This is a genomic window from Janthinobacterium fluminis (assembly GCF_028595325.1).
In the GTDB taxonomy this organism is placed as follows: domain Bacteria; phylum Pseudomonadota; class Gammaproteobacteria; order Burkholderiales; family Burkholderiaceae_D; genus Janthinobacterium; species Janthinobacterium fluminis.
Genome location: NZ_JAQQXR010000003.1, coordinates 171,271 through 228,941 on the forward strand (window position 1 = coordinate 171,271; position 57,671 = coordinate 228,941).

The 57,671-nt window shown below is 62.2% G+C and carries 37 protein-coding genes (2 of these 37 only partly in view); 13 read left to right on the forward strand and 24 right to left on the reverse strand.

Going from position 1 to position 57,671, the window contains the following annotated elements:
- From glmU to OIK44_RS09560, 4 genes are all read left to right on the forward strand, one after another.
- A protein-coding gene (gene glmU / locus OIK44_RS09545) for a bifunctional UDP-N-acetylglucosamine diphosphorylase/glucosamine-1-phosphate N-acetyltransferase GlmU (protein ID WP_273670506.1) crosses the window boundary here: on the forward strand, positions 1 to 1,097 show its 3' portion. Its footprint begins 280 nt before the window's first position; only the last 1,097 of its 1,377 coding nucleotides appear in the window; its start codon lies beyond the left edge, outside the window; its stop codon occupies positions 1,095 to 1,097.
- A gap of 547 nt (positions 1,098 to 1,644) precedes the next feature.
- Positions 1,645 to 2,160, forward strand: coding sequence for a sigma-70 family RNA polymerase sigma factor (locus OIK44_RS09550; protein WP_273670507.1), 516 nt, complete (start codon positions 1,645 to 1,647; stop codon positions 2,158 to 2,160).
- Positions 2,157 to 2,468, forward strand: a complete 312-nt coding sequence (locus OIK44_RS09555) for a DUF4880 domain-containing protein (RefSeq protein ID WP_273670508.1) — start codon at positions 2,157 to 2,159, stop codon at positions 2,466 to 2,468. Before OIK44_RS09550 ends, OIK44_RS09555 begins: the two co-directional genes overlap by 4 nt.
- A gap of 155 nt (positions 2,469 to 2,623) precedes the next feature.
- Positions 2,624 to 5,119: a TonB-dependent siderophore receptor gene (locus tag OIK44_RS09560; protein ID WP_273670509.1), complete on the forward strand. Its 2,496-nt coding sequence runs from the start codon at positions 2,624 to 2,626 to the stop codon at positions 5,117 to 5,119.
- A gap of 143 nt (positions 5,120 to 5,262) precedes the next feature.
- On the opposite strand, the gene OIK44_RS09565 is transcribed toward OIK44_RS09560, so the two are convergent.
- From OIK44_RS09565 to OIK44_RS09575, 3 genes are all read right to left on the reverse strand, one after another.
- The gene (locus OIK44_RS09565) at positions 5,263 to 6,960 is read right to left on the reverse strand and encodes a ShlB/FhaC/HecB family hemolysin secretion/activation protein (protein WP_273670510.1); all 1,698 of its coding nucleotides are present in this window, start codon (positions 6,958 to 6,960) and stop codon (positions 5,263 to 5,265) included.
- A 10-nt stretch (positions 6,961 to 6,970) separates the two neighbouring features.
- Positions 6,971 to 11,911: a GLUG motif-containing protein gene (locus OIK44_RS09570; protein ID WP_273670511.1), complete on the reverse strand. Its 4,941-nt coding sequence runs from the start codon at positions 11,909 to 11,911 to the stop codon at positions 6,971 to 6,973.
- 227 nt (positions 11,912 to 12,138) lie between these two features.
- Positions 12,139 to 14,133, reverse strand: coding sequence for a sensor histidine kinase (locus OIK44_RS09575; RefSeq protein ID WP_273670512.1), 1,995 nt, complete (start codon positions 14,131 to 14,133; stop codon positions 12,139 to 12,141).
- An 87-nt stretch (positions 14,134 to 14,220) separates the two neighbouring features.
- Between OIK44_RS09575 and OIK44_RS09580 the strand changes: the two genes are divergently transcribed.
- Positions 14,221 to 14,910: a response regulator transcription factor gene (locus OIK44_RS09580; protein WP_273670513.1), complete on the forward strand. Its 690-nt coding sequence runs from the start codon at positions 14,221 to 14,223 to the stop codon at positions 14,908 to 14,910.
- 111 nt (positions 14,911 to 15,021) lie between these two features.
- Here the strand turns inward: OIK44_RS09580 and OIK44_RS09585 are convergent, their stop codons facing one another.
- On the reverse strand, positions 15,022 to 15,495 hold the full coding sequence (locus OIK44_RS09585; protein WP_273670514.1) for an Lrp/AsnC family transcriptional regulator: 474 nt from the start codon (positions 15,493 to 15,495) through the stop codon (positions 15,022 to 15,024).
- A gap of 163 nt (positions 15,496 to 15,658) precedes the next feature.
- Between OIK44_RS09585 and glmS the strand changes: the two genes are divergently transcribed.
- On the forward strand, positions 15,659 to 17,488 hold the full coding sequence (gene glmS, locus OIK44_RS09590; protein ID WP_273670515.1) for a glutamine--fructose-6-phosphate transaminase (isomerizing): 1,830 nt from the start codon (positions 15,659 to 15,661) through the stop codon (positions 17,486 to 17,488).
- A 24-nt stretch (positions 17,489 to 17,512) separates the two neighbouring features.
- Complete coding sequence (locus OIK44_RS09595; RefSeq protein WP_273670516.1) at positions 17,513 to 17,851, forward strand: hypothetical protein; 339 nt, start codon at positions 17,513 to 17,515, stop codon at positions 17,849 to 17,851.
- 253 nt (positions 17,852 to 18,104) lie between these two features.
- On the opposite strand, the gene OIK44_RS09600 is transcribed toward OIK44_RS09595, so the two are convergent.
- From OIK44_RS09600 to OIK44_RS09615, 4 genes are read right to left on the reverse strand one after another with little or no spacing between them, the layout of a single operon-like run.
- Positions 18,105 to 18,521, reverse strand: coding sequence for a hypothetical protein (locus tag OIK44_RS09600; RefSeq protein ID WP_273670517.1), 417 nt, complete (start codon positions 18,519 to 18,521; stop codon positions 18,105 to 18,107).
- Entirely contained in the window at positions 18,518 to 19,165 is a 648-nt protein-coding gene (locus OIK44_RS09605; protein ID WP_273670518.1) for a hypothetical protein, read from the reverse strand. The genes OIK44_RS09600 and OIK44_RS09605 overlap by 4 nt, the downstream gene beginning before the upstream one ends.
- A 33-nt stretch (positions 19,166 to 19,198) precedes the next feature.
- On the reverse strand, positions 19,199 to 19,828 hold the full coding sequence (locus OIK44_RS09610; RefSeq protein ID WP_273670519.1) for a hypothetical protein: 630 nt from the start codon (positions 19,826 to 19,828) through the stop codon (positions 19,199 to 19,201).
- A gap of 2 nt (positions 19,829 to 19,830) precedes the next feature.
- Positions 19,831 to 24,324, reverse strand: coding sequence for an AAA domain-containing protein (locus OIK44_RS09615; protein ID WP_273670520.1), 4,494 nt, complete (start codon positions 24,322 to 24,324; stop codon positions 19,831 to 19,833).
- A gap of 253 nt (positions 24,325 to 24,577) precedes the next feature.
- On the opposite strand from OIK44_RS09615, the gene OIK44_RS09620 reads away from it, so the two are divergent.
- The 3 genes from OIK44_RS09620 (at position 24,578) to OIK44_RS09630 (ending at position 29,181) form a co-directional block, all read left to right on the forward strand.
- Positions 24,578 to 26,107 carry an ATP-binding protein gene (locus OIK44_RS09620; RefSeq protein WP_273670521.1) on the forward strand — a complete coding sequence of 510 codons (1,530 nt, stop codon included), beginning with the start codon at positions 24,578 to 24,580 and terminating at the stop codon, positions 26,105 to 26,107.
- An 89-nt stretch (positions 26,108 to 26,196) separates the two neighbouring features.
- Positions 26,197 to 26,490, forward strand: coding sequence for an H-NS histone family protein (locus OIK44_RS09625; protein ID WP_273670522.1), 294 nt, complete (start codon positions 26,197 to 26,199; stop codon positions 26,488 to 26,490).
- Between the two features lie 708 nt (positions 26,491 to 27,198).
- A complete protein-coding gene (locus tag OIK44_RS09630; protein WP_273670523.1) occupies positions 27,199 to 29,181 on the forward strand; it encodes an ATP-binding protein in 1,983 nt (660 codons plus the stop codon).
- A gap of 69 nt (positions 29,182 to 29,250) precedes the next feature.
- Here the strand turns inward: OIK44_RS09630 and OIK44_RS09635 are convergent, their stop codons facing one another.
- From OIK44_RS09635 to OIK44_RS09645, 3 genes are all read right to left on the reverse strand, one after another.
- Positions 29,251 to 30,534, reverse strand: coding sequence for a hypothetical protein (locus tag OIK44_RS09635; RefSeq protein ID WP_273670524.1), 1,284 nt, complete (start codon positions 30,532 to 30,534; stop codon positions 29,251 to 29,253).
- Positions 30,535 to 30,614: 80 nt separating this feature from the next.
- Positions 30,615 to 31,481, reverse strand: coding sequence for a hypothetical protein (locus OIK44_RS09640; protein WP_273670525.1), 867 nt, complete (start codon positions 31,479 to 31,481; stop codon positions 30,615 to 30,617).
- Between the two features lie 114 nt (positions 31,482 to 31,595).
- Positions 31,596 to 33,623: a hypothetical protein gene (locus OIK44_RS09645; protein ID WP_273670526.1), complete on the reverse strand. Its 2,028-nt coding sequence runs from the start codon at positions 33,621 to 33,623 to the stop codon at positions 31,596 to 31,598.
- A 477-nt stretch (positions 33,624 to 34,100) separates the two neighbouring features.
- On the opposite strand from OIK44_RS09645, the gene OIK44_RS09650 reads away from it, so the two are divergent.
- Together OIK44_RS09650 and OIK44_RS09655 are read left to right on the forward strand one after the other, a co-directional pair.
- Positions 34,101 to 34,334, forward strand: coding sequence for a hypothetical protein (locus OIK44_RS09650; RefSeq protein WP_273670527.1), 234 nt, complete (start codon positions 34,101 to 34,103; stop codon positions 34,332 to 34,334).
- Between the two features lie 481 nt (positions 34,335 to 34,815).
- A complete protein-coding gene (locus OIK44_RS09655) occupies positions 34,816 to 35,232 on the forward strand; it encodes a hypothetical protein (protein ID WP_273670528.1) in 417 nt (138 codons plus the stop codon).
- 70 nt (positions 35,233 to 35,302) lie between these two features.
- On the opposite strand, the gene OIK44_RS09660 is transcribed toward OIK44_RS09655, so the two are convergent.
- Positions 35,303 to 36,133: an APH(3')-II family aminoglycoside O-phosphotransferase gene (locus OIK44_RS09660; RefSeq protein ID WP_273670529.1), complete on the reverse strand. Its 831-nt coding sequence runs from the start codon at positions 36,131 to 36,133 to the stop codon at positions 35,303 to 35,305.
- Between the two features lie 291 nt (positions 36,134 to 36,424).
- Here OIK44_RS09660 and OIK44_RS09665 point away from each other — a divergent pair, with 291 nt between their 5' ends.
- Positions 36,425 to 36,799 carry a hypothetical protein gene (locus OIK44_RS09665; RefSeq protein WP_273670530.1) on the forward strand — a complete coding sequence of 125 codons (375 nt, stop codon included), beginning with the start codon at positions 36,425 to 36,427 and terminating at the stop codon, positions 36,797 to 36,799.
- 246 nt (positions 36,800 to 37,045) lie between these two features.
- Here the strand turns inward: OIK44_RS09665 and OIK44_RS09670 are convergent, their stop codons facing one another.
- The 12 genes from OIK44_RS09670 to OIK44_RS09725 form a co-directional block, all read right to left on the reverse strand.
- On the reverse strand, positions 37,046 to 39,766 hold the full coding sequence (locus OIK44_RS09670; protein WP_273670531.1) for a bpX6 domain-containing protein: 2,721 nt from the start codon (positions 39,764 to 39,766) through the stop codon (positions 37,046 to 37,048).
- Entirely contained in the window at positions 39,756 to 41,570 is a 1,815-nt protein-coding gene (locus OIK44_RS09675) for a hypothetical protein (protein WP_273670532.1), read from the reverse strand. The genes OIK44_RS09670 and OIK44_RS09675 overlap by 11 nt, the downstream gene beginning before the upstream one ends.
- Positions 41,567 to 41,974: a bpX5 domain-containing protein gene (locus OIK44_RS09680; RefSeq protein ID WP_273670533.1), complete on the reverse strand. Its 408-nt coding sequence runs from the start codon at positions 41,972 to 41,974 to the stop codon at positions 41,567 to 41,569. The genes OIK44_RS09675 and OIK44_RS09680 overlap by 4 nt, the downstream gene beginning before the upstream one ends.
- Before the next feature lie 8 nt (positions 41,975 to 41,982).
- A complete protein-coding gene (locus OIK44_RS09685; protein WP_273670534.1) occupies positions 41,983 to 43,092 on the reverse strand; it encodes an AAA family ATPase in 1,110 nt (369 codons plus the stop codon).
- Between the two features lie 120 nt (positions 43,093 to 43,212).
- Entirely contained in the window at positions 43,213 to 43,746 is a 534-nt protein-coding gene (locus tag OIK44_RS09690; protein WP_273670535.1) for a 2-thiouracil desulfurase family protein, read from the reverse strand.
- Position 43,747: 1 nt separating this feature from the next.
- Entirely contained in the window at positions 43,748 to 44,296 is a 549-nt protein-coding gene (locus tag OIK44_RS09695; protein WP_273670536.1) for a GNAT family N-acetyltransferase, read from the reverse strand.
- A 178-nt stretch (positions 44,297 to 44,474) separates the two neighbouring features.
- Positions 44,475 to 45,083: a glutathione transferase GstA gene (gene gstA, locus OIK44_RS09700; protein ID WP_273670537.1), complete on the reverse strand. Its 609-nt coding sequence runs from the start codon at positions 45,081 to 45,083 to the stop codon at positions 44,475 to 44,477.
- A gap of 263 nt (positions 45,084 to 45,346) precedes the next feature.
- The gene (locus OIK44_RS09705) at positions 45,347 to 46,816 is read right to left on the reverse strand and encodes a TolC family protein (RefSeq protein ID WP_273670538.1); all 1,470 of its coding nucleotides are present in this window, start codon (positions 46,814 to 46,816) and stop codon (positions 45,347 to 45,349) included.
- On the reverse strand, positions 46,806 to 48,149 hold the full coding sequence (locus tag OIK44_RS09710) for an HlyD family type I secretion periplasmic adaptor subunit (protein ID WP_273670539.1): 1,344 nt from the start codon (positions 48,147 to 48,149) through the stop codon (positions 46,806 to 46,808). Before OIK44_RS09710 ends, OIK44_RS09705 begins: the two co-directional genes overlap by 11 nt.
- Positions 48,146 to 50,323 carry a type I secretion system permease/ATPase gene (locus tag OIK44_RS09715; protein ID WP_273670540.1) on the reverse strand — a complete coding sequence of 726 codons (2,178 nt, stop codon included), beginning with the start codon at positions 50,321 to 50,323 and terminating at the stop codon, positions 48,146 to 48,148. The genes OIK44_RS09710 and OIK44_RS09715 overlap by 4 nt, the downstream gene beginning before the upstream one ends.
- 99 nt (positions 50,324 to 50,422) lie before the next feature.
- Positions 50,423 to 53,509 carry a beta strand repeat-containing protein gene (locus tag OIK44_RS09720; protein ID WP_273670541.1) on the reverse strand — a complete coding sequence of 1,029 codons (3,087 nt, stop codon included), beginning with the start codon at positions 53,507 to 53,509 and terminating at the stop codon, positions 50,423 to 50,425.
- A 196-nt stretch (positions 53,510 to 53,705) separates the two neighbouring features.
- On the reverse strand, positions 53,706 to 57,671 hold the 3' portion of the coding sequence (locus tag OIK44_RS09725) for a calcium-binding protein (protein ID WP_273670542.1). It continues 1,998 nt past the right edge of the window; 3,966 of the gene's 5,964 nt are visible here — the last part of the coding sequence; the start codon falls outside the window, past its right edge; the stop codon is at positions 53,706 to 53,708.

Below are 57,671 nucleotides of genomic sequence, written 5' to 3' on the forward strand. Positions count from 1 at the left end.
TCGACGAGAGCGTGCCGACCTTGATCCTGTACGGCGACGTGCCGCTGACGAGCGCCGCTTCCCTGCAGCGCCTCGTCGACGCGGCCGGCGGCGACAAGCTGGCGATCCTGACGGTGGTGCAGGCCGATCCCTTCGGCCTGGGCCGCATCGTGCGCGAGAATGGCGCCATCGTCCGCATCGTCGAGGAAAAGGATGCCAGCGAGGCCGAGCGCGCCATCGGCGAGATCAATAGCGGCATCATGGTGGCGCCGACGGCCCAGCTGAAAAAGTGGCTGGCCGGCTTGTCGAACCAGAATGCCCAGGGCGAGTATTACCTGACCGATATCGTCGCCCAGGCCGTCGCCGACGGCGTGGCCGTGGTGTCGGCGCAGCCGGCGGCCGAGTGGGAAGTGGCGGGCGTGAACAGCAAGGTGCAACTGGCCCAGCTGGAACGCATCCACCAGGGCAATATCGCCCACGCGCTGCTGGAACAGGGCGTGACGCTGATGGACCCGGCCCGCATCGACGTGCGCGGCGAGCTGGTGTGCGGCCGCGACGTGACGATCGACGTCGGCTGCGTGTTCGAGGGCCGCGTCGTGCTGGCCGACGGCGTCAGCGTCGGCGCCCATAGCGTCATCGTCAACGCCAGCGTCGCCGCCGGCGTGAAAATCAAGCCTTTCTGCCATATCGAGGACGCCGTCGTCGGCGCCGCCTCGGTGATCGGGCCGTATGCGCGCCTGCGCCCCGGCACGGTGCTGGACGAAGATGTCCACATCGGCAATTTCGTCGAGATCAAGAACAGCCAGATCGCCGCGCACAGCAAGGCCAACCATCTGGCCTATGTCGGCGACGCCACCGTCGGTTCGCGCGTCAACATCGGCGCCGGCACGATCACCTGCAATTATGACGGCGTCAACAAGTTCCGCACGGTGATCGAGGACGACGCCTTCATCGGCAGCGACAGCCAGTTGATCGCCCCGGTGACGGTGGGCAAGGGCGCGACGCTGGGCGCCGGCACCAGCCTGTCGCAGGATGCGCCGGCCGGCAAGCTGACGATCTCGCGTTCGCGCCAGATCACGATCGAGGCGTGGGAGCGTCCGGTCAAGGTCAAGAAGTAAGCATTTTCCCCGCAGGCGGGCCGTCCGGCCCGCCTGGCCTCGCCGCCGCCGTCTCCGGACGGCGGCGCGCAGCGTTTTCCCGTGTGTTTTCCTCTGTGGGTAAGTCTGTGGACAAGCCTGTCGACAGCGGCTGGATAAGCTTGTGCGCAAAGCATGGGATAAGCCGTGGATAAGCAGCTTGGGCAAGGGTGCAAAGCCTTTGCCTGTGCCAAAAATCCGCCGCGCCGCCGCCCTCTTCCCGCCTCTTGCCCGTTGCAGGGTCTGTTTCATTAGTTTTGTGGATAACTGTGTGGATAATCCTGCAAATAAGTGCGGGATAAGTGTTGCATAAGCAGGGATAAGTGTCGCCTCTGCCGTTGTGGCGGGAGTTTTCCTGTGGGTAAGCTTGTGGAAAAGCGGGTGGGTAAGCGGGGGATAAGACGCCGGCAGCGCGGCATGCCGCCGCCATCCCTGTTCGGCAGGCACAGGCGGAAACAAAATCTATATAATGAGAATAAGTCTCATTTACGATATTGCGGCGCGCGCCGCTCCTTTAGGAAGCCCACCTGTGCCAGTCTCAGCGCTATCCACCGGCAACGTTGCCGCCGTCTATGTCGAGCACCACCGCTGGCTGCTGGGCTGGCTGCGCCGCAAACTCAACGGCGCCGACCAGGCCGCCGACCTGGCGCACGACACCTTCGTGCGCGTGCTGTCGCGGCACGAGGCGCGGCAAGACCTGGCTATGCGCGAACCGCGCGCCTACCTGACGACGGTGGCGCGCAACCTGCTGATCAACCACGTGCGCCGCCAGTCGCTGGAGCAAGCCTACCTGGACGTGCTGGCGCTGGTGCCGCAGGCCCAGGCGCTGGCGCCGGAAACCCGCCTGGCCATCCTCGACACCCTGCACGACATCGACGCCATGCTCGACGGCCTGCCGGCGCGCGTGCGCGAAGCCTTCCTGCTGTCGCAGCTTGAAGGGCTGGGCTACGCCGCCATCGGCGCGCGCCTGGGCGTATCCGAGCGCACCGTCAAGCGCTACATGGCGCAAGCGTTCGAGCAAAGCATCCTGCTGGTGGCGGCGTGAGCGGCGCCGGCGCGGCGGCGGTCGATCCGGGCGCGGCGCGCGAGGCGGCGCGCTGGCTGGTGCGCCTGCACGCGGGCGACATGAGCGAGGCCGAGCGGCGCAACTGCGCGCGCTGGCGGGCCAGCGACCCGGCCCACGAACTGGCGTGGCAGCGCGCCGGGCTGGTGGCCGGCAAACTCGGCCTGCTGCCGGCCGACATCGCCCTGCCGGCGCTGCGCCAGGCGGACGCGCTGAAGACGCTGGCGCTGCTGGCCGGGGCGCCTGCGGGTATCCCTGGGGTCAGGTCTAGACATGACGGTTTTCCCTGAATAAACCGCCATGTCTAGACCTGACCCCAGTGGTGTTTTTACAACAAACCGCCATGTCTAGACCTGACCCCATTGTTGCAAAGTCGTGTCCCTTTTTGCGTGGGCGCCGGTCATATGGGGATTGCGACCATTTCTTTTTTATGAGGATTGTTTTTATGGCTTTTTTGCGTCCCCGTTCTTTTGCCGCCGCGCCCGCGCCGCGCCGCGCCGCCGTTTTGGTCCGCGGCGCTATGCTGGCGCTGGCCGCCACGGCGTTTGGCGCCGCCGCGTCCGCCCACGCTGCGCCCCCCGCCAGCGCCGCCGTGAAGGTGTATGGCATCGCCGCCGGCCCGCTGAGCCCCGCTTTGTCGAGTTTCGCCGGCAGCGCAGGGGTGAATTTTTCGTCCGATCCGGCGTTGACGGCGGGTTTGCTGACGCGTGGTTTGCAGGGCAGTGTGTCGGTGGCGGAGGGCTTCGCCCGTTTGTTGGAGGGGACGTCTTTGCAGGCCGTGCCGCAGGGCGCCGATGTGTTTGTGTTGCGGAAGTCGGCGCCGGCCGCCAGCGCCGCGCAGGCTTTGGCGCCGGTGACGGTGACGGCGCAGGGTTTGCGCGCCACGACGGAGGGCGCCGGTTCGTATACGTCCGGGACGATGAATACGGCGATGCGCCTGGATTTGTCGGTGCGCGATACGCCGCAGTCGGTCAGTGTGGTGACGCGCCAGCTGATGGATGATATGGGGATGACCCGGCTCGATCAGGTGCTCGAACAGACCACCGGGGTGATTGTCGGTAAGTCCGATAGCGAGCGGACGAATTTTTCGGCGCGCGGTTTTTCCATTGATAATTCGCAGATCGACGGTATGCCGCGCGGTCAGAACGCGCCTTTGTCGGATACGATTTTGTATGACCGGGTCGAGGTGGTGCGCGGCGCCACGGGTTTGATGGGCGGCACCGGCGATCCGTCGGCGACGGTGAATATGGTGCGCAAGCGTCCGACGCGGGCTTTCCAGGGTGGCGCCGGGTTGGTCCTGGAGCGTTGGAATGGCCGCCGCACCGAGGTGGATGTGTCCGGCCCGCTCAGCGCCGGCGGCGGTGTGCGCGCCCGCGCCGCCCTCGCCCACGAGTCGCGCGATTCGTATATGGATTTTTATCACGATCGCAAGTGGGTCGGCATGGTCATCGTCGAGGCCGATCTGGCGCCGGCGACGCTGCTGACGGCCGGTATCGACTTCCAGCACAATAAGCCAAACGGCTCGACCTGGGGCGCGGTGCCGTACTGGAACGCCGACGGCAGTCTGGCGAATTTGCCGCGCAATTTCAGTTTGGGCACGCCGTGGAATTCCTGGGCGAATGAGCAGGAAACGGTGTTCGCGTCGCTGGACCATCAGTTCGCCAATGGCTGGAAGGTGCATGCCGGTTATGCCCGCACGAACAGCCGCAACAATACGACGCTGGCTTATGGCGGCGACGGTTATCCGGATACGAAGACGGGCGGCGGTATGGTGCTGTGGACCGGAGTCTGGGGCGAGGGCAAGTATGTCACTGATAATGTGGATTTGTATGCCAGCGGTCCTTTTCAGTTGCTGGGACGGCGCCACACGCTGATCGCCGGTTTCAACGGCAGCAACCAGACTTATACGGCGGTGGGCGGCGATGCCAAGATAGACTACGAGAAGGAGATTCCCGATTACCGTCTTTGGACCGGCAACATTCCCCGTCCCGTGTTCGTGCCGGACGGTTCGCGCACGGAGGCCGTGACGCGTCTGGGCGGCGCTTATCTGGCCGCGCGGTTTTCGCTGGCCGATCCGCTGCATGTGATCGTCGGCGCGCGCCTGAGCAATTACAACACTTACACGCGCCAGTACAACAAGGCCGGCGTGCACACGGAAACGACCGACCGGGTCGAGGCGCGCAACGAGGTCACGCCCTATGTCGGCGTGGTGTATGACTTGAACGACAGGTATTCGGCCTATGCCAGTTATACGACCTTGTTCACGCCGCAGACTTCGAAGGACAAGAACGGCCAGTTCCTGAAGCCGGCCACAGGCAGCAACGCGGAGCTGGGCGTGAAGGGCGAGTTCTTCGACGGTAAGCTGAACGCCTCGTCGGCCGTGTTCCTGGTCAAGAAGAAGAATCTGGCGGAGCTCGACCAGAGCGTGCCGGCCGGCTTCAAGCTGCCCGACGGCGGCTCGGCCTATGTCGCGAATGCCGACGGCATCACGGCCAAGGGCGTCGAGTTCGAGGTGTCCGGCCAGTTGACGGCGGCCTGGAACCTTAGCGGCGGCTATACCTATCTGCACGCGGCCGAGGCCGATGGCCGGCGCGCCGTGCCGGACCAGCCGCGCCATCTGCTGCGTCTGTCGAGCGCCTACCGCTTCGGCGGCGCGCTGCAGGGTTGGCGGGCCGGCGCCGGCTTGACCACGCAGAGCGCCACTTACGGCGACTCGTGGTTTGGCCGGCCGCCGCATCATACGAAGCCGGCGCGCGTCGGTCAGGGCAGTTACACGCTGGTGAGCCTGATGGCCGGCTATGACGTCAGCCCGCGCGTCAGCGTCCAGCTCAACGTCAGCAATCTGTTCGACCGCGAGTATTACCGCAATGTGGGCTTTTACGACAGCGTGTTCTGGGGCGAGCCGCGGCGCATCTCGGCGTCGCTGCGCACGACGTTCTGATCGTGCCTGTGGATAAGTCTGTGGGCAAGCCCCTGGATAGGCTGGGGGTAAGCCTGCGGATAAATCAGGGATAAACCAGGGATAAGCTGGGGATAAGGGGGCGGGGCCGATGGCGTCCCGGCCCCTCCCCCTTAAAATGACGCTTAAAAACTGCGCCGCAGTTCGGCCCAGACGCGCGCCGAGCTGCGCGCCGCCAGCAGGGACGGCGTCGCGCCGATCGGCTTGGCGACGTGGATGCGGGCGTCCCACTGTTGCGGGCCGTTCCAGTTCAAGCCCAGGCCGGCGCCTTGCAGCGTCGCGCCGTTCGGGCCGGCCGACCAGGCGCGCTGGTTGACGGTGACGCGCGCGCTGTCGACGAAGGCGACGGCTTGCCATTGTCCGCCCCAGCCCGCGCCCAGTTCGTGGCGCAGTTCAACGCTGGCGGTGTAGCCGAGGTCGCCCGCCGCCGCGCCCGTGTCGTAGGCGCGCACCGTGTACGGCCCCCCCACGCTCATTTTTTCCGCCGAGTCCAGGTTGCTGTCTGCCCACTGGCCGGCGACGCTCAGGTAGAGCGCGTCGCGCTGGCCCAGGTTTTGCAGCCGCGACAGGTTGACGTTCCATTTGGCGAAGTCGCCGTGGCTGCGCGCGCTGGCCGCGTCGAGGCGGCGCGCCTGCGGGTTGTCGATGCTGGCGTGGCCGGCCGTCCAGGCCAGGTTCCAGCTGCTGATGCCGCCCTGCAGCAGGCCATCGCGGGCGTCGCCGCTGAGGGCCGCGCTCCAGTTGTCGATTTGCCGGTCGCTGCGCACGGCGCTGGCGTCGATGCGGTCGCGCAGTTGCACGCGGTCGTATTGCAGCTGGCCGTACAGGTTGACGTCGCGGCTGCGCAGCAGCGGGTGCTTGATCCAGGCGCTGGCCACTTGCGCGCTGCCGTGGGCGTCCAGCGCGGACAGGCCGTGGCCGAGGCGGTAGCGCAGCGCCGAGTAGGAGGCGCCGACGCGGCTGCCGCGGCCGTTGAGCAGGGTGTCGTAGCCGAGGCGGGCGTAGCGCATGCCCTGCCCCGAGCTGAGGACGCTGACGCTGAGCACGTCGCCGTGGTGCAGCGGGTTGTAGAGGTGGACGGTGGCGCCGGCGCGGGCGCGGCCCGTGTAGCGGTTGCCGTTGTTGTCGAGCACGGCGTTGCCGGCCACGGCGGGGCCGGACCAGGCGTCCACCAGCAGGTCGGCGCTGCCGACCTCGGCGCCCGGCTTGAGCGTGGCGGCGATGGCGACGTTGGGGATGTCGGAGAGCAGCAGCAGGGTGCGGTCGAGTTCGCCCTGGCCGATGCTCCGGCCCGTTTGCAGCGCGTCCAGCGTTGCCTGCAGCAGGGCGTCGCCGGCGCCGCTGGCGTTGCTGACGCTGATCTTGCCGTAGCGCGCTTCCAGCACGTCGATGCGCACCAGGCCGTTCTGTATGGTCTGGGCCGGGATGACGGCGCGCGCCAGCGGGTAGCCGTTGGCGCGGTAGTGCTCGGTGATGCGGCCGGCCAGCGCGCCCAGCTGGGCCAGCGTCAGCGTGGCGCCCTGGGCGTCGGCGACCAGGGCTTGCAGGGTGGCCGTGTCGAACGCCTGGTTGCCGGCGATGCGGATGGCGCTGACGCGGAAGGGCGCGCTGACGGGCAGCGCGGCGCCCTGCTCTTGCTCGATGCTCAGGCCGGTGGCGGCCGGCGCCGGCGGTGGCGGCGTTTGCGGTTGCACCTGGCGCAGTATCGTGCCGGCGCCGGGCAGGACCGGCGTGTTCTGGGCGGCGGCCAGCGGCGCGAACGCCAGCAGCAGCAGGGACAGCAGGGGTTGGATCGGGTGTAGCGGTGTCGATGGATGTGTCATAGCGTTTCTGTTATTGGTTCACGTTCAGCGTGTTGGCGGGCAGCTTGACGCCGCCCAGTACGATTTGCAAAGCCGGGCCGCGGCTGCCGATCTGCACCGTCGTGTTCACTTGCGTGGCGTCGGCCGGGGCCGCCGTCTCGGCGTGGCTGACGGTGATGGTCGGCGACAGTTGCAGGGCGTCGGGGCGGCTACCGGTCAGCGAGCCGAGCACGTCGGATTGCAGTTGCGCGACGGCGGTGTGCGTGGCGGCTGGAATCGCGATTGGCGTCGGAGTCGGCGTCGGCGTTACCGCCGCCAGCGTCAGCGCGGTGGCGTTGCCCTCGGCCTGGACGAACACATAGTTTTCCGCGCTCAGTCCGGCGCCTTGGATGGCGTGGCGCCCGGCCGGGCTGGCGCTGGTGGCGTCGCTGCTCCAGCGCAGCGTGCCGCTGCTGGCCGTGGCCTGGGTGTCGTTGCCGAGCCAGCCGGTGACGCTGCCGGTCAGGCCCGTCAGCGCCTGGCCGGCCGTGAACGTCGACGGCGCGGCGCGGTAGGTCAGCGTGGCCGGCGTGACCGTCAGCGTGCCGTTGACGTAGCTGATGTCGTAGCCTTGCTGGCCGGAGTACAGCGCCGGCCCGTGCTTGCCGACGTTGACCTTGCCGGCATAGGCGCGGTCGCGGTTGAACAGTTGCGCCGAGGTGGCGGCGTCGGCGCGCGAATACGTGGCGTTGACGAGGCCGCCCTCGTGGGCGCGGGCGTCGTAGACCTTGCCGATGTTGTCGGCCGTGATCGTCAACTGCGTCAGGAAGCTGCGCAGCAGCGGCGTGGTGCTGCCTTCGTAGATGCGCCAGACGGCGTTGCTGCCGCCGGCGCTGGCCATGTCCCAGCCGGCGAAGCTGGCGCCCGACTGCAGTTGCGCCGTGCTCAGGCCGCGCACGCCTTTCAGGGTGCCATTGTTTTCGCCCACGCCGGTTTCTTGCAGCGTGCTGTTCCAGAAGCTGCTGTCGATGCTGCCGTTGTTGCGGCCGACCAGGGCGCCGGTCATGGTCTTGCCGGTGGCGCCGCCCGTCGCATAGCTGTTGCGGATCAGGGAGATGGCGGTGTCGCCGTCCTCCGTCGAGTTGTAGCCGACCAGGCCGCCAACGTCGTGGTCGCCCGTGGCGTGGCCGCTCGCATAGCTGTTGGCGATGCTGCCGCCCTGGTTGTAGCCGACCAGTCCGCCGGCATTGTCGGCGCTGGCGTCGGCCGTGCCCGTCGCATAACTGTTGTCGATGCCGCCGCCGTAGTTGGCGCCGGCCAGGCCGCCTATGCTTTTGCGTCCGCTGGCGTTGCCGGTGGCGTAGCTGGTGCCGATGACACCCGAATTCTCCCCGACCAGACCGCCGGCCTTCTTGTCGCTGCTGACCGCACCGCTGGCATGGCTGTCGCGGATGCTGCCTTTTTCAGTATTGAATCCGGCCAGCCCGCCGGCGCCCTGCTCCATGCTGCGGACGGCGCCGCTGGCATGGCTGGCGAGGATGGCGCCGGAATTTTCACCGACCAGCCCGCCGGCGCCCTCGCCTTCGGCGTTGGCGTTGCCGCTGGCGTGGCTGTTGTCGATGGAACCGGAATTGTCGCCGACCAGCCCGCCAACGAGCTGCTGGCCGCTGACCGCGCCGGTGGCGTGGCTGGCGCTCACGAGGCCTTCATTCTCTCCAACCAGCCCGCCGACCCTGTTGGCGCCGCCGCTGACGGTGCCGCTGGCATGGCTGTCGCCGATGGCGCCGGAATTTCCGCCGACCAGTCCGCCAACGTTCCTGCCCTTGCCGCTGACGGCGCCGCTGGCATAACTGCCGTGAATGGTCGCGTTTTTGTCGTTGAACCCGACCAGCCCGCCGGTATCGCGGCGCTCGCTGCTGACGGCGCCGGTGGCATAGCTGTTGATGATGGAACCGGAATTGTTTCCGACTAAGCCGCCGGTTTCGTCTTCGGTGCTGCTGACGGCGCCGCTGGCGTAGCTGTCGCTGATGGTGCCTTGGAAGTTTTCGCCGACCAATCCGCCGGTCCGGTTGTCGGCGCCGTTCACGGTGGCCGTGGCGTGGCTGCGCTCGACGGTGCCGTGGAAGTTTTCGCCGACCAGTCCGCCTGTTGAGCGGCCCGTGCCGTGCACTTCGCCGCTGGCGTGGCTGTTGCTGACCAGGCCGGCACTGGAGCCGGCCAGGGCGCCGGTGGCGAAGTGGCCGGTGACCATGGCGTCCAGCAGGCCGACGTTGCGGATCACGGAGGTGGGGCTGGTGTAGCCGAACAGGCCGACATAATCGCGCTCGGGGCTGTTGATGGTGAGTGCGTTGATGGTGTGGCCGTTGCCGTCGAAACTGCCGCCGAAGGCATGCTCGTCGGCGTTGCCTGCCTGGTTGTCGCGGTTGTCCCTGCCGACGGGCACGAAGCCGCTCGCGCTCCAGACGTCGCGGCCGGCCGTGGCGGCGGCGTCGATGGATGCGCCCAGCGTGTAACTGGCGTCCTTGGCCAGCAACATCAGTTGCAGCTGGTGGGCGTTGCGCACATGGTTGCGGTATTCGGACAGCAGCATAGGCGCGGTGGCGCCGGGGTTGTCGCCGGCATTGTTCAGCGTGCCCTTGGCGTCGACGATGACCCAGCCGGAGGCGCCCGGCGCCGTGCCGAAGGTGAAGCCGGAGAAGCTCGACGCCGTGCGCATGTCCGCGTCGCTCAGGCCGGTGCCGCCGGCCGATTCGCCCTGGCCGGAACGCTCGATGTTCCAGTAGCTGTCGCTGACTCTGCCGAAGTCGTTGAAGCCGACCAGGCCGCCGACGTCGGGGCCGGTGACGTCGATGCTGCTGGCCGCGTAGCTGGTGTAGATCTGGCCGCTGTTATAGCCGACCAGGCCGCCGGTGCTACTGCCGCCGCGGATCGTCGCGCTCGCATAACTGTCGCGCACGGCGCCGTTGCTGTTGTTGCCGACCAGGCCGCCGATCTTGGCCGCGCCGCTGACGATGCCCGTGGCGTAGCTGCCGCTGATGGTGGCGGCGAGGGGGCCGCCGCCGTTTTCCCCGACCAGGCCGCCGGCGCTGTTGCTGTTGGTGCCCACCCGGCCGCTGGCGTAGCTGTCGGCGATGCTGCCGCGGTTGGCGCCGACCAGGCCGCCGACGGTGCGGGCGCGGGCGTAGACGTTGGCGGAGGAGAAGCTGTTGACGATGCTGCCGTTGTTGACGCCGGCCAAGCCGCCCACGGAGGCTTCGCCGCGGATGTCGCCGCCGGCGATGCCGACGTTGCGCACGCTGGCGCCGCTGCCCACGTAGCCGAACAGGCCCACGCCGGTGTCTTGGCCGCGGGCGATGGTCAGTTGCTGGACGCTGTGGCCGAGGCCGTCGAACTGGCCGCTGAACTGGCCGCTGTTGCCGCCTAGGGGCTGGAAGCCGGCGCCGCCGTCCCAGTCCAGCGTGGCGGTGGCGTCGATGTCGGCGCCGAGCACATAGTTGCCGTCCAGTTTGCCGTTGATGCCCTGCAGGTCGGTGCCGCTGGCGCTGCCCGCCTGGCCCAGGGCGGTGATGACCGTGTAGTCGACGCGCGCGCCGTCCGAGCCGAGTTTGGTGCTGAAGTGTTCGCCGGCCGCCAGGTTCACGGGCGCCAGCACGCGGTAGACGGCGTTGTTGCCGGCCGCCACGGCGCCCTGGCCGTATTCGAGGGCCAGGCTGGCCGTGGCGGAGCCGTACAGGGGGGCGTTGATGTTGATGTTGCGTTCGGCGTTCAGGGTCAGCTTGTTGGCCGACCACGTGACGCTGTCGTTGACGTGGAGGTCGCCGGCGCCGGCGCTCCGGCCGGCGGTGCTCTGGATGGTCACGCTGCCGTGGCGCAGATTGTCCGACAGCGTGGCGCCGCTGATGTCGCCGCCGCTGGCGGCCACGGTGAAGTCGACGGGGTCGATCAGCCAGGTGCCGCTGGCGCCGGCCGGGGCGGCCGTGCTGATGCGGGCGCCGGCGTCCACCTTGACGCGGGCGGCGCTGGTTTCGATGAAGCCGCCGTTGCCGGCGCCGGGCGCGCCGGCGTCCAGCGTGCCGCTCACGTGGGTGCTGCCGGCCGCCATGCCGCCCAGCAGCACGATGCTGCCCTCGCGCTGCTCGACGGTGCGGGCCTCGATGACGCCGGTGTTGTTGACGACGCTGGCCAGCACGCTGTCGCGGGCGCCGGCGCTCATGCGCACCAGGCCGCCGTCGGCGCGGATCAGGCCGCCGTTCTCGGCCAGCGCGTTCAGCGTGCTGTCGTCGATTTGCAGTTGCAGCAGGCGGTTGCCGGCGAAGGTCAGGGTGGCGGCGCTGCCGCCGCCCAGCGCGACCGCGCCGGCGCGGGCCTGGATGTCGCCGCGGTTGCTGACGCGGCGGCCCAGCAGGGCCACATAGCCGCCGTCGGCGGCGCGGATGCTGCCCTCGTTGACGACGCCGCCCTCGCCCTTGCCGGCGAAGTGGCGGCGGGCGCCGTTGGCGCCGGCGTCGGCGATGTCGAGCGTGGTGGCGACGAGGCCGCCGACGTCGACCTGGGCGCCGCGGCCGAACAGGATGCCGTTCGGATTGATCAGGTAGACCTGGCCGTTGGCGTTCAGGCGGCCGAGGATCTGCGTGCCGTTGCTGTCGAAGATGCGGTTGACGGCCAGCGCCGTGGCCGAGGGCTGGACGAAGTTGACGGTTTCGCCGGCGCCGACGTTGAAGCTGTTCCAGTTCAAGCTCAGTTGCGCGCTGTTCTGGCGGATCGTCGTCGTCGCGCCGGACTGGCTGATGCTGCCGGCGCCGCCGACCACCTGGCCGCCGGCGGGGGCGGCCCAGGCGGCCGGGGCGGCCAGCGCCAGCGCGGCCAGGGCGGCCAGCTTGCGGCGCGTGCCCTTGCCGCGGCCGCGCGTCGTTTCGGCGACGGCGACCCAGGCGTTCAAGACGTGGCTCCAGACGAGGCGGTAAATGTGGTTCATCGATCCGTGGCGTTGCATGCTGTCAATCCTTGATGGTGTGGAATGGTGGGGGCGCGGGCTGGCGCGGCGGGCAAGCGGTGCGGGCGCGCCGCGCCCGTTCCTATTGCCATCCGACATATTCTCGTGGCGAAAAGTTATGTTAATTTCTTCAAGGAAAGATAGCAAAAAGCGCGGATTTAGAATCGAGCAAACCTGAGCGATACCCGACTGATTTCGTCGGGTATGCCAGGCGGCCCGACGGCGCGCTAGGCCGGCAGGCGCAGGGCGAAGCGGATGGTGCCGTCGGCGCCGGCGCTGTCGAGCGCGACCTGGCCGCCGTGCAGCTCGGCGATGCGCTGCACCAGGTACAGGCCGAGTCCGGCGCCCGGCTTGTGCTGGGCTATGCGGCCGCGGAAGTATTTCTGGAACAGGCGCGGGATTTCATCGGCGGGCAGCGGCTCGCCGGCGTTGCTGACGCTGACCTGGACGCGGCCGTCGGCCAGCGTTTCGGCGCGCACGCGGATCGCCTGGACTTGCGGGGCGTGGCGGTCGGCGTTGCTGAGCAGATTGCGCAGGGCCACGCGCAGCAGGCCGGCGTCGGCCACCAGGCGCGCCGGCAGCGCCAGCAGGGTCGCCTCGACGCGTCCGGCCGGCCACTCGGCCAGCACGGCTTCCAGCAGGGCGCGCGGGTCGCAGGGCAGCGGGCGGAACGTCGCCGCGCTCGTCTCCATGCGGTCGGCGCTCAGGTATTCGTCGACCAGGGCGGTCATGCGGCCGCTGGCCTCGCGCAGGTTCTGGCAGCGCTGCAGCGTCTTGTCCCTGGGCGCGTCCGGGTTGCGGGCGATTTGCTGGGCCGTCGTGTTGATGATGGCCAGCGGCGTGTGGAATTCGTGCGACACCATGGCGACGAAATCCTGCTGCTCTTCGCGGGTGCGGGTTTCCACTTCCAGGGCGGCGCGCAACTCGCCCTCCAGCGCGGCGCGCCGGCCGATCTCCTGTTGCAGGGCGGCCGTGCGCCGCGCCACCTGCTCTTCGAGGCGCTCGTTGAGTTCGCGCACGGCTTGCACGGCCTGCGCCTGGGCCTGTTCCTTGGCGCGGCGCAGCCCGGCGTAGCGCCGGTTCAGCCGCAGGCTCATCAGCATCATGTGGACGAAGGCGCCCAGCGTGGCCGCGTGGTTGGTCCAGAAATTGGGCGGCAAGACGGCCATATTGCGCAGGAAGCTGACCAGCACGCCCGCGTAGAAGACGCCGAAGATCAGCAGGAAGGCGCGGGCCGGGCGGTGGCCGCGCAGCGCCAGCCACGTCGCCAGGCCGATGAAGAGCAGGATCAGCGGCAGCGCCGTGCGCTGCACGACGAGCACGCCGGCCGCATAGTCGCCGCCCAGCACCAGGGCCGCGCCGGCCAGCGCGGCGGCGGCGGTGACGGCGACGACGAGGCGGTTGAAGCGGGGCCACAGGGCCGGCAATTCCAGTTGCAGGGTGGAAAAGCGGGCGCCGACGGCCAGCGACAGGGCCATCGACACGCCCAGCATGGGGTCGGACAGGCCGTTCGGCATCGCGAAGATGTGCTGGGGGATGGCGATGGTCAGCGCCTCCGTCGTCGCGTTGGTCAGCACATACAGCAGATACCAGCCGCTGTGGGCCTCGCGCGTCATGCGCCAGAAGAAGATGTGGAACAGGATCAGCAACAGATAACTGCCGAACTGCAGGCCGTAATACAGGTATTCGCGGCGCGAGGATTCCTCGAAGGCGGCGCGCGGCCATAGCGCCAGCTCGGTCGACATGGCCTTCTTGCTGTGCAGGCGCACCAGCCAGCGCTCGGGCGGGCCGGCCTGCATGCGGACGGGAAACACCACCTGGCGCGCGTTGACGGGCCAGGCGGCGCGCGCGATGTCGGCGCCGGCCGCCTGCAGCGTCCAGCGGCCGGTGCCGTCCCAGCGGTAGAGCCTGGCGTCGTCGAGCACGGCGTTGCTAAAACGCAACGCCCATTCCTCGGGCGCGGCCGCCTCGCGCGCCACGTCCAGGCGCAGCCAGACGGCGTCGTCCGTGTAGCCGGCGCTGACGGCGCGGGGCAGCGCGCGCCAGCCGGGCGCGGCCAGCGCGGCGTCGGGGCCGAGGCGGCCGCCGGGGTCGCGCAGCATCAGCAGGTGGCCGCTGGCGGAAACTTGGCGGCCGTCGGCCGGCAGGGTCAGGGGCGCGGCCCGCCCCGCGGGGGCATGCAGGGCGGCCAGCAGCAGCAGGAGGGCGAACAGGATTTTCATGGCGACGCAGCTTAGCACGGCCGGCGCGCCGGCTGGGGCCGCCAATTTCCCGCCCGTCGGGCGGCGCCTATCGGTTATCCTTGCGCCATGCTGAACCTCATTTTGCTTGAAGACGAAGCCGTGCTGCGGCAAGAACTGACCGAATTCCTTGGCGACTGCGGCTACTGCGTCAGCGCCGTCGCCGACCTGGCCGGCTTCCACGCCAGTTACGAACCGGCGCGCCACCGCATCGCCGTCATCGACCTGGGCTTGCCGGACGGCGAAGGCATGGCGCTGGTGCGCGCGCTGCGGCTTGAGGGCCAGCGCATCGGCATCGTCGTGTTCACGGCGCGCGGCGCCACGCAGGACAAGGTCAACGGACTGGGCGGCGGCGCCGACTACTACCTGCCCAAGAGCGCCGACCTGGACGAGCTGGCGGCGACGCTGAGCGCGCTGCGGCGCCGCATGGGCGAGCCGGCCGCAGCCGTGGCCGCGCCGTGGGTGCTGGAACTGGGGCCGCGCCGGCTGCTGCCGCCGGGCTTCGGCGCCATCGCCCTGTCGCAGCAGGACGTGACGGTGCTGCGCACGCTGATGGCCGAGCCGGAGCGCATCGTCAGCCGCCAGCAAATCGTCGAATCGCTGGGCGAGGATTTCCTCAGCTACGACCAGCGCCGGCTCGACACCCAGATCAGCCGCCTGCGCCGCAAGGCCGAGCAGGCCACCGGGCTGACGCTGCCGATCAACACGGCGCGCAACGCCGGCTACCGCTTTTACGCCGAAGCCGAAGTGCGGTCTTGAGCGCGGCCTGTGGATAAGCATGTGGGCAAGCCGCGTATAAATGCTGGGCAAGTGCGGTATAAGTCTGTGCGCAAGCGCTGAACAAGCGGTGCATAAGTATGCGGGCCGGGCTCAAACGGCGATGCGCGTCTCGAACTTGCTGCGGAAGGTGGAGAAATAGGTTTTCACGTTGCGCACATTGGCGTGCGCGGCGAACAGGCGGTGCGCCAGCGCGTGGTAGGCCGGCATGTCGGCCAGCTGCACGATCAGCACGAAGTCCGGGCCGGGCGAGACGCGGTAGCATTGCAGCACGGCGCCGTCGCCGGCCACGTGGCGCTCGAACTCCGCCATGCGCTCGGCCGCCTGGACGTCGAGCGTGATCTCGACGATGGCCGTCAGGCGCGCCCCCACCATCTGCGGCGCGACGATGGCGACCTGGCGCTCGATGACGCCGCTCTCGCTCAGGTGCTTGACGCGGCGCAAGCAGGTCGGCGCCGACACATGCACCTGCTGCGCCAGCTCGCTGTTGCTTTGCGACGCGTCAATTTGCAGGGCATTCAAGATGCGACGATCTACATCGTCGAGCAGTACGGCGGAGTCTGTCATGGGCGCGTCACCAATTCAAAAAGAAATCACTAAAATTTGAAAGAATATTTCATGTGAAAATATGTGTGAAATATTCTTTCATATTCTATTGGATTTAGAAAGCATATTTCACGGCCTCTGCTTTACGATGCATCCATTATCTATTTTCTAATCAGAGGCTCCCATGTGCGGCATCGTCGGCGCAGTAGCGCAACGCAATATCACCCCCGTCCTGCTCGAAGGCTTGAAGCGCCTGGAATACCGCGGCTATGACTCCTGCGGCGTGGCGCTGCACGTGGACGGCCAGTTGCGCCGTTCGCGCAGCACCTCGCGCGTGGCCGACCTGGAACAACAGATCGACAGCGCGACGCTGAGCGGCTTCACCGGCATCGCCCACACGCGCTGGGCCACGCACGGCGCGCCGGCCTCGCACAATGCCCACCCGCACTTCTCGCCCAGCGACGACAACGCCCGCGTCGGCCTGGTGCACAACGGCATCATCGAAAACCACGACGAACTGCGCGCCGAACTGACGGCCCTCGGCTATGTGTTCCAGAGCCAGACCGACACCGAAGTCATCGCCCACCTGGTCGAGCACATGTACAACGGCGACCTGTTCGACACCGTCCAGCAAGCCGTCAAGCGCCTGCACGGCGCCTACGCCATTGCCGTCTTCTGCCGCGAGGAACCGCACCGCGTCGTCGCCGCGCGCCAGGGCTCGCCGCTGATCGTCGGCCTGGGCCAGGGCGAGAACTTCGTCGCCTCGGACGCGATGGCGCTGGCCGGCACCACCGACCAGATCATCTACCTGGAAGAAGGCGACGTCGTCGACCTGCAACTGTCGCGCTGCTGGATCGTCGACGTCGACGGCAAGGCCGTCGAGCGCGAAGTCAAGACCGTGCACGCCCACACGGGCGCGGCCGAGCTGGGCCCGTACCGCCACTACATGCAAAAGGAAATCTTCGAACAGCCGCGCGTCATCGGCGACACCCTCGAAGGCGTCACCGGCATCATGCCGGAACTGTTCGGCGACAGCGCCTACAAGGTCTTCAAGCAGATCGACCGCGTGCTGATCCTTGCCTGCGGCACCAGCTACTACTCCGGCCTGACGGCCAAATACTGGATCGAGTCCGTCGCCAAGGTGCCCGTCAGCGTGGAAATCGCCAGCGAATACCGCTACCGCGACAGCGTGCCGCACCCGAACACCCTGGTCGTGACGATCTCGCAAAGCGGCGAGACGGCCGACACCCTGGCCGCGCTGAAGCACGCGCGCAGCCTGGGCATGCTGCACACCCTGACCATCTGCAACGTCGCCACCAGCGCCATGGTGCGCGAATGCGCGCTGTCCTACATCACCCGCGCCGGCGTCGAAGTGGGCGTGGCCTCGACGAAGGCCTTCACGACCCAGTTGGCGGCGCTGTTCCTGCTGACGCTGACGCTGGCGCAGGTGAACGGCCACCTGACGGAAGAGGAAGAGGCGGCCCACCTGAAGGCGATGCGCCACCTGCCCGTGGCGATCGCCTCGGTGCTGGCGCTGGAGCCGCAAATCATGGCCTGGTCGGAAGACTTCGCCCGCAAGGAAAACGCCCTCTTCCTGGGCCGCGGCATGCACTACCCGATCGCCCTGGAAGGCGCGCTGAAGCTGAAGGAAATTTCCTACATCCACGCCGAAGCGTATCCGGCCGGCGAGCTGAAGCACGGCCCGCTGGCGCTGGTGACCGAGGAAATGCCGGTCGTGACGATCGCGCCGAACGACGCGCTGATTGAAAAGCTCAAGTCGAATATGCAGGAAGTGCGCGCCCGCGGCGGCCAGCTGTTCGTCTTCGCCGACGTCGACTCGCGCATCACCTCGGGCGAGGGCTTGCACGTGATCCGCCTGCCGGAGCACTACGGCCTGCTGTCGCCTATCCTGCACGTGGTCGCGCTGCAGTTGCTGGCCTACCACACGGCGCTGGCTCGCGGCACCGACGTCGACAAGCCGCGCAACTTGGCCAAGTCGGTGACTGTCGAGTAAGCGAGTTCGGTCAGGACGCGTCTCTTGTGCGCAAATAATACAGATGAACACAAAACAATAAAGTTTGAGATAAGCGGTTCCGAGATTTTTAGTATTGCATCAGCCTATGTGCGCCATGATTTTGGCCACATGGGCTTTTTTTATCCTGCGAAGCTGGAGTTGGTTTTACGTCTTTATGGAAAGGACTTTGTTATTCGGAATGGATTTGTTGCGGGGCGAGGGCGGCTGACTCGAGCTAATAAAGCCAGCCGGACTGTTTTCTGGCGTGACCAAGGGGCACACCAATCGATACGCGTGCTGCGGCCCGATCAGGTCTCGGCAAAGAATAAACGAGCCGCAGTAGAAGCTTTACAAGGACCATAGAAGTCAGCCGTGATATGCTTTAAAAAAGCCTATGTAATGTTTCCTCTGAATCTATCTTTCATCAAACTTGTTGTACTTGGCTGGCGATCTCTAGCGCAATGTTAGGACGTAGGACTGGGAGCGGTGTAATTAACAACTTGATAGTTAGGAGAAAATATTGATCCGGCAACTGTAATTGCAATATTGGAAGAAGTAGCAAAGACGTGGCAAGAGAATGAAAAGAAAAATAATCTAGCTGCTTGGCAAGATAGTGTCAGTGTGAAATTGAACAAAATTCTCGATAATACTGTTGAAATCCTTCGTGATCTGCGGCGGTATGGACCGTGTAGATGATGCAATCTAACCCGTCGTAGTCTTCCTTATCAAAGGTCTTGAAGAACTCCATCATCTTCGCGTCATCAAGATCATTCGCTTGTAGGTGGGCTCGTAATGCAGTTGCAAACACCCTCGCTTGCACATAACTTCCAGTCCATGCAAAACATGCATGGCCATGTACGATGTTCACTTTCTGAACCATGTTAACGATTTGGAGAGGCTTTTGCTGAGCCTCTTCCACATGATGCCAAGATGGTGTTGAAATGCTCGCGCCTTTTCCCTTCGGAATTGACAAAAGAACGTCACCGAGCAGCACTGGGCAGGAATTCTTGATGTAACCCGCAATCAGTGTCATTTTTCACACCCTGGGGCTTTGGCGATCACCACAAATGAATTTCCTCCGACCTGTTCGTGAGCTAGCCAGCACACGAGCATCTTCCCCTTCACGGACGATACTATGTGGTGAGTATTCAGCAAGGTGAGCAGCCGCTTTGCCCACTCTACGGCATCTTCGACTCGAGGCGGTTGCTTAGGGTTGGTCAAGCTATAGATATGTGAAACACTACCTCGGTGTAGATGCTGATGGCACTCAGCATACAGCTCAAAGAATTGGTTTTTCGTTAAAAAGCCGTCTTCGATGAAGTCAATGTGATGTGAGCCCGAGGTGCTGGTGACTTTAATCGGCTTGGGAAAGAAGTCAGGATGAAGAGACTCCAATTTTTTGAGCATCACGCCCGGTTCGTGACGCTTTAGCACTTGGCCTAATTTCTCCTGCTCGATCTCCCCATGCGCTACGAGACAGCCTACTGCTACGAGCTCGCAAAGCATTCTTAGTTGGAGATACAAAAGTTCGGCCGTTAGCCACTCCGGTAGGGAAGCAGTGCCATGGATGATTGTCTGGAAACTGTTGATGCGTGTCCTAACTTCGTTCAGAACGTTGGAATATTCAACTGAAATTCGTTGTTCCATATCTGTTATTTTTGGTGCAGAATTTTTCATATCGCCTATGGTCTAACGAGACAGAAGAAATGGCTAACCGATGAACGTTCTACTCGCGTCACATAAAGTGGCATAGGCTAGGTTTACGCGACGCGCATCCGATAGGAGCTTTGAACGCTCGGTAGAACTTAATGGCGTTGTGTTGGCTGGGCTTGACGTTTGAACCATTTGCCTTCGCGTCATTTCCAAATCTTCCCATGTGGCTCCGGGCTTCGCTCTTAAGATGCGATAGGCATCCTCTACACTCATGGAATGATCGCTTGATGCAGGTGGCTGGTGCTGAGGCAGCAGCGCATCTGGTTTGGGTGTGCGTGTTGGCGACGCGGTTGTCGCATCGTTCGCAACCGATGATGTAGTGGCAGGTTGCGCCTCGCTCCAAAGCTCGCCTTGCTGATCTTCTGCTTGTTTTGCTCGGGCCTTGGCCAAAATCGCTTTAAGCCTGCTTACACTTTTGCTGGGCTCTTCTGCTGCTTGCTGCCCCCCTGATTTGTTGGCAGTATTGAGGGCGTTCTGGACCTTCTGATCCAATGCCAGCGCCCTGGGCACGTGTCTATGTTTCAGTTCAGCCGCGAGTTGAACGAGTACGTTTGCGTCCGTGGGAGAACTCGAAAACATCGCTTCGAGGTCTACAATGGTTCGCTGCATCAAGGGGCGGTCTGTCATGATTACAAGGCCTCTTCAAGTTCTGAATCAGATACGCCATACGGGTCCACTTCCTTCGCGTGAACCCAGATAGTATTGTCCACAGACTCTGCGCCGAGCGGTTCAATGCCCAAGTCACCAAGGCACTTCAGCAGGTCGGCCAACGTTTCCTCGCGTCGCCGGACGAACGTGGATGCAAAGCAGCGCCAGAACGTCCAGCCAGCGCGCTCCAACACCCGTTGGCGCGTCATATCGTCCTGCCATTGGCCGGGCCCATGGAATCTGTCGCCGTCACACTCAATGGCCAGTCGGCGCCCTTCAGCACCTTCAACGACAAAGTCAATACGGTACCCGCCACAGGGAACTTGGGGCTCGACGCGAAAGCCGCGCTTGACCAGTTCGTCGAACATCTCCAGCTCAAAGCCAGACTCACACCGTTCGCGGAGCATCTCGACCTTGTGGGCATCTTGGGTGAAGGGTTGGCGGAAGTGACGTAGCACGCGACCGTTCAGCGAATCCTCCTTCATTTCGGCTTCGGTCTTTGACCGGAACAGGTACATGCGGTCACGGGCACGGGACAGCGCTACATTGAACCGTTGGTGCATGTCGGCACGATTGGCTGTGTCGCGGTCCCCGGGGCTCGCAACCATTGAGATGAGCATAATGTCGCGCTCGCGGCCCTGGAAGACTGGCGGCGGCCCGACTGCAATCTTGCGGGCGACGATGTCCGCCGGCGAAATCTGCATATGAACCATGTTGTGAATCAGGGCGGCCTGTGCGGTACCAAGCAGAGTCACCACGCCAATGCTGCGACCTTGCAGCGAGTCGTCCTCTAGGATAGCTTTGAGCTCTTCCACGATAGCTTTCGCCTCAGGCTCGTTCACGTCGCCACGGCGATAGCCGCCCTTGACCAATACGTCTACGAGCGGCGGGTCCAATCGTTCGTTTGCCTTGGGCACGCGCAGCGGCTTGATATCCCCCTCGTAGAATTCCCGATTAGAGAATTCGATGATCGCAGGGACGCACCGGAAGTGCTCCCGAAGCATGACCGAGTTACCGGCGAAGACGACGCGCGCCAAGTCGTATATGGACTTGTCGGGGGTCATCTCGGAGCCATGCGGCTGGTCTCGTAGGAAGCGCGCAGCAAGTTCCTGAATCTTGGCCTCAGCAGTACCGACAGCGGACGGCGATACCTGTTTGTGGTCCCCCACGACTAGGACTTTCTTGCCGCGCAAGAGAGCGGGCAACGCCCAGATATCCGATTGGGATGCTTCATCAATGACCACCAGGTCGAATAGCCCGATTTCGGCAGGTATCGTTTCGGAGACGCGCCATTGTGGCAAGACCCAGCACGGCACTGCTTTATAGGCGCGCAACATGGCGTCTCGCGCATTCTTCCTGTGACGAACGGCGCGCACGCCAGTGCCCGCCCCCATCGCGTGGATGGCATTTAGATATGCCTGCAGGGCCTGGCGTACGCTTGTAGGCGAGTTATTGAAGACGCCTAGCCACGTCTTCTCGGCGATCAGCTCCTGATAGGTCCGGGCCAACTTGGCTGTCAAGGTACGACGTTCATCGAACAACTGCCTCAGCCGTGCGTGGCCGTCAATCTTATCAAGGAACTGCACCGCGAGGCGCCAGTTCCAGGCATCACGCCAAGTGGCCGGCGTGTGTAAGTCATGGTCCGTGTTAGCGGGCTGGATGCGTAGGCGGTTTGCCCACTGAGGTGCGCCGGATGCGACAAGCTGCTCCGTTACAGCTGCAATGGTGCCCAAGGCAGGGAGAAGCTTGTTGAGCCGCGCCAGCTCAGCCTGAAGTGCGAGCCAAGTGGTTTGCAGAACAGCCTCGTCTGCGGAGGCGCGTCCGAGAGACTCGCTGAGGAAAGCTCGCAGCTCATCGACGATACCGCCAGTATGGTTGTCCAACGACCGCATCAAGTCGAGCACTCGGTTCATTGCATACGCAAGCCGGTCTTTAGCGAGATGAGCCTGAAGGCTCTGCGCAATAGATGTAACGTATGCTTCGCCGCCTTCCCACAGGCCTTCGGCGACACTTTGCCCCAGGACCTCATCCAACCGTTCAAAAAGTGTGGCGTCGTAGTCAAAGGTTAGCGAACGTACATGCTCAATGGGGCCCCGCAGTTGAACAGCCCGACGAAACGATGCTTCGACATCTGAACCAACAGATTCCAAGCCAAACTCTTGGCCCAGGGAGTTCCAGCTTGCCAGCACTTTACGCACATGGCCACGCCACTCGACAACACGTGCAACTTCAGCCCATTCCGCCGTGCCTGCGGGAGCGGCTCCGAGGATAGTGACGGCGGATATTGCCTTTCGTGCCTCGCTCTTTCCGAATGGCAGACCAAACGCGCTCTTCCCCTCAACCAAGCGCTCCAACGCCGTATGAAAATCGGAATTCAATTCCGCATTGACTGGGACTTCAATGGCTTTTGGCACGAAATCGCGCCGGTTGGCTTCCAGCTTTTGGATGGAATCGCATACTTCGAGTAGCCCTTTGAGAACTGGGTCCGATTCCTGTATGTCAGCGAACCGCTCTTGGACTACGATAGTCCAAGCTTGCCCAACTTCCGCCAGTGCCTTCAGGATGTTTGCGCGCCCCTGGAGAAACTCCAAGAGGTCCTGAGCTCGCTGGTAAGTCTCGGCGCGGGAATCGACCAAGGGATAGAGATTACCTTGGGCCACGCTTGCTTCGATTCCACGGGCACGAACGATGTCACGGTGGAGCCCAAGTAAGTCCGACCATTCTGGAAGTTGGCCGTCTAATGGCAAGTTGCAGTTCCAATAGGACAGGTCTTCACGCACGATGAGGCGAGCTTGTCGCAAGGCGACGATGTCTTCATCCGAAAAGGGGAGCGTGCCATCTTGCGAGGGTGGCGGTAGGTCGTCGAACCACGAATGCAGCTCCATCTGTTCCACAGCCATCTTTGCCATTTCCTCGGGCGAGACATCGCGCCCCTGGAACGAGTAGTTGCGCATGTGCTTGGCTGCATGCGCTGCTGCCGATTGATCGACATGGGCAATCTTAGCGTGGAGGTGGTTCAGGTCCTGCTCCAAGCCGGCGATTTTCGAGGCGGCCTGCGACGGGTTGTATGCGGAAACACTCGACGCGATGGTTTGGATCGAGTGTTCAAACTGCTTCATGCCATCCCGCTCGTCGGACAGCAAAGCGACACTCAGCGGCCGGATTTGTTCGGGTAGCTTCTCCTGCAAAACGGCCAGTGCTGACTCGCCCTTGGCAGTGACAAGAACGCGCTTACCCTGCGCTAGGAAGTGGCACACGACGTTCGCGATTGTGTGCGATTTACCTGTCCCCGGCGGGCCTTGGACGACAACGCCATCGTTGGTCTCCAGCTTTCGGACTATCGAGAGTTGCTCTTCGTTGTAGGGCATCGGGAAATAAAGCTCGAGCGCTCCATCTGTGTTTTCGCTGGACGAGAGACCGCGGAAAGGCACTTCCGGCCGCACCCGTACCGTCGAGTCGCCGTGTTCAACAAAACTCCGAATTACATTGGGCAGACTTTCAGCCGACTCCACGACATTTTTCAGACGTTCAATGTCTTGCAGGAAGATGTCCCCGGAACGCCGGCGGCCAAACAAGACCCAAGTGTCGGTCACGGTTAGATGCTCTTCCGGTGTCGGCGCCGTCAGGTCGTTCTTGTGGGGGCGGTATGTGCCCTTTGGGTCAAGGTGGCCGACGGATGCCGTCAGCACCCCTTCAAAGCTGGTCGATTCAAAAGGATTGACCCTCTGTGCGCTCGTCGCCGTAAAGCTCTTCCAGAATGCCTCTACCTGGTGAACGCCGGGAATTTCCAACGCGGCGTAGCAGTCAACTTCCAACTTCGGAGAAATGTCTCGCGGGCGAACCTCTAAATCTAGCGTGTCCTCGTTGAGGGTTACTTCGCAGACTTGAACAAGCAGCGGGTGTTTGATTGGCGTCGCCGTACCCGGCTTCTTCCACACTGCGTTACCGATACCCCAAGCTAGTTCGAGTGGTGTTTCAGCACCCTCGGTCGAGATGGCTTGCTGTAAGGAGTGCAGTTTCTGGTATTGGCTAATGACCTTTCGACGTGGCTTTTCGGCAGTTGCCCAAGGGGCCCATTGATATTCGACGTACCACTCGAAATGCTCTTTGATGTCCGGATGGTCCGCAAGCTCCAGCTTGCTAACGACGACCTTGTTCTCGACCACGTCGATTTGTGTGCGCAACTCTGGACGTTTCTCAGGTGTCTTTGGCAGCTGAACCCAAGGTTTGAGCGCCTCGTCAGGATCAGGCGGCGCTATTTCCTGCAAGCGGGGCAGCCGAAGCCATACGTCGTCACCGTCGACCTGCAGGTTGAATTGGAGCTCAGGCAGCCTATGGAGGTCTTGCTGATAGGCGCAGTAGTAGTCGATTGGAACCGTGAAGGCGGGTTTAGCCTTGAGCTTTTCAACTTGCTCGATGTAGTCAAGCAAGCTCAGGACTTGGGGCGCTCCCTCGGTCAGTATTTGGTTTCCCATATATTGGATTCCGCCAGGGCGTAGACGGTGTGATTATTGTTATCAAGCAGGTCACGATACTCCTATTCTGGACATGATTCCATAGGGGAAAGTCGACCGATTGGAAAAAGCATCCGGTGCATCTGTTTCAACTTCTACCCCGAGTCAGAAAAGTGGCCAGGAACCAAGCGAGCCTGGAGTCGTCATAGTAGCGTTCAAGGAGTTGCTGCCGATATATGTTTTCATTCAAGTAACAAGGCGATATGCTTGAGAGATGAAAAAATTCGACCTTAACATCGACCGCATGCTCGAAAACTGGGACGGGTTCCATGCTATTCGAGAAATCATCGCCAATGCCCTTGACGAGCAAATTCTGACCGGTACTCGGGATATCGATATCGCGTGCGATGGCGAGGGCCGATGGCGCATCAGGGACTTTGGCCGCGGCCTCCGGCACGAGCACTTCACGATGAACGAGAACCAGGAAAAGCTCGATCATCCCCACCTCATTGGGAAGTTCGGCGTGGGCTTAAAGGATGCCCTGGCCACATTCGACCGCTTGGGCATCGAAGCCCATATCCACTCCAAGTTCTGCAATGTCTCATTCGACCGCTCTGAGAAACACGACTTCTCCGATGTCATCACCTTGCACGCCTGTATCTCCGATCCTTCCGACCCGGCATTCGTGGGAACCGAGTTCATCCTGAAAGGATGCTCCGCCGAGGACATCGAGAAGGCGAAGCGGCTGTTCCTACGCTTCTCAGGCGAGGAGACGCTTGAACGGACCCAATACGGGGAAGTCCTCCGAAAAGTGGGCAAGGCCTCCTACATCTACATCAACGGCATCCGGGTCGCCGAGGAGGAGAACTTCCTGTTTTCCTATAACATCACTTCGCTGACCGCGGCCATAAAGAAGGCTCTCAACCGCGAAAGGACGAATGTCGGGAGGTCCGCCTACTCTGACCGGGTGAAGTCGATCTTGCTCACCTCCTCTTCCGAAGCCGTTGCCAAGGCTCTAGTTGACGACCTGGGCAACTTCGGGAGCGGAACCCTTCACGACGAAATGAAGTGGACGGATGTTTCCGTGCATGCCTCGAAGATCACTAACGCATCAGGAAATGTCCTGTTTCTAACGGACGAGGAGATCATGAACGCGCCACGTTTCGTTGAAGAGGCGCGTGCAGGCGGCCGGCAGATCATCACGATCCCCAGCATAGTCAAGGAGAAGCTGTCGGGACAGTTCGACACGGGAGGCAAGCCGATCCAAGATTTGAGCAACTTCGTCTCCGAATGGAACGACTGCTTCGAGTTCAAGTTCGTCCAGCCCGAAAACCTCCCGCAGGCCGAAAGATCGGTGTTCGACATGACCGGCAGGATCGCAGCCCTAGCAGGCGGACTTCCGTCGAGAGTTCAATCGGTGAAGATTTCGGAGACTATGCGTCCCGAAACTGGTGGGTTTTCTGAGGCGCGCGGGCTTTGGACAGGCTCAGAAATCATTGTCAAACGCAATGAACTCGCGTCCATTGAGAGCTATGCGGCAGTCTTGCTTCACGAGATTGCGCATGCTCGGAGTGGGGAGCCGGACATCACTATTGGCTTCGAACAAGAGTTGACTACACTTCTCGGGACTATTGCATCGAATGCCTTGCTGAATGCTTCCGTCGAAGTAAAAGTAAGGCACGAGCAGTTAAGGGCGTTAAGGCCTGAAACCTCTGTTCCTGGCGGGCAGCAATCAGCCTCGCATCTTGCCTCCGCGCCCGCGAAGAAGTCCGGTTTTTTGGCGAGGCTGTTTGGTAAAAAATAGCGCCTTGGCCTCTTCGGGGCGGCGATGCTGTGGCATGTCGGCGCAAGGGTACAATTGTTGAGCTCATAAATTTTTACAGGAATTTACCTATGTCAGTGACGTATCAAGACTACAAAGCACAAATCGCGGAGCTGCAGCAAAAAGCTGAACAAGCTCGTCGGCAAGAAATTGCAGCGGCGCGTGAGCAGATTTTATCTATCATGCGCGAGTACGGTCTGACGGTCGCTGACCTCGGCGGCGTCACTAAAAAGGCGGTGCGAAAGAGCGTTGAAATCAAATACCGCAACGACGGAACGGGCGAAACCTGGACTGGCCGCGGCCGAGCCCTAAAATGGCTGGCTGGAAAAGATAAGAACGACTACCTGATTAAGCCAAATTCCTAACGGCCCTCTTCCTCCTCACGAATGCAACCGCTATCTTTCTCATCTCGTCACGTAGGCGTTGCCACAGAAGCTTTTCTGCAGCTCTTTTCGCGAGATGCGGGCTAGACATATCTGTCCAATATGGCGCCAATCAGCCCGAGTATGACCTTATCGTTGCACTGGGCGACAGAATACTCAAGGTCTCAGTTAAGGGCTCAAAGGATGGCGGCTGGGGCCTCACGCAGTCCCTACTGCGAGAAGCGAATTACCACGGGGCTGTCGATAGCTGGTTGGCCCGTCATAAGCCGCGCACCATATTTTGCCTTGTGCAGTTTAAGGGTGTTGCGGAGGATGCGATACCTCGAGTTTATTTGGCCACGCCGGCAGAGATTGCCGAGCGGCTGCGTGCGTCCGCAGCTGGCCGGGGCGACACAATTCTGTACGAGCGTCATGTGTGGGGGCCGCGAGCTGCTGGCCGTGGTTCTGTAGAAGAGATTCCTGAGTCCTGGTGCTTTTCTTCAGAGCGCGTGGCGCGCCTACTCGAATCTAACGGCTGATCCGAACTTCGTTCTACGCGCGCGCCCTACCCGAGCGCTCATCTATTCGTTTGCTACTTGGACTAGGACGGTCGGCGAGATAGAACCGTCGTCGGGCCCAGATAACGTTACGTATTTCACACGTTCTCGCCGAGGAACGAATACAATTTCAAGATAAAAATAGGGAGCGACAATGGCGGACCTGAATTTGTCTGGCACCACAGAGATTAGCGATACCGGTATCAAGAAACACTTCAAGAACTTCGAACCCTGGCAGTCGCTGTTTGAGCTTGCGTGGAATGGTTTGGACGCTCGGGCCAAGAATATCTCGATTGAGATGGTAGAAAATGACATGCATGGTGTGCAGAGCATCACTGTTCTCGACAACGGTGACGGCATTGACATTGAGCACATCAAAGACAACTTCGGGAAATTTAACGACTCTTCCAAAAAAGAAGACATGGCCCAGCACGGTCTGCACGGCCGAGGGCGCTTGGCATTTCATAAATTAGCTCATGATGCGAAGTGGTGGACTCGGTGCGCGGCGGGGATTGCCTCCATTGAAGTGCATGCAGCAAAAATCAGAGATTACAAGGGCAAGGAGGTTTCCGCTGAAAGCCTGCCGGCTGTTTTGGCTCCATTGGTCACTGGGACATGCGTGGAACTTTCCCGTCTGCATACCAATTTGCCCTCTAAAGCTGAACTGCTGAAAAAATTCTCGGTGGAGTTTGGTTGGTACTTAGCCCTCAATGAAGACCGCAGCATCACTATCAATGGCACTCCTGTAGTCGTGCCTCCGCACCAGATTTCGAACCGGACTATCAATCCCGGAAACGCCAATTTCGATGTTAAGGTTCTCTGCTGGGAGGATAGACCTAGTTCAGAGAAGTCCCACATTTATCTTTTAGATTCCGAAGGTAAGACGCGGCATAAAAGTTTGAGCAGCTTCAACCTGAAGAAAGATTTTTTTGCCAGTGTCTACGTTACGTCAGCCTGGGCCGACAATTTTGTGAGCGAGGGAGCCAATCTATTTGCGCCCGATGCGCACAGCGCCGAGTCTGAGGAGTGGAAAAAACTTGCTCGTCCTCTGAACGATTTTATCCAAGAAGTCTACGATGACTTCCTAAGAAAATTCGTCGACGCGGAGCTCACAAAATATGAGGAAGATGGAATCTTCCCGTCCTACGCAGGTCTTGACCCCACATACGCTAATTGGAGGGCTTCAAATACCAAAAGCCTGGTGCGGTTGGTGTACACGTCGGACCCATCGGTCATGAATTCGCTGAACAAAAAACAGAAAAAGATTATCGTCCGCCTACTGGATAGAATTTCGGTATCAAACGAGAACGATGCATTGTTCGACATCCTAAATGATGTGCTGGACCTAGACGGTGCATCTTTGTCGCAGCTGTCCAAGCAGTTGCAGCATACTCGACTTGAGCACATTATCAGCACCATAGAAATTCTTCAGCAACGGCAGGCTGCTGTAAACAAGCTGCGGGAGCTGATGAATGAGCACTACCATCAAGTAAGAGAAACGCCAGACCTTCAACAAATCATCGAGAACAATACCTGGCTATTTGGAAACCGCTACGAGACCATTGGAGCTGAAGAAGACACCTTCACTAAGATAGCCAAAAATCTTCGAGACCAAATCAAGTCAGTGCATCAAATCGATACAGATGACGTGGAGGACGGAGCCCATGTCGAGGGCGTGAATCGTCAAACTGACCTTTTCTTAGCTAGAAAGATTCCCACTTTAGACTCACTTGGGAAGAGGGTCTATCGATGTATCATCATTGAAATCAAGCGGCCAGGAATTGCGTTGAACGTCAAGCACCTCAGGCAGTTGGACGACTATGCCAATATCATTAAAAAGCACCCAGAATTCAGCAGCGAGCATTTGCGCTTTGAGTTGATTTTGGTTGGAAGAAAAATCTCGTCTGCCGACACTGAAATCCTGAGTAGGCTGGAAGGGCAACTTTCGAAGAGTGACCTTGGCTTGGTCAGCGACGACGCGAAGATGAAGCGTTACGTCATGAACTGGTACACCCTGCTTGATGGGTTCGAGCTTTCGCATTCACACTTACTAGACGTTCTTAAGTTAAAGCGTGAAAGCCTTGCAACATGGACCAAAGATGAGCTTGTAGGAGACTTGCAAACTGAGCCTTGTTAGTGGCCTTGCATAACTGCGCGCCACTCTCGCTCGTGGCGTTGCCGCACCTGGTGGTTGCATCTTCTCGGCCTACTCATCAGGAACGTAGCGCTCAACGATTTTATCGAGAAGTGTCTTGGCTTCTGCAGGAAGGACTCGATGGTCAGCGTGCGGCCGCGGATGGATGATTGCGGCCAATTCGTTGGGCGTGACAAAAGAATAGCTGTTCTGAAAGTCTCCAACATATTCTTTCACTTCAGTCTTCAAAGCTATCAAAACCTTGAAGCATGGGTTGCAAATTCTCGGTGTGTCTCGCCAGGCCTTTCCGGTCGCAGGCACATTAAATCGTATCTCCCCCTTGTCACCAACGTAGACGACCTGAGTTTTGCTTCGTTGGCAAATTGGACAGCGCCAGTCATCCGGGAATAAGTCCCAGTTAGCCGCTTTGTACTCAACGCTTTTGAGCAAAGCGAGATAGTTCGAGGGAACGGCCCTGGCCTTCTTGACTGAGCCGTCCCTCCACCGCGACACGTTCGGTTTTGAGACTCTAGTTTGCATACCCAATGCATCTACCACTACCTCAGAAGAAAACCAGTTCGAAATAACGGTGAGCCCTTGGTTGCCATATCCATAAACTGGGATTGGGTCGAATTTTTTTGGGTGAGGTTCGAACCAGTGCGCATCTGTTGCTGCAGCCTTCGCTACGGCTTTGATAATCCGCATGCGCAGCACAAAGGCATTCTTCGCAGCTTCCCAAGCTGCCTGCGCTTGCAATTCGTCGATAAGGTGTGGCTGATGGTCTTGCGGTTTAATAAACTCGCGAATCTGGCCGATTGAGAACGAGAACTCACGAGGTATCGCCAGCATCTTCTTCGCATTGGTGTCCGCGTTGTTACAATCCTCGCAGACAAGTACCGCGTCGTACGCTCCAAATGCGCTGCTCATGTTGTCGATGAGCTTCCTGCCGTCCACTTGCTCGATAGTGGTTCCAGCATCAACGAACGCAGCGTTAAAGGCCTCTTCCAGCACGTCCTCCATGTGGTCATGATGAACCACCGACTTGGCTAGAATCTGCCCCTTCTTTCCGACACGCGATATCTGAACTTTCGTTCGCTTACAGCACGGGCAAATCCATCCTTGGGGCGAGCCTACCCAGTTGCTATTCATTTCAAAGCGCTTGTCGCCATGTATGGCCAAGATTTCGCGAGCCACCGGCGAGTTCTGACTGTCTAGGCTGTCAATCTCACCTGAGTCCACGCACTCAATCAGTAGCCGTAAGCCTTCTCGGTACTCATCATCTGGCACTCCACGGTTGGGTTGGTGACCTCTGCTCCAAATTCCGAATTGGCTAAAATAAGCGCTATCACTTAGCATTCATCTATTCCTTTGTACTGTTAAACGACATGCAGCGCTGGTCAACCTGACGGCTAGCTATCCACCTCGCTTGACATATTTCAGGTAGATGCTGATGCTCGTTGCCGAGAGCTTTCCTCTTTGCTTATCAGCAGGTACTGAACTGTGTAGTTAAGAAGAGAGATGGCTTTAAGACTGTTCCGCTTGGTTGCATAGTCAACCGACTCACCATGCAGCACCATGTGGCGATTGAGAGATGCGAAGTGGGGAGGACGCTCGTGCTCACTTGAGCTTATCGGGAGGTTTTCACTAAACGGAACAAGCAGAGCCTCCAAGAATGCATTCTGCAGAGATTCGACATACGCGGCAGTGGTCGGTCGTTTGTCCTTGCGTCTAAAAGGGGACAATCCGGTCAACTCAGCGCAAATGCCATCGACCTGCGTAAGCAGGACGGGAACCGAAAGTTCAAACTGCCCGTTGCGGTGGGCTGAAAATGCTGCGCAAATTATCTTTGCTCGCAAAGGAAATGCTGCCGTGAGTTCTTGCTCGATGTGGTCGAGGTGAGCGCCAAAATAGTTGTCCATGAAAGCGTCAACCTCTTCCAGCTTGTCATCCTTCACTAGCGCGGCTATCTCCATCGGCATATGAAGCGGCATATTCCCATCAAAGTACCAACCGCTCTGTCCAAGCTCCAGAATTGCCTGGCGATAGACTTGAGGCATTGCACGGATGCCTTCCAGTAGCTGGATGATTTGCGGGGCTGATTTCTGAATCGTCGAGTGCAGTAGCCGGATGACTGAGCCTGCTTGGTTCAGGAAACCAAGCAGAGCCGAACCGATTTGCTCAAGCGCAGGGCGATGCTCTTCGATTAGCTTTTGCACGTAGGGCTCTATCTCCGACACTTTGCTAGGTGTGCTCTGACTAGTTACTGCAACGGTTCGAGCCTTGGAAATTTCGGGTTCTTTCACGTTCGAATCTCCGCAATCGTAAATGTTGGGTTGGTGTGACGAGTTCAGAGCCCGAACGGATAAAAGCCGCGACGCGGTATGGGACTGCGTCACGGCTTGTGTTAGTGAGAAGCGTTAGGCGGTGCGTGCATCAGCCTGGTCGCCGTCCTCAGCATCCCATTCGTCCATTACTTCGTCACGCTCAACATCAGACGAGCTGCGCGCGGAAGCAACCTCGCCGTTTCCGTAGGCGCGACGGAACGTACGGCTCCAAATGACGAGCTCCTCGTCAATCTCCGACAAGGATTCGCGCCATGATGCGCAATCGCGATGGTCAACCCCCTGAGATTCGACTAGAGGGCGGCCATCGTCGCCTCGTACGGTGGACAGCTCGGCAAAGGCCTTACGCAGGTCTTCCATCGCGATACTAAACGCACCCAAACGATTCTGATAGTGGTCTTGTGGCGTGTTGCCGGGTCGATGCGCACGCTTTTTCCCTGCGGGAGGAAACTCCTCACGCAAGAAAATATCATTGACCATTGCATCGGTCCCATCTTTATTCTTCCTCGTAGAGCCGTCCTCTTCAACGGCACGAATAGGGGCCTCGGATGCAAAGTCCGACAATGCCTGTCCCAGTTGATAGATACCTTGCTGAGACCGGCGCATGGCCTCCAGAACCTCGCCGGGTGTTCGGCGGTCAGGTTGGGCGTTGTTTGATGATCCGCGGTCTGCGTTTAAGCGCCCCGAAACAAGCAGTGCGTACGCCGCGCGTACAGCTAGCTCCAAGGATGCTCCACCAGGGGCCGTGGAGGCGCCAGCTGCGATTGAAGTGCGAAGCTCTGCTTGTGCGTCCTTCACAAGCTGGTCGGTGCTGCGCGCCGTGTTCTCCCACGCTTCGCCATGAACAGACTTACCGAAAGCGTGCCGCATGTAACGACGCACTTGGTCAGTCTTTGCCGGTTCTTCTGCCACTGCCCGAAGAATCAACGCGGTTGCAAGGTCATTGGTGAGTTTCATCGAAACTCGCTTCCGGGTGGATTGGCTCGTCACCGCTACACGGATAGCCTCGACATGTTCGCGCTTCTCACTCGTCAGAAGACGGATGATGTTCGAGGCGCGCATCGCGGGGTCGGACTGCAGCCGTGCCGCTTGCGCTTCTGCTTTCGTGCAAGCGCCAGCGTAGTAATCACGCTCAACATCTGAAATCAAGTTGCGACGATACATTTCGTCCAGGACTTCATCGGCGAGAGACTCGTTTTCAGGTCCTTCACCCCACGGCTTTGGTGGGTCAACGTGGCGCAGCGCTACCAACGACTTTACTGCCGTGGGAAAACCAGTATCGCTGGCTGCATGCGGAGCGAAGCCAACAAGAATCAGTGCTGGCACCTGCTCACAGCGCAATGCAACCAGGTCAGCTCCACTAGGCCCGGTTTCCAGAGCTCCGTTGAGTCGTCGGATATGCCCCCTAAAAGCGGCCTCGTTAGCGTCATATGGAACATCCGCCGAGCGAACACCGAGATGGTGATGAACAGCTGTAATTCGGGAAGAACCCTCGGCAGTAGTCAATGCGGTCACAGCATCGGTGCCATCTTGCGGCACGTAGGTGGTCGGGACAACCCAAACCGATTCCATTACACCTTGTGCGGCGATGGACTCTCGCCAGTCATTTTCTGCCAAGACATACGCGGCAGCTTGCTGCGATGCCCAAGTGATGTGATGCCGGTTTTCGATTTCGACCTGCAACTCTGCTGCGTGAGGCTTTTCAGGGTCTGCGGCGCGCGGTTCAGGAATAGGACGAAACTTCGAGTCCTCTCCAGCAGTACCTGGGTCGACAGCAAACGGATGCCGGCGTGATGGTAGCGTCCGTGGGTTTCGCGGGTCCGGCATGACTCGCCGCGCCCATACAGAGGTTCTGATACCGTACAGAGTACCGCCAGGAACAGCAATACGTTCGACCTCTGGGTCCTCGGGGTCCCCAATAGCTTTACGCACTGCAGACGGATTGACCACAGCGTTTGCGATGGAGGTAGCCGCGTTCGACGACAATCCAAAAGCCGCGCTAATCTTCTCAGCGAGACTGCGTCGCGCTTGCGCGTTTGCGAATTCGGGAAGTGCGGCCACAGGACGTGGCAGCAGATGTTCTTCGAAATTTTGAATACTCATGATATGTCCTTGGTTAGCGCAACCGAGATTTTTCGGTTTAGTCTCGGTTGCAAAGATTGCAAAAATCCGAGGTGCCAAGGACACAGAGGTGGCCAGGCGCATCCTCCTTCCACGTACTGACAAAACAGCTCAGCGTTGTCGAAGGCGGCAACAGTTCTAAAATGTGATTCCAAGACGTACGGGGCAGCGGCCAAACTTCGGCATAATCCCCGCGTAGTCACCCTTCACCAAGATGGTGAGGTGAAAAACATCCACAACTGCGTCGCGGTATTGCAAAATTTAGATGCTTTTAGACAGGATGTCAAGTGATTTTGCAACAATATGGGAATTTGAGGTTGTGGGCAATGGCGGCGGCGCTCAGGTCGTGAGACTAAATTTCGACGCATTTCGCGTGAGTTCACTGACCATAGTAGACCAACGTACTCGGTATTCCCGGACTGGGGCGATACCGCAAAAGGCTTGCGTGATAAACCCTCGATGAACGCGGAAGAACTACTTAAGCAGTCATACGGCCAAATGCATTTCTCGAATGAAGATGGAGGATGGCGCCTCCTGGCCGATAGAGTGGTCGCCTATGCAAATATGCACAGCGCGAAACGTTCGCATACCCAGCAACTTCTCTACTTCGCGGTCAAAAATCGCAGCTTGCGACAGCTCTTTGCGCTGTACCATCAGCTGCAACTGATGAGGGTTCCGCGTGTGCCAAATTGATGGACGAGTAGAGCGCTTCGCTCCACTAGGAAGTTCGACCTCCCCGCACTGAAAGAATGACAACCTTGAGGCGCTACTCACCGCTCGTGCGCTTGGCATGGACGGGTTCGATGGTCGCTTGCATTGGCTCAACCATGCGCCGCAAACACTTTCATTTCCCATCGCGAGAAAATCATGAGCAATGGGGGGCTTCGAAAAATTAAAAGCGTTGGTTTCGGATGAAATTTCGCGAGCATTCAGCAGCTTAGAGAGTTAAGGCCTTGGAAAGAAACGCTTCTATTTACCAGTTGCAGCCTCTTGTAGAAAAATAATAAAGTCAGACAAAAAACAATAAAGTCTGACAAATAGTTGACGTAGGTGACGGGGCGCGGCTGTGAAGCTGCGCCCCTTGTCACATATGAATCAGACGCAGTTGGAAATCATCAGCTGATGCGCTGGTCAATCACAAAGTGCGAACCAATAAATATGCTCTGGACACTCGATGCTTCCATTCTTCATTGATAGCCGAATTTCACCAGTACGACTGTTTGAGCTCGATGATGGTCGCTTTCAGCTTCTCGACGCTGCAGAGGTAAGTCCGTTCTTGCCAGGCTACGGTTATTTACTTGTCGAGAAGCGACTGTCGGAGTTCCTCGTTGAGCACGGCGTAGAGCGGATTGTCTGCCAAGATGTGGTGTTGTTCGACAGGCCATCCGGCAAGGAATTTCGGAGCCATGCCCGCATTCGGGTGAAGCAATATTTCACACCCGAGCAAATCAACGATCTGGACCTTACCGGTTTACGTCTTTTGACGATGAACGACGAATACTACTTCGTGACTAAAGAACTGAAGGAGCTTCTGGAGCTGGCTCGGTTCGACTATCTACGCTTTAGCGAAGGGCTCGATGGATTTGCCTAAATCAACAGATGAGATTGGCTGCCGTGGAGTATGCAGGTGCTAACTGGCGCCTCGTTGGTCTTCGGCGGACTTAAAAGAACTCATCCAGAAAACAATAGAATCTCATGCGTTGCATGTCGGGTTCGATACCGTATTCGCGGAAGAAAGGTTCCACCCATTCCATTCCGAAATGATGTGTGATGCTTCGGGCCGCGAGCGCAAGGTCTTGATAACGATCGCTGATACCGAGCCGGCCACAGTCGATGAAACCTGTAAACTGTTGGGAGTCAGCCATGAAGTTCTGCAGGCAAGCGTCTCCATGCGTCACCACAAGGTCGTGTGTCTTCGGGAGCGTGGATAACAGCTCTGCGTACACGTCTTCGGTTGTTTGTCCCTGCCGCTCATCGTCGAAGTCAGCGTCGTCAACGAGTCCGGCATCTATTCGATTCTTAACGGCTGCCAGACGTTTTTCCAAGCGGTGATCGAAGGGGCACTCTGCTATCGGCACCTGGTGCAGGGTACGTAGCGCCCTCGCCATGATGCCGATTACCTGGATAATAGATAGGTCATCGGCGCCAGCCAGATCATGCCCAGGAACGGCGCTCATGAGCAGCCAGTGACGATTGTGTTCTGTTATTGCATCAAGAACTGTAGGCCCCGGCAGGTTGCGTTGCTCCAGCCAGCGAAGGCGCTCAATCTCGTCAGGAAGTTCGCTTAGCGAACCCACGGGTTCCGATTTCAGGAACAGCTCTTCCCTGTTGATGCAGCGGATGCGGAAAACATCAGCTCGCGACTCTCCAATTGCCTGCCGTTCTATAAGGTCGCCAGCGAACTTCTCACGCCATTTTGCCGGAATGGGCATAGCGTCAGTCAACGGCCTTGTGGCGGGATTCGCCAGATGAGTGTGCAGCTTGTTAAACACCTTGTTGTCCTCGAACTTGAACTTAGGGTCATCGTGTGGGTTTGTCCGCAGCGAGCAGAAGAACAGGGGGGCCGACGCAGGTGCTCTTGCAGTTCAGGTCTGTTGGCAATGTATTCTAGCCTGTAACTTGGAATCAGGTAGGCTATGACCGGGAATCAACCGCGAAACTGATTGAGCTTTTTCGTACCTTTGCGCCGGTTGTGCTTGTCTATTTCAACGACACAAATATTCCCTACGTCACACCTCTCGCCGAGCACGACAATCACTTCCATGTAAAGTTGAGAGCGTGAGATGAAGAAGATAATTGGATTGATCCTTGCGGCCAGCACTCTGTTCTCGGCACTCTACGCCGCAGGAAAGGAGACTGCGGTCAGTGAAAGCAAGCCGCTCAAAGGATCCTACTCTATCTACGCGGGCGCGCTAGGAGAGGAAGCAGCACCGACCAAGAACGATCGAAAAATCGCTATCGAGATTACTGGACGGCCCGCAAAGGAAATGTTCGAATCCATGTATCCCGACTATCAACCGACTTGCAGCGGTGAGAAGGGCGATAGGGATCGAAGGAAAGGTAACGTGTATTGTTCCTTTAACCAGGGTGTGGGGTACAGGTGTTTTCTCGGCATTGACCTTCGCACCGGCAAAAGTATTGCTGGTGCAAGTTGCTGATTTTAATCAGCTAAACGCAGCAATAAAATTTGCAGCGCTGCCAAGCAGGACTGAAATTGCCTGCAATGGTTCGCGATGGTAGCGGCTTTGAATTTCCGTTTCTGTTTGCGGCGCAAGGCGAGTTCGCGGCGGGGCCGGACGATTCGGTCACGGCCTGCCGGAAAGCCGCATCTTTCAGTTCCAGTTGGTAAAGTTTACCGAACAGGAGTGTCCGAACAAGTCAGGGCGCCGTTTTCAGGCCATTCCCTACGCCAGCGTCAATGTATGCACCTGGCTGTCTTCGCAATTGATATCGATCAGGCGGCCCGCCTGGTCGAATAGCAGGATGTGGCCGTGATCGAGGTGGGCGCGTGCCAAGTTGCATTCCGCCAAAGACAGATCGGCCAGGACTTTTCCCGTTCTGGCATCCACTACAAGGCACTGTAGTGTGTCGAGATCGTCTGGATAGTTGCGTATCAGCATCAGGCCTTCGCTAAGGACGACCTCAGGTGTGTCTGCGATCGCTTTCAACGGAATCTCGAACGAAGCGGTGGCGCTGCCATTATGGACTTGCAGCGAGCAATTCAGCTCCTTAGACAGCAGGCGGAGCACCGTGGGTGCGTCGCGTGTGTTGTCGAGCAGTAATTGCCACACCTGCTCGCGCGGATGCGGGAAGCTGTCACGCTGCATGAGCCGGCGTCCGGGCAATTGATAGCGCCATTGTTGTATCTCTTCGGCCGTCGACAGCAAGAGGGTTTGCGCACCTTGTTCCTCAAGGAAAGCGACAATCTCGCCCGGCAGATCGGCGACCTGCCAGCTCACGGTCAGTTGATCCTTGCTGGTGTCGATGGCGACTAGCCGGTTTTCGATCACGGCGTTCCAGATCAAGCCATCGTATTGCCTGGCCCAGAAGCGCAGCGGCTGGATAATCCAGTCCGATACTTTGCGTGCAATCAGGTCGATGCGGCTGACGCGCCACATGCTGTCGCGTTGCACCAGCGCCAGCGCCCGCTGCCCGCCCGCCGCCACCACCAGCCGCGTTGCCGGCACGGGGAATTGCGCCAACTGCCGACCGTGCCTGTCGACGCGGATCACGCCGCCCTCGCCGAGCGCCAGCAGGTAGTGGCCATCCGGTAGACGGCGGGCATCGTGTAGCGTGAGCAGACCGTGTTCGGCGAGATGCACCCGCAAAACCTCCGCGCGTGCCGCGAGCGCTCGCGGCGACGCCATAGCGGGCATGTTCAGTTGCGGTAGATCCGCCTTCAACACGTCGCTGTCGGAGAGTGCCAGCAGCTGGGTCAGCGATTTCTTGTCGAACTGGGTCCGTCCCGCCATCCGGTCCGCCAGCAGCGGCCGCATCAGCTCCGATGCGACGCGTTTGGTGGCTGGCGAATGATTCGCTATGGCCAGCAATTCCATCCCCAGGCGGGTGCGCTGCTGTACGTCGTGTTCGTCGTCGCCGTCAAGCAGTTGGAGTACGTCGCTCTCGCTCTCGGCCAGGCTGTCCGGCAGCAGCGCCAGTTTTTTGACCAGCGCCCGCAGGCCCAGCGTACCGCCGCAGCGCTCCCCTTCCAGCAGCCATGTCAGCGCCTTGTCGCGGTGATCGGCCAGCGGCCAGATGGCGTCCGCCGCTTCGCTCAGGTGGCCGCGCAAGGCCAGATCCTCTGCCCACAGCAGCCGCATCGCGGCGGCTTGCGGACTCTGGTGGCGCTCCAGCAGTTGGACCGCGGCGGCAAACGCCTGGCCGAGCCGGGCCAGTTGCACCGCCCGTTCAACGTCGCCCGCCATGCACCACAAACGCACGGCGATCTCGGGCGCCAGCTCCATTGTTTCCGCCAGTTGGGCCGCCTGCTTGATGCGCCCTTTGCGTTCCAGGTAATCGACCGCTTCGCCGCCGCATTTGAGCAGTTCAGCCAGCACGAAGGTTGCTTCATCGATCTTGCCTTCGCGGTCCAGGCGTTCGAACGTGCGGCGGTAGGTGCTACGCAAGTACTGCTCCAGATCGGAGCCCATCATGATGGAGGCGGTCGCCTGATGCGGGCTGGCGATCTCCAGGCTGGAACGCGGACGCGGTGCACCAAAGGCGGGGCGGTTCATTTTCGATAGCGAATCGAGCGGGATTGCATAGCGCAGGGCATCCTGCATATCGCCTTTTTCAAGCAAGGACATCATCTTGCGCAGATAGGCCGCCTGGCGCCAACCGATGATTTTGGAGGCGCGCGTGAAGATCGCCAGCCGCGTCGCCAGGGCGCTCAGGCGCTGGGCCAGCGCCGAAGGCCCCGACGGTTTTTGTCGCTGACGATAAGTGCCTTCTTGTTGGGCAGGCTGTCCGGTGGCTTTGCCGAATATTCTGAGCAGACCCAGTGGCACCGCACCCAGCAGGGCGGCGGCCAGGCCGACGAAGGCCAGCGCCACGGCGGCGCCCCGCAATGCGGTGCCTTCGTTGCGCTGCGCCTGGTTCATCTGTTTTAAAAATGCATCGCGCCGAATGCTTGGCGGCGGAATGGTGCCGGAGAAAATCTCGCGCACCGGCGTCGCTTCGAGCGGTGCCGCGCCGGCTGTCGCCGCAGTGGCGAGGCGCGGCGGTTGCAGCGCCGCATGCAAGGGAATGGCGCGCAGGTCCAGCCAGGCGGCGGGATCGATACGCGGCGCCGCCGTCAGGCTGATCAGTTGTGCCTGCGCGGCGCGCACCAGCCAGACGCTGGCTGGCGGTGTTGCTGCACGCTCATCCAACGCCAGCGGCGCGCTGCTGAGGATACCGGCTTGTTCACACAGTGGCAGGCCGTCGAGCGTCGCGCAATGGCCGTAGCGTGGCGTCGCCAGCATCAGCAGGAAACCATCTTGCACCAGATGCAGCCGTGCGCCCGGCGCCCAATGGCGTAGCACGCGCCGCCGCGCCTCGGTCTCGCCGATGAGCGCCAGGTCAAACCATAGCGCATGCACCATCTGCATGCCGTCGTAGAGCGGCCGGCGAACCTTATGGCTCATCTGGACCTCCGTCGCATGAGATTTGCAGCAGCGCCAGGTCATCGTCGATGGCGCGCACGACGACGGTACCGGTTTTGGCGGTGATCCAGGCGATGCGGGCGCTGGCCGCGTCCATGCTGGCCTGCTGTATTTCCTCGACCGCAGTGGCCAGTTCGTAACGCAGGTGGCCGACTCGCAGTTCTATCCGCCGGCGCCCGGGATGCACCACGACCAGGCCGGGATTGGGATTTTTCGTGCTTCTGGTAATGCCGAGCACGGTCGCACCATCGTCGATTTCCAGCGTTTCGCCATTGTTGTGGCTGCCCATCCACCAACTGGTGGCACTGCGTTGTATCGCCAGCAGGCTGCCGCTGTGATTTTGATGCCAGCTTCTGAGTGCGCCATACAATAGACGATGTCCTTTTTGTTTGAGCAGCATCATTTTTTTTGGCGACGGTTGTAGGCTGTGCCAGTTGTAAAGCTGGATGCCGTTGTCGGCCGCGCAGGCAAAGAACAGCGTATCGTTGAGTTGCTGGACGCCGATCACATCGTCGGCAATGTGGCGGAAAGTAATCTCGGGTTCCATCGCATCAGGCGCCACTTTCCTGGCTTGCCAGCAGACCAGGCGTTTTTTTGTATCGAGCACCATGACGTATTCGCGCGGTTGAGCGTGGACGCGCGACACCAGGTAAAAAGCCTGTAGCCATCGCGCCATGCCTGGTGGCGCTTGAAAGTCCTCAAGTGGGGGCCGCTCGCACACGGTACTTCTATGCGAGAACAGCGGACCCGGAAAACCCTGGAAGCGGAGCTTGCCGCCGGCCGTCGTGATGAAAGACAGTTGGTGCTTGAAGAGGCCGGCGGCGAGGATGGGGCCGTTCGCCGGCGCCGGTTGGATGCGGCGCTTGCCAGGCTTGGCTTGTGCCGACTGCGGCACGTGATACGTGATCGCACCGCCGCCGAGTTGCGGCACGCAGATCCAGTTGCCGCCGTTGGAAAAGCGCGGCGCTTGCGCGCGCGAAGGCCGGCTGCCATGATGATGGGCAACGCCCAGCGGTGCGACCGGTGCAAAGGGCCTCCTCAGCAGGCGCACCGCTGTCGGCGTGTCAGGCAGCTCCAGTTGCAGCATGCGACGGTCGCGCCGCTGCTGCAAGCCGACATGCAAGTGGTTGCCGCTCAATGCGCGGCGGATGGCGACCCGGTTGCCAGCCTGCCTGGGCGCGTCGCTGGCCGCGGCGCCGATCAGCCAGCAGTCGGCCAGTTCAGCGCCGAGCGCGGCCTCCCACTGTTGGCCCGTGTCGGCGGGCGCTACGCGCAGCGTGCGCGACTTGATCAATTTGCGCATGCCAGCCAGCCCGGCATCGTCATGCAGTATCCCTGGTTGATGCCAGATGCCCCAACTGAATTGCGCGCCGGCTTGTTCCGCGCGGCGCGCCAGCAGGATAAACAGCGCCAAATGCGCAAGGCGCGGCTCGCCCAGTTGCGCCGGGCCGGCGTCGAACAGCGCAATGCTGCGCAACGCGCCTTGATGCAGTGCCGGCTCCGGACCGTTGAACAGCAGCTCGCCGCTGCCGGCGCGGCGGATAAATTCGTCCGGCTCGGCGTCGGCATAGACCCACTCGGTCATCAGCAGGCGTTCGTAGTTGCCGCGCCGGACGATGTTGCCGATGCCTGCCGGCTCTGCGCCGCGTTCGAGTGTGGCGGTGCTGAGCTTGCCAACCAGCGGATGCAGGCGCAGCAGAAGCTGCGCGACGGCGGGCGCGAGATCCGGCGGGAATAAGCTCAGCCAGGCTGCCCAGGGCTCCAGCGGCGCCGGCAGTTGCCTCATGCCAGCTCCTGCGACAGCCAGTCCAGCAGGGATGACGTCAGCGCTTGTGCATGGGCGAGCGGGAGGATTTGTTCCGGCGCATTCCACAGCAACACCGGGCTGCTGCCGGCGCGCTCGATCAGATTCGATTGGACCAGGTCGGCCGGCAGCACCGGCGCCAGATGGGTCGGCATCCACAAGTTGCGCGCGTCCGGATCCGGTGCGCAGTAGCGCGCGCCGTCGATCCACGGCAGCATGTCGTTGGCGCCAAACACGACCAGCAAGTCGCGCGTCGCCACCACCGACAGCCTTTGCAACTGCTCGGCGCTGCGTTGGCGCAGCAGCGACAGCAGCGCTGGCGCCAGTGGCGCGAGCGCCACCAGTCCGGCAGGTGTCAGCGCGGTCGTGCGCGCTTGCCACGCCATCACCTGCATCAACGGCCGCTCACGGCGGCAATCAGGCGTAAACGGCGTTGTCCCAGCGCTTCCGGCATCTGCGCCTGATCGAAGTTGGCGTCGATTTCGCGAAGCAGCGCTTCGATCCCGGGCCGGGCGCCGCCGCTGTCTTCGTCGGCCAGCAAGCGGTCGGCGCTTTCGGCCAGCCGCGCCAGCCGGGCCAATGGCTGTTGGGCCACCTGCTCAACCACCGCATGCAGCAGCGGATGGCTGGCTTCGGCGAGCAGCTCGCGCAAGATTTCGCGCGCGCTGTGCTGACCTGCCGCAGTCGGGATCACGTACAGCAGAGGCCACAGATCGGCGCGGGTTGCCGCCTCGCGGCCCGCCAGCACCGCCGCCGCCGCGATCAGCTGCTGGGCCTTGACGATGCGGCGGTCCGACAACTGGACGTGAGCCTGGCGTAGCAAGCGAATCGCCTGCGCCAGCGCCATGCGGACGCCTTCCATATCGACGTTCGGTACTGCACGGTTCAGCACGTCGAGACTGGCCAGGTCGGCCATGGCCGCCACGCTGCGCTGGCCGGCTGCCCAGCCGCCGGCCAGCAAGTCCTCCAGACGGTTGTCAGGCACCGGCTCGACAAAGACATGTAGCAGGAAGCGGTCGGCAAACGCCGCCAAGCCTTCGTCTTCTGGCAGGCTGTTGGCCGCGCCGACGCAAACGCGCAGCGGGCAATGGATGCGTGTGTGGCCGCGGCGGAACTGGCGTTCGTTCAGCAAGCCGAGCAAGGTATTGAGGATGGCGGTCGAGCCGAGGAAGACTTCGTCGAGGAAGGCGATTTCCGCCTCCGGCAGCATGCCCGCGATATCGGTTTCAACCAGGCCCTCGCGCAATTTGCTGAGGTTGACCGGGCCAAACAGCTCGGACGGTTCGGTGAAGCGGCCCAGCAAGTATTCGAAATATTGTCCGCCCAGGCTTTGCGCCACCCGCCGCACCACGGCGCTTTTCGCAGTGCCAGGCGGCCCGATCACCAGTAAATGTTCTTGCGCAACGGCCGCAAGAATCATCAGTTCGGCCAGCTGCTCACGGTCGACCAGTCCTGCGGTGGCTTCACGGATGGCAACGCGCAAACGCAGGGCGGCTTGGTTCACAGACAAAATCATAGGTACTCGGATCAATGTTGAGAATGACTCAACATCTTAACAAAAATTATAGCAGTGCCCTATGGAAACTAAATTTTTACATTTCGCTCCACTGTCGCAGCAACTTGTTCAAGAACCAGGATTCTTGGGTTGACGATGTGGTGCGCAAGTCATTTCCAACTGTTTCAGCAAGGCATCCGCTTCCTCTAGCTCCGCCTCGCTAAAGACCTGGATGCCGGCCTTCTCAAGCAGCGCCGCCGTCACGCCAAGGCCGCCAATCGTGTTCGCCGTAAAAGTGCCGTCATAAATATAGTTCGAGCCACACGACGGGCTACCCTCTTTGAGAACGGCGATGCGAATGCCTTTGGATTTGGCCCGCTCCAACGCATATTCGGCGCCCTTGATGAATTCCATCGATACATTTTGTGCGGCGGAGTCGACCACCTTGGCCATGCCGGCGAGAACCTCCAAGCCGCCAACTCCGCCAACGATCTCGGCGGCCGGGCGCGGAGTGGGGAGTCCGCCCGCGATCTCAGGGCAGACAGCGAGAACGCGCCCCTCATCGATCCAACGTTGCAAGACGGCATGGCGACAGAGTTTGTCGCTCCCGTCATAGCGCACCGCTTGACCTAGCAGGCAAGAGCTGACAAGAACCGATTCCATATTATTCCTTATGCAATGCCAGCCACTCTTGGCAGGTGATGCGGCTGATATGTTCCGTCCGGTAGTCCTGGAGGAACTTGTTGTATTTGTTCTCTTCCGTGTGGTGGTGGCGGAAGCCGCATTTTGACTGGACAGCATGGGACTGGGTGTTGTTGGCGAAGTAGCCGCACCAGAGCGCCTTGAGTTTCAGGGTGTCGAAGGCGTGGCGCATCACTTCGCGCACGGCTTCCGGAGTCAGGCCCTTGCCCCAGTGGGGCACGCCGATCCAGTAGGCGATTTCGCCGTCCTGATCGCCGATATCGAAGTTGCTGTCAGCACCGATGAGGATGCCCACGCAACCGACCGCGCGGCGGTTTTCTTTCAGCTCCAGCGCATAGACCTCCGGGTGATTGAAGATCGTGCGGATGATGTCGGCGCTCTGTTCCACACTGGTGTGCTGTGGCCAGCCGGCACTGGGACCGACGCGGCCGTCCTTGGCGTAGTCGTACAGGTCGGGGGCGTCTGTCTCTTGCCAGGGACGTAGCAGCAGTCGTGGTGTTTCCAGCGTCATGGTTCTGAGTTCAATTTTCGTGTGTTGCGGATGTGAACATGTTACACGGTGGTGCTTTGTTTGTTTTTTTGACGATGCCGCTTACCTGCACCGATACTTCAAACGCCGGACCGGCGTCCCGCCATCCGGCTAGCGAATGGGGCGCAGGCTCGATGCTGCGCCCGTTTTTCGCAGAAGATTACTTGAGCAGCCCTTCCACCTTCAGGGTTTCCTGCACGTGGGGGCGCGCCGCCACGCGGCCGATGAAAGCCTGGACGTTCGGCAATTTGTCGAGGTCGATTTTGTGGATCGAGGTCCAGTTCAGCACCGTGAACAGGTAGGCGTCGGCGGCTGAAAAATTGTCGCCCATGAAGTACTGTTTGCCTTGCAGCAGTCTTTCCAGCGTGTTCAGGCGGTGCGTGATGGTGCCGATCTGGATGGTCCTCATTTCCGGCGTCAATTTCGGATTGAAGAGGGCGCCGATTTGCTTGTGCACTTCCGTTGCGATGAAATCCAGCGCTTCCATCTGGTGGTAGCGTTCAAAGGTGCCGAATTTCGGCACCAGGCCGCTTTCTGGTTTCTGGTCGGCCAGGTATTGGCAGATGACGCCGACTTCGGTCAGCACTTGGCCGTCGTCGAGTACCAGGGTCGGCACGTAACCTTTGGGATTGATCTTCCAGTAGTCGCCGCCGTCGGCCGTTTTCTTGTTGGGGATATCCACTTTTTCAAGGTCGATGGCGTGGCCTGCTTCGCGGGCGACGATGTGGGGGGCCATCGAGCATGCGCCGGGCGAGTAATAAAGTTTCATGCGATTTCCTTTCGAGTTATTGGTGGGAACGCGCAACTGGCCCGGTCAACGACGGCTGGGCCGGATCGGCGCGCGCAGTGTTCGGAGGAAGCGGGGGAACTCTATCACAAGCGGAAAAAATGGTTTTGTGCCGTGCCTTGTCTCGTGAAACCAAGGGGGCCGTGTCAAATATCGGGGGACATGCATGGTAAAAAGCCGGTGCCAGCCCCCCGCCTGGCGCCGCCGGCTTCCATCTGCCGCTGCGGCGCCGCCACCGGATCGGTCTATTGCTGCGCTTCCCGGCGCGCGAGGTCCGCCTTGCCCAGGGTGCCGGCGCTGGCCAGCAGCCGTAGCCGGGCCGAGCGCCATTCCGCCAGGCAGCGGATGCGTTCTTGCTGCGCATCGAGCAGCGCGGACTGCGTGTTCAGCATTTCCAGGATGTCCGCCGCGCCCAGGTCGAACTTGCGTTGGACGCTGCTCAAGGCGCCCTGCGCGGCGTCCAGCCATGCTTGCGACGCCGCCAGGTTCGCCAGGGCCATGCCCGCCTCCGCGTGCGTCTTGACGAGCTCCATCAAGGTCTGTTGTTTCGCCTCGTCGACTTCGGCTTCTTTTTGTTCGACTTGCGCCTGCGCGCCGCGCACTTTGTAGGTGCGCGCAAAGCCGTCGAACAGGGGGATGTTGATGGCCACGCCGATCAGCGTTTCGCGCGTCGACGCCGGCGTCAGTCCCTGGTTGGGGCGGCCGTTCTGGTAGAAATTCGCGGTCAGGTCGATGCTGGGGCGGCCCTCCGAGCGGCTCGCTTCGACGCGTTCGCGCGCGGCGGCCAGTTGCGCCTGCGCGGCCAGGATGGCCGGGTGCCGCGCCCGCGTCTGGACCAGCCATTCGTTCAAGTCTTCGCGGAGGCTTGCCACCGTGTCGTTGACGTCTTCGCTCAAGGTCACCGGCGTGTTGGCCGGCAGGCCGAGGGTGTATACCAGCATCGCGCGGGCCTTCTTGTATTCGCCGTCGGCGCGGCTGGTCCCCAAAGTCGCTTTCGCCAGGGCGCTCGTCGCTTGCAGGGTGTCGCTGTGCGAGCCGAGGCCGCGTTGCGCGCGGCGCTGCGTCGCCAGCACCGTTTCCTGGGCCAGGGCTTGGCTCTTTTGCCGGGCCTGGAAGGTCGCCAGCGCCGTTTGCGTGTCGAAGTAGGCGCCGACCGCCGCCGCCAGGGTCTTTTGCAGCACCGCGTCGTGGTTGGCCAGGGCCGCGTCCAGCAGCGCCGCGGCGGAGCGCTGGTTCGCCGCGCGGCCGCCGAAGTCGAACAGGCGCGAGGAAAAGTTCGCCGATTTGGTGTTGCTTTTCAGGGTGGTGGAGCGGGCTTCGGAGCCGGGGTAGGCGGTGCGGTCGTTCACCCGGCTCAGGCCGGCGCTCAAGGTGGGCAGGTAGGCGGCCTTGGCCTCGCCCAGGCCGGCCGCCTGCATTTTGATGCCGGCCCAGGCGCCGTGCACTTGGGCGTTGTGGCACAGGGCCAGGTCGACGGCCGCCGGCAGGGTCAGCGGCGCCGTCGCGTCGTATGCCGGCGGGCACAGCGTGGCGCCGGCGTCGCCCGGCAGGATGCGCCCGGCGTCCAGGGCGGGCGGCTGCGCGCGCAGGGGATCGCCCAGGTTCAGGGGCGCCGCGAGGCGGTCGAGGATGTCGCGCGCATGCGGCGCCCGCATCGGCAGGACGCCCAGGCCGAGGCAGGCCGCGATCAGAACGGCGCTCCGTTTAGCGTTCATGCAGCGCCTCCTTTTGGTGCTGGACCAGGGGCGACAGGACGTATTCGATCACCCTCCTCGTCCCCGTCCTGATTTCGGCGCTGACCGACATGCCGGCCGACAGGGGCACGGTTTTGCCGTCGACGACGATGGTGGATTGTTGCAGGGTGATTTTGACGGAGTAGATCAGGCCCTTTTTTTCGTCCTGGATGGCGTCGCGCGAGACGCTGCTGACGACGGCGGGTATGGTGCCGTATTTCGTGTACTCGAAGGCGTCGATTTTGATGGCCACGGCCTGCCCCACCTGGACGAAGCCGACGTCCTTGTTTTCCAGCACGGCGTCGATTTCCAGCTGGCTGGCGCGCGGCACGATCTGCATCAGCGCCTGCGCGGCCGGCACCACGCCGCCCACCGTGTGGACGTTGAGTTGCTGCACGGTGCCGTCGACCGGCGCGGTGAGCCGCAGCAGGCTGCTGCGGGCGCCGGCGCGGCGCGCGTCCTGGCCGCTGGCGGCGGCGACGCGCGCCCCCTCCGTCAGCGCGTCGTAGGCCTCCTTTCTGGTCTGCGCGATCAGGGCCGCGCGTTCGCTGCGGGCGGCGCCGAGCTGCCCGGCCAGGTCGATGCGCGCCTGCTCTTTTTCCAGCCAGGCGTGTTCGGCAACGTCGCGGTCGAGCGCCAGCGTTTTGTAGTCGCGGGCGCGCTGCGCCGCCAGCGGCAGCGCCTGGGCGTAGCGGGCGATTTCGCCGTCGATGTGCGCCAGTTTGGCGCGGAAGCTGGCGTACTGGCCGTCCAGATGCCCTTGCGCCGCCGCGCTGTCGGCGGCGGAGGCGGCGTCGGGCGCCGCCAGCTTCGGCCGCGTCAGCGTGTCGATGGCGGCAATCAGGGCGCGCGAGCGGGCCATTTGCAGCGCGGCCGTGGTGGCGTCGCCGGCGGCCTTGTCGCGCTCGGCGTCCGTGCCGCGGCTGTCGAGTTCGATCAGCAGCTCGCCCGCCTTGACGGATTTTCCTTCGTGTACGTGCAAGGCGCTGACGGCGGCGACGTCGACCGAGGCGATGGTCTTGGTATGGCCGGAGGGGATGATCTTGCCGGCCGCGTTGACGAGAATGTCGACCTTGCCGAAGACGGACCACAGCAGGACGCAGGCGACGAGGGCCATCAGCACGCGCGCCGTGAGGCGCAGCGAGGACGACACGGGCCTTTCCTGCAGGGCCAGCGCGGCGGGCAGGAATTCCGCCTCTGCTTCGCTGAGCACGGGGCCGCTCAGCGATGTGCGGATGCGCCAGAAGTGCCGGAACACCTGGCCGTAGTGGCGCAGCAGTTCGCCGTAGGCGGCGAGGCGGTGTGCGGCGCTCATGCCGCGCTCCCCGCCGTGCCCTGCTGCAGCCGGTACAGGTGGGCGTAGATGCCGTCCGGCCGCGCCAGCAGGGCTGCGTGGCTGCCCAGCTCGGCCACCTGCCCCCGGTCCATGACGACGATGCGGTTGGCCTCGCGCACGGCCGAGAGGCGGTGGGCGATGATGAGGACGGTGCGGCCCGCGCAGATGCCGCGCATATTGTCCTGGATGACTTTTTCCGATTCGTAGTCGAGCGCGCTGGTGGCTTCGTCGAAAATCAGGATGCGCGGGTTGGCGATCAGCGCGCGGGCGATGGCGATGCGCTGGCGCTGGCCGCCCGACAAGCCGGTGCCGTGCTCGCCGACCAGGGTGTCGTAGCCCTCGGGCAGTTCGCAGATGAATTCGTGGGCGCCCGCCAGCCTGGCCACTGCGATGACGGCCTCGATGGGCAGCGCGGGGTCGCTGAGGGCGATGTTGTCGCGCACGGAGCGGTTGAACAGGATGTTTTCCTGCAGGACCACGCCGATCTGGCGCCGCAGCGAGGCGGTGTCGATGACGGCGATGTCCTGCCCGTCGATGAGCACCTTGCCGCGCTCGGGAATGTAGAGGCGCTGCGCCAGCCGCGTCAGGGTGCTTTTGCCGGAGCCGGAGCGCCCGACAATGCCGATCACCTCGCCGGGGGCGATCTTGATCGACACATTGCGCAGCACTTCGGAGGCGTCGGGGCGGTAGCGGAAGCCCACCTGCTCGAATTCGATGGCGCCGGCGATGCGCGGCATGCGCGCCTTCTGGCTGCCCGTTTCGGTGCGGGCGTTGAGGATGTCGCCGAGGCGGCTCATGGAGATGCCGACCTGCTGGAAATCGTTCCACAGTTGCGCCAGGCGCAGGATGGGCGAGGCGACTTGCCCGGACAGCATGTTGAAGGCGACCAGTTCGCCCACCGTCATCTTGCCGTCGATGACGAGGATCGCGCCCCACCACATGATGGACGCCGTCACCAGTTTGCTGACCAGGGTGACGCCGCCGCTGGCCAGCATCGCGATGTTATTGGCCGACAAGCCCGCCGACACGTAGCCGGCCAGTTGTTTTTCCCATTTTTGCTGCCAGCGCGGTTCGACGGCCATGGCCTTGACCGTGTCGACGCCGCTGATGGTTTCGACGAGGAAGGACTGGTTTTCCGCGCTGCGGTTGAATTTGTCGTTCAGGCGCGCGCGCAGCACGGGCGTGAACAGCATCGACAGGGCCGCGTAGATGGGGATGGAGACGAGCACGATCACGCTCAGCGCGGCGCTGTACCAGAACATCGCGGCAATGAAGATGAAGGAGAACAGGATGTCGAGCACCAGCGTCATGGCGTTGCCGGTCAGGAAGGAGCGGATGTTTTCCAGTTCGTGGATGCGGGCCACGGAGTCGCCCACGCGGCGCGCCTGGAAGTAGGCGATCGGCAGGGCCAGCAGGTGGCGGAACAGGCGCGCGCCCAGTTCGACGTCGATCTTGCTGCTGGTGCGCGCGAACACATAGGTGCGTATGGTGCTGAGCACGGCCTCGAAGACGATGGCGCAGATCAGGCCGATGGCCACCACGTGCAGGGTTTTCATGGCGTGGTTGACCAGCACCTTGTCCATCACCACCTGGAAAAACATCGGCGTGGCCAGGCCGATCAATTGCAGCACGAAGGAGATCAGCAGCACTTCGCCGAGCAGTTTGCGGTATTTGACGATGGCCGGGATGAACCAGGTGAAGTCGAACCTGGCCGTCTCGCCGGCATAGCTGGCCTTGCTGGTGAAAAAGATCAGTTCGCCCGTCCAGGCGGCGAGGAAGGCCTGCCAGCCGAGGATTTGCGGCGGCTGGCCCGGATGCTGTATCAGTATTTTCTTGTTGTCCGGATCGCTGCCGTCGACTTTGCCGAGGATGAAGAAACGGCCGTCGCGGCCGGCGGCGACGGCCGGCAGCGGCGCCTGCGCCAGCCGCTCGGGCGCCTGGCGCACCAGCTTGGCCGTCAGACCCAGTTGTTTGGCGGCCAGCAGGATGGTTTGCTGGGTGAAGGTGGCCTGGCCGAACGCGTGTTTGAGTTGCGCCCCGTCGGCGGCAATGCCGTGCAGGCTGGCCATCATCAGCAGCGACAGCAGGCCCGAGTCGGGCTGCGCCTCCGTCTCGGCGGTGGGGGGACTGGCGTGGTGGGAGAGAGCGGTCATCGATTCATATCAGAATTCAAAACGCACGGCCAGGCCGAGGCGTGTCAGCCCGGTCTGGCCGTGCGGTGGTGGGCCTAGGTGCGGTGTCTGCTCAGCCGTTTAGTGGGCTGCCGCCAGCAGGATTTGCGTCGCCGGGCCGGCCTGTCCGGACCAGTTCGCCGACGCCGCCGAGGGGATGGCGAATCCGGCCAGGGCTTGCACCAGTTGCGCCGGGTCGGCCTGCAAGCCGACGCCGCCGAAGCCGCCCTGGTGGACGGCGCCAAGCTGCTTGCCGGAGCGCCAATTCTGCGCCAGCGCCGGCGCCAGGATGGTGGCGTAGTTGGCCGGCAGGGTCAGCTGGCCGGCGGGCGGCGGCGTCAGGTTCGCCATCGCCCGCACCAGGTTTTGCACATCGCTGCCCAGCAGGACGCGGCCGTCGGCGGTGCGGAATTGCTCGATGCGGGGCGCCGTCTCCCCGTACCAGGCGTTGACGGTGATTTTGTCGCTGGTGCCGATGGTGCTCACTTCCAGGGCCGTGCCGACCTGGCGGAACCACAGTTGCTCGGCGTCGACGCCGGCCAGGAAGGAGACGACGTCGTGGCTGCCTGCCTCGTTGGCCTCGCCGATGGTGTCGGCGCCGTCGCCGCGGGCGAAGAGGTAGGTGTCGTCGCCCAGCGCGCCGCCCAGCAGGTCGTCGCCCTTGCCGCCTTGCAGGATGTCGTTGCCGAGGCCGCCGACAAGGATGTTTCTGATTTCGTTGCCGGTCAGGACATCGTTGAATTTGCTGCCGATGACGCTGGCGAAATTGGCCAGCACGTCGCTGCCGGCACGCGCCGTCAGCGGGCCGTTGACGGCGGCGATGGTGGCCGTCACGCCGGTGGCGGAGCCGACGTAGTTGGCCGAGTTGCCCGTCCCCGCGCCGTCGAGCACGTTGCCGCCGGCGACGTCGACGCGAAAGACGTTGTTGGTGTAGGCGCTGCCCGTCACGGTCAGGCCGGCGGCGCTGATGTGCACGTTCTCGACATTGTCGGCCACGGTGTAATTGACGCTGGTATAGACGGTATCGTTGCCGCCGTTGCCCAGTTCGGCGATGAAGTCGCCGCTATGGTTGACGTAGTAGGTGTCGTCGCCGCCCAGGCCCTCCATCAGGTCGGCGCCGGCGCTGCCGTTGATGACGTCGGCGTTCGCCGTGCCGACGAAGTGTTGCCCGGTCGGCTGGGTCGGACCGTTGAAGTGCCAGGCTTGGACAAACGTCGGCGCCAGGATGGTGGCGTAGTTGGCCGGCAGGGTCAACTGGCCGAGCGGCGGCGGCGTCAGGTTCGCCATCGCCAGCACCAGCGTCTGCACATCGGCGCCGCGCATGACGTGGCCGGCGGCGGTGCGGAATTCCGCGATGGTGGGTGTGGCCGCATCCCAGGAACGTATGGTGATTTTGTCCGTGGTGCCAATGGTGCTCACTTCCAGGTCCGCGCCCACCTGGCGGAACCACAGTTGCTCGGCGTTGACGCCGGCCAGGAAGGCGATGGAATTGTGGCTGGTTTCAGTGCTGGTATCGCCGATGATGTCGGCGCCGTCGCCGCGGGCGAAGACATAGGTGTCGTCGCCCAGCGCGCCGACGAGGAAATCGTTGCCCTTGCCGCCTTGCAGGGTGTCGTTGCCGTAGCCGCCGGCCAGGGTGTTGTTGCGCTCATTGCCGACCAGGATGTCGTCGAAGGCGCTGCCTTCCACGCTGGCGAAATTGACCAGGACGTCGCTGCCCGGGCGCGCCGCCAGCGGGCCGTCGACGGGGGCGATGGTCGCCGTCACGCCGGCCTTGGAGCCGGTGTAATTGGCCGAGTTGTACGCCCCGCCGCCGCGCAGCAGGTTGCCGCCGGCGACGTCGACGTAGAACATGTTGTTGTTGCTGGCGTTGTTAGTCACGCTCAGGCCGGCGGCGCTGATGTGCACCTCTTCGATGTTGTCGGCCACGGTGTAATCGACTTGCGTATAGACGGTGTCGCGTCCGCCGCCGCCGGCCAGTTCGATGACGACGTCGCCGCCATGGTTGACGTAGTAGGTGTCGTCGCCGTCCAGGCCCACCATCACGTCGGCGCCCGCGGTGCCGTTGATGATGTCGGGGTTGGCCGTGCCGACGAAGCGTCCGTCGGTCGGCTGGGTCGGGCCGGTGATGCGCCAGTTCTGCGCCAGCGCCGGCGCCAGGATGGTGGCGTAGTTGGCCGGCAGGGTCAGCTGGCCGGCGGGTGGCGGCGTCAGGCTCGCCATCGCCTGCACCAGGTTTTGCACATCGCGGCCCAGCAGGACGCGGCCGTCGGCGGTGCGGAATTGCTCGATGCGGGGCGCCGCTCCTCCATACCAGGCGTTGATGGTGATTTTGTCGCTGGTGCCGATGGTGCTCACTTCCAGGGCCGTGCCCACTTGGCGGAACCACAGTTGCTCGGCGTTGACGCCGGCCAGGAAGGAGACGACGTCGTGGCTGCTTGCCTCGTCGACATCGGAGATGGTGTCGGCGCCGTCGCCGCGGGCGAAGAGGTAGGTGTCGTCGCCCAGCGCGCCGATCAGCAGATCGTCGCCCTTGCCGCCTTGCAGGATGTCGTTGCCGAGGCCGCCGACAAGGGCGTTTCTTATTTCGTTGCCGGTCAGGACATCGTTGAATTTGCTGCCGACGACGCTGGCGAAATTGGCCAGCACGTCGCTGCCGGCACGCGCCGTCAGCGGGCCGTTGACGGCGGCGATGGTGGCCGTCACGCCGGTGGCGGAGCCGGCGTAGTTGGCCGAGTTGCCCGTCCCCGCGCCGTCGAGCACGTTGCCGCCGGCGACGTCGACGTGAAAGACGTTGCTGGTGCTGGCGCTGCCCGTCACGGTCAGGCCGGCGGCGCTGATGTGCACGTTTTCGACATTGTCGGCCACGGTGTAATTGACGCTGGTATAGACGGTGTCGCGCCCGCCGTCGGCCAGTTCGACGATGACGTCGCCGCTATGGTTGACATAGTAGGTGTCGTCGCCGCCCAGGCCCTCCAGCACGTCGGCGCCGGCGCTGCCGTTGAGGACGTCCGCGTTCGCCGTGCCGACGAAGCGCTGCGCCGCGGCCGCCGCATAGGCCGACATATTTTCCGCCGCCGCCAAACCGTTCAGGTAGGCTTCGATGGCGGAAGCGCCGCCGTCTGCGGATGGGGTTGCGGAGGTTTCAGATTCAAATTTTTTAGTCATGTTGCAGTTCCCTGTCGTTGAGCTTAAAAAAAATCAATAATGAATATGTCGGCGCAAGCTGACATGAAGGGCGCGTTTGGCGCATGGGCCGTGACATACCGCCACGGCCCATGCACCTCTTAGAGACTGTTACATCGGGGTAGAACTACCATTTGTCATGCAAATGTCATGAAGTCACCCGCTTCTTCCGCGACGCTCAGCAGGCCGCCGCCAGCAAGATCTGTTCCGCCGCCCTGGGGTGACCGGACCAGCCGGCCGGCGCCGCCGAAGGGGGGGCGAATCCGGCCATGGCTTGCACCAGTTGCTCGACGTGGGCGCGCGCCCCGCCGCCGGCAAGCCCGGCCGGCCCGGATGGCGCGTCGCCGTCCGCGTACCAGTGCGCCGCCTGGAGAGACTGCGGCCCGAACGCGTAGTTGGCCCGCAGATCATTCGGCAGCGTGGGAATGGAGCTGACGGCTTCCGTCGTGCCCTTGCTGTCGAGATAACTGACCTTCACGGAGAATTTCTGCGTGAGTTGATTCGGCGTGAGCGTATAGTTGGCGGTACTGGGCCAGTCCAGCGCGAGGTTATCGGCATACCATTGATAGCGCACGGCGCCCATGCCGTCCTGGTCGTTGAGGGTATGCACGGCAGTCAGTGTCTGCTGGCTGGTGCGCAGAAGCTGTACCGATCCCGTCGGCTGGTTGTTGAGCTGCCACAGCATCGTGATGGTCGGATCGAGGGCCGTGTGGTAGTCGACGGGCAGGTGCTGCTGGCCGGACGGCGGCGGCGCCAGGTTTGCCATCGCCTGCACCAGGCTCTGTACGTAGTACCCTGGCAGCGTATAGCCGTCGGCCGTGCGGAACTCTTCGACGATAGGCCATTTTTCCGAATACCAGCCATTCACCATTATCTTGTCGTCGGTGCCGATGATGCTCACTTCCAGGGCCATGCCCACTTGCCTGAACCAGAGTTGATGGCGTTGCACCCCCGCCATGAAGGAAATGATGTCGTGGCTGTCGTCTTTGCCGTTTTCGTTGAGCATGTCGGCGCCGTCGCCGCGGGCAAAGATATAGGTGTCGTCGCCGGGGCCACCCACCAACACATCGTTACCTTTGCCGCCTTGCAAGACATCATTGCCGGCGCCGCCGATGATGCTGTTTTTGGCTTCATTACCAGTCAACACATCGGCGAATTTGCTGCCGATAATGGTCAAGAAGTTAGACAGCAGATCGCCGCCGGGTTGCGGGGGGCGCGGCTGATTGGCGGACACGAGCGTCGCCGTCACGCCGGTTTTGGCGTTCATGTAATTGACCACATTGCCCCCTCCGCCGCCGTCGAGGACGTTGTTGCCGCTGGCGTTGACGTAAAAAATGTTGTGGACCGCGTTGCCGGTAACCGTCAGGCCGGCGGCGCCGATGCGGACTTCCTCGATGTTGTCGCCCAAGGCATAATTCACCAAGGTGTAGACGGTATCGCGTCCACCGTCGGCCAATTCGGTGACGACGTCGCCGGCGTGGTTGACGTGATAGACATCGTCGCCCGCCAGACCTTCCATCCGGTCCGCGCCGGCGCTGCCGGTGATGAGGTCGGCGTTCGCCGTGCCGACGAAGCGGTCCGGGTCCGTCACCGCCGTCGTGGGCCGGCTCGACACGCTTTCGGCCGCGCCGAAATTGTCCACATAGCTGGCCGTGACGTGGATCGCCTTGTCGACCTGGTCCTGGCCCAGGCTCAGGCTGGCGTTGACGGCGCCGGCGATGGCCGCGCCATCGGCATACCATTGATAGCGGATCGCGCCGAGGCCGTCCGCGTCGGCGAGGGAATGGACTGCGCTCAAGGTCTGTCCGTAGCGCGGCGTGCCGTCGATGCTGACGGCGCCGGTCGGCGCGTCGTTGACATTGGCGACGCCCGCCGACAGGACGGAGCCCGCCGATTCGGCCGCGCCGAAGCCGTCGGTGTAGGCGGCCTTCACGCGGATGTTCTTGCCCACCAGCGCCTGCGTCAGGGCGAGGCTGTCGCCGTTGGCACCGGCGATGGCGACCTCGTTGGCATACCATTGATAGGTGAGCGTGCCCATGCCGTCGGCATCGGCCAGGCTGCTGCGCACCCGCAGGACGTCGCCCTGCTTCAGCGGGCTGCCGGCCGCCACCTCGGCATCGCCGAGCAGCAGGCTGAGCGTGCCGCTGACCGGCTTGTTGGGGTGGAGCACGGCGGCGGTGGGGCTGGATTGGCGCGATTCCAGTATGCCCAAGCCGTCCGTGTAACTGGCCCTGACGGTGACGCGCTTGTTCGCCTGCGCGGCCGCAAGCGTCAGGCTGGCCGAGGCCGCGCCGGCAATCGCCACGCCGTCGGCATACCACTGGTAGGCCACGGCGCCCAGGCCGTCGGCGTCGCTCAGGTTGTGCGAGGCGGTCAGCGTCTGCCCTTCGACGGCCAGGCCGGCGATGGTGACGGAACCGGCCGGGCTGTTGTTTATCTTGCTCACCGCCGCCGTGCTGATCGAACGCACGGATTCGGGCGTGCCGAAGCCATCGGTGTAGCGCAGCACGACGCTGATGTGTTTGCCCACATGCTCCTTGGTGGGCGCGTAACTGCCGGCCGTGGCGCCGGCGATCGCGACATCGTCGGCGTACCATTGATATTGCATCGCGCCCAGGCCGTCCGCGTCGGCGAGGCTATGCGCGGCGGTCAGGACGTTGCCCTGCATCAGTGCGCTGGAGGCCGACAGCACGCTGCCGTCCAGCAGCAGGCTGACCGCGCCGGTGGGCGCGCTGTTCAGCACCGGCATGACCTTGCGGCTGCCGTCGGCAAACTCGACTTGCTCGATCCGCTCGCCCACGCCGGCGTACTGGTTGTGCACGGTGATGGTTTCGTTTGTCGAGATGACCGTGACGAGCAAATCGTTGCCGCTGCGGGCGTAGCGAACGTCTTGCGCGCCGACATTGGCGAGGCGCAGCACGTCGAGGTTGTTGGCCGTCGCATCTTGATCCCAGACGAGGTCGTTGCCGTCGCCTTTGCGCCAGACATAGGTATCGTTGCCGGCGCTGCCCTCCAGCGCGTCATAGCCCCTGCCGCCTTCGAGCACATTGTTGCGGCCGTCGCCGACCAGCCGGTCGCGGTAGGCGGAGCCGAGCAGGTGCTCCACCTGCAGCAGGGTGCTGCCCAGGCTGTCCGTGCCGCTGCGCAGGTCGGCCGTGACGCCGCCCTCCGATTTGCTGTAGGAGACGCCGTCTTCGCCGCCGCCGCCGTCAATCCGGTAGCCCTTGCCGGCCACGACAAAGGTGTCGTTGCCGGCGCCGCCGATCAGCGTGCTGGCGAGGGTGTCGCCAATCAGCGTGTCGCCGTAATGCGAGGCGGTGATGTGGGTGATGTGGACTTGTCCGTCATACAGGCGTTCGCCTTCGATGCTGCGCGTGCCGGCCTGGGTGAAATCGGCGAAGGAGATCGCCGCCACGCCCGTCACGTTGGCGTACAGATTGAAATTGTCGGCGTTCACGCCCATCAGGTTGACGGCGCGCTGGCCATCCGCCGCCAGCAATTGCACACCGCCGGCAATGTTTCTGACGCTGACACTGTTCCCCAGCCCGAGGAATTGCAGTTGATCGCCGCCCGTTCCCGTCTGGAAGCCTTGCAGCGTGACGCTGCCCGTGGCGGGATTGAGCAGCACATGGTCGACGCTGTTGCCCAGCGCGAAACTTTGCGCGCCCGCGCCGGCCAGCAGCAAGTTAAAGCCGTTGCCCGCCGTCACAGTCGTGTTGGCTTGCCCAACATAGGCTTGCGTATAGCCGGCGGACTGGGCCATGGCGCCGAGGATGTTGTCGAGCGCTATTTTCATATTGCTGAGACGCTGCACGGCGCCGGCATAGCCCTCGAAAGCCTCGCCCGCGAAGCTGGCGTCGCCCGGCGAGAAATAGGTGTAGCCGCCGGATAATTGCGAGAAGTAGGAATTGTTAAGCGGCACCAGGGTATTCAGCTCCAAGCGCAGGCTTTCCATGCGCGCATTCAATTGCGCCGACGTCGCGCCCGCGTTCAGGTAGGCGGAGGCCACATTGCCCCACGCGGCGGCGGCGCTGGCCGCCGAACTGTCCGCCTGGCTGCGCGCGCCCGCCGTGCCGCTGGCGTTCGCCACCTGGGCGGCCGTTTGCGCCTGCACGATGGCGTCGGCCCCGGCCACGAGCGCCGT

Coding starts and splice junctions, on each gene's coding strand:
- OIK44_RS09650 (WP_273670527.1), top strand. CDS start 34,101: ATGAACGCGGAAGAACTACTTAAGCAGTCATACGGCCAAATGCATTTC.
- OIK44_RS09655 (WP_273670528.1), top strand. CDS start 34,816: ATGCTTCCATTCTTCATTGATAGCCGAATTTCACCAGTACGACTGTTT.
- OIK44_RS09645 (WP_273670526.1), bottom strand. CDS start 33,623: ATGAGTATTCAAAATTTCGAAGAACATCTGCTGCCACGTCCTGTGGCC.
- OIK44_RS09665 (WP_273670530.1), top strand. CDS start 36,425: ATGAAGAAGATAATTGGATTGATCCTTGCGGCCAGCACTCTGTTCTCG.
- OIK44_RS09560 (WP_273670509.1), top strand. CDS start 2,624: ATGGCTTTTTTGCGTCCCCGTTCTTTTGCCGCCGCGCCCGCGCCGCGC.
- OIK44_RS09585 (WP_273670514.1), bottom strand. CDS start 15,495: ATGACAGACTCCGCCGTACTGCTCGACGATGTAGATCGTCGCATCTTG.
- OIK44_RS09610 (WP_273670519.1), bottom strand. CDS start 19,828: ATGACAGACCGCCCCTTGATGCAGCGAACCATTGTAGACCTCGAAGCG.
- OIK44_RS09680 (WP_273670533.1), bottom strand. CDS start 41,974: ATGGCGTGGCAAGCGCGCACGACCGCGCTGACACCTGCCGGACTGGTG.
- glmS (WP_273670515.1), top strand. CDS start 15,659: ATGTGCGGCATCGTCGGCGCAGTAGCGCAACGCAATATCACCCCCGTC.
- OIK44_RS09710 (WP_273670539.1), bottom strand. CDS start 48,149: ATGAGCGCCGCACACCGCCTCGCCGCCTACGGCGAACTGCTGCGCCAC.
- OIK44_RS09565 (WP_273670510.1), bottom strand. CDS start 6,960: ATGACACATCCATCGACACCGCTACACCCGATCCAACCCCTGCTGTCC.
- OIK44_RS09600 (WP_273670517.1), bottom strand. CDS start 18,521: ATGACACTGATTGCGGGTTACATCAAGAATTCCTGCCCAGTGCTGCTC.
- OIK44_RS09670 (WP_273670531.1), bottom strand. CDS start 39,766: ATGAGCCATAAGGTTCGCCGGCCGCTCTACGACGGCATGCAGATGGTG.
- OIK44_RS09675 (WP_273670532.1), bottom strand. CDS start 41,570: ATGAGGCAACTGCCGGCGCCGCTGGAGCCCTGGGCAGCCTGGCTGAGC.
- OIK44_RS09570 (WP_273670511.1), bottom strand. CDS start 11,911: ATGCAACGCCACGGATCGATGAACCACATTTACCGCCTCGTCTGGAGC.
- OIK44_RS09615 (WP_273670520.1), bottom strand. CDS start 24,324: ATGGGAAACCAAATACTGACCGAGGGAGCGCCCCAAGTCCTGAGCTTG.
- OIK44_RS09695 (WP_273670536.1), bottom strand. CDS start 44,296: ATGACGCTGGAAACACCACGACTGCTGCTACGTCCCTGGCAAGAGACA.
- OIK44_RS09705 (WP_273670538.1), bottom strand. CDS start 46,816: ATGAACGCTAAACGGAGCGCCGTTCTGATCGCGGCCTGCCTCGGCCTG.
- OIK44_RS09715 (WP_273670540.1), bottom strand. CDS start 50,323: ATGACCGCTCTCTCCCACCACGCCAGTCCCCCCACCGCCGAGACGGAG.
- OIK44_RS09580 (WP_273670513.1), top strand. CDS start 14,221: ATGCTGAACCTCATTTTGCTTGAAGACGAAGCCGTGCTGCGGCAAGAA.
- OIK44_RS09630 (WP_273670523.1), top strand. CDS start 27,199: ATGGCGGACCTGAATTTGTCTGGCACCACAGAGATTAGCGATACCGGT.
- OIK44_RS09575 (WP_273670512.1), bottom strand. CDS start 14,133: ATGAAAATCCTGTTCGCCCTCCTGCTGCTGCTGGCCGCCCTGCATGCC.
- OIK44_RS09625 (WP_273670522.1), top strand. CDS start 26,197: ATGTCAGTGACGTATCAAGACTACAAAGCACAAATCGCGGAGCTGCAG.
- OIK44_RS09635 (WP_273670524.1), bottom strand. CDS start 30,534: ATGCTAAGTGATAGCGCTTATTTTAGCCAATTCGGAATTTGGAGCAGA.
- OIK44_RS09720 (WP_273670541.1), bottom strand. CDS start 53,509: ATGACTAAAAAATTTGAATCTGAAACCTCCGCAACCCCATCCGCAGAC.
- OIK44_RS09620 (WP_273670521.1), top strand. CDS start 24,578: ATGAAAAAATTCGACCTTAACATCGACCGCATGCTCGAAAACTGGGAC.
- OIK44_RS09605 (WP_273670518.1), bottom strand. CDS start 19,165: ATGAAAAATTCTGCACCAAAAATAACAGATATGGAACAACGAATTTCA.
- gstA (WP_273670537.1), bottom strand. CDS start 45,083: ATGAAACTTTATTACTCGCCCGGCGCATGCTCGATGGCCCCCCACATC.
- OIK44_RS09690 (WP_273670535.1), bottom strand. CDS start 43,746: ATGGAATCGGTTCTTGTCAGCTCTTGCCTGCTAGGTCAAGCGGTGCGC.